Consider the following 55,622-nt stretch of genomic DNA (forward strand, 5'->3'; position numbering starts at 1 on the left):
GGCGTCGCGGGGGAGCAGCTCGATCGCCGAGTTGACGACGAAGCAGCCCATCTTCACCTCGTCACCGAGGATTTCCCCGACGTAGCCGTCGAAGAGCCGCCGCACCGCGGCCACCCCCGAGCCCGGTCCGGACAGCTCGGCCAGCACCCGCGCGTCGGTCCGGTCCGCGTAGCGCCTCAACGCCGTCACGTAGAAGTCGTGCTTCGAGCCGAAGGTGGCGTACAGGCTGGCCTTGGCGACACCGATGTGCGCGACGAGGTCGCTGACCGACGTCGCCTCGTACCCCTGCTGCCGGAAAAGCGTGAGCGCGGCGTCGCAGGCTTCGTCGACGTCGAACTCCTTGACCCGGGACATGATCGAGAGCCTAGCCGTATCTAGAACGAGCGGTCAAATAAGCGGGCGGCGGTGTGTCGCCTCCGGTGACGGCGCGTGCGGTGGCACCATGACTCCCCGGACCCGAGGGGGTGAGCGATGCAGGACCGGCTGACGCTGCCGCCGACCGTCGTCGCCACCCACCTGCGCTCGTGCGCCGAGGAGCTCGCCGCGGGCCTGCGCTGCGGCGGCCCGGGCGCGACGACCGCCGAGCTGACCGACGTCGTCGCCCAGCTCGTCGCCGGCCAGGAAGCGATTTCGCACGCGCTCGCTGGGCTCGCCGCCCGCGTCGAGGCCGGGTCGGCCGCGCTCGCCGCCGCCCCGCCGCTGGACGTCGAGGTGGTCACCGAAGTGCTCCGCGCGGCCGCCATCGCGTCCCGCTGTTCGGCCGAAGCGCTCGACGAAGTCACGCCGTCGTTCGAATGTGTGAGCGAATCCGTCGCGCCTGACACCCGTTTGTAGCTGTCGGGCCCCGCGACCGCCTGGCTAGCCTGGGACCTGCGGAGGTGGCGCGCATGCGGGCGGTCTGGACGGGCACGATCGGGTTCGGCAGTTACGCCGTTCCGGTGAAGGCGTACAGCGCGACGGAAGAGCGCGAGATCCCGCTCCACCAGGTCCACGAAACCGACGGCGGCCGCGTCCGGGTCAAGCGCGTGTGCGAGATCGACGGCGAAGAGGTGCCGCCGGCGGAGATGGTCCGCGGCTACCCCGTCCCGGGCGGCGACGTCGTCCTGCTGTCCGACCACGAGCTGGCGTCGCTCCCGATGCCCGCCCGCACGATCGCCATCCGCGGCTTCGCCCCGCTCGCCGACGTCGACCCGATCTGGTTCGCGCGCAGCTACTACCTCGAACCCGAGCCGGCGGGCACGAAGCCGTACGTGCTGTTCAGCGAGGCGCTGCAGCAGTCGGGGCGGATCGCGCTGGTGACGGTCGCGCTCCGCCGCCGTGAAACGCTCGGCGCCCTGCGCGTGCGCGACCAGGTGATCGTGCTCGAAACCATGCTGTGGCCCGGCGAAGTGCGTGAACCCGACTTCCCGTTCCGGCACGCCGACGTCGACGTCCGGCCGGGCGAGCTGCGCCGCGCGGTGAACCTCATCGAGGAGCTGACCGGTGACTTCGACCCCGGCCGCGTGCCCGACCGTTACCGCGAAGCGCTCCAGGCGTTGATCCAGGCGAAGCTCGACGGTGCCGAGGTCGTCCAGCCCACGGCCGCCGAGCAGGCGGACGGCGTCACCCGCCTGCTCGCGGCGCTGCAGGAGAGTGCCGCGGAGGCGCGTCCCGAGGCCGTCGTGAAGGCCAAAGCCGCAGCGTCCAGGGCGGCGAAGGCGCGTACGACGGCGAAGCGAGCTGCCGGCCGCGGCCGCGCGAAGACGTCTTGAGTATTACTACCCACGGGTAATTGAGGGTTCTCACACTCAACCCGCCACCCCGGGCGCGGCAGACTTCGTTCCTGTCAGCGGATACCGGATCGCTGGCAGGGGGGATCCGGACGGCCCCTGGGGAGGTGAGCCGTCCGGGGACCAGGGTTCCGGAGCGGGCCGGTGGAGGAGCGGCCCGTTTCCGGAACCCGTGTCCGCACCACGGGGAGGTGGCGCGGACGTCAGGGGAGCTTGAAGCCGCCGTGGAGGGATCGAGGGGTCTCCGCGGCGGCTTTCAGGCGTCGGCCACGCGCACCAGCAGATCGGCCGCCAGCTTCAACAGCTGCCGTTCGGTCGGCGACAACGTCGACTCCAGCGCCGCCGCCAGCCACCGTTCCCGCTGCACGCTGTACTCCCGCAGTACCGCCAGCCCGGCCGGCGTGATGCTGATCAGCGACCGCCGCCCGTCCTCCGGGTCGGTCGTCCGCGTCACCAGCTCGCGCTCGGACACCCACGCGAGGATCCGCGTCAGCGACTGCGGCTGCAGCCGTTCCGCCTCGGCCAGCTCGGTCGGCGTGTGCGTGCCCGCCCGGTACAGCCGGCTCAGCACCGCGAGCACCGCCGGGCCCGGACCGTTCGGGTCGCGCTCGGCGCGCATCCGCCAGTTGAGCCGCCCGACGCCCTCGCGCACCCGCCAGGCGAGGTCGGCGAGTTCGGCGTCGTCGCTCACGCGCGAAGCGGTGTCGGGATCCGGGTGCATGGCCCCAGGTTAAGTGGTTCCCCGCACCAGCCGGGCATACCGCCCGTCGAGCGCCAGCAGCTCCGCGTGCGTCCCGCGTTCGGCGATCCGGCCTTCGTGCAGCACCACGATCTGGTCCGCGTGCTCCACAGTGGACAGCCGGTGCGCGATGGTCAGCGTCGTGCGCCCCGCGGCGAGCCGGTCCAGCTCGGCCTGCACCGAGCGTTCCGTGCGGGTGTCGAGCGCGCTGGTCGCCTCGTCGAGGATGAGCACCGGCGGGTTGCGCAGCAGGATCCGCGCGATCGCCATCCGCTGCTTCTCGCCGCCGGAGAACCGGTAGCCGCGCTGGCCGACGACCGTGTCGTACCCCTCCGGCAGCCCGGCGAGCGTGTCGTGGATGTGCGCCGCCTTCGCCGCCAGCTCGATCTCCTCGTCGGTCGCGTCCGGCTTCGCGAAGCGGAGGTTCTCCCGCACGGTGTCGTGGAACAGGTAGGTCTCCTGCGACACCAGCCCGACGCCCGCCGCGAGCGAGGCCAGCGTGACGTCGCGGACGTCGGTGCCGTCGATCCGCACCGAACCGGACTCCACCTCGTACAGCCGCGCCACCAGGTAGGCGAGCGTCGTCTTGCCCGAGCCGGTCGAGCCGACCAGCGCGGTCGTCGTCCCGGCCGGGACGTCGAGGTCGATGTCGCGCAGCGTCGGTGGCCCGTCGGCCGAATAGCGGAACGAGACCCCGCGCATCGAGACGTCCCCGCGGCGCACCTCGAGCACGCGGGCCCCCGGCTTGTCGCCGATCTCCACCGGCAGGTCGAGCACCTCGAAGATGCGCCCGAACAGCGCCTTCGACGTCGCCACGTTCTGCCCGATCGTCTGCATCGCGGTCGCCGGCGCGACCAGCCGGTTGAGCATGCTGGTGAACGCCACCACGGTGCCGAGCGAGAACGGCGACGCGCCGCCGGCCAGGGCCAGCCCGGCGATCCAGTAGACCAGCGCCGGGATGACGGTCAGGCTCATCCCGCGCGACGCCGTCTGCCAGCGCCCGGCCAGCGCGGCGGCCCGCTCCAGCGCCGCGATCTCCCGCGACTCGGCGCCGAACCGCTCGCGCACCGCCCGCTCGTTGCCCATGGTCTTGGCGAGCAGCACGCCGGTGACGGACAGGGACTCCTCGACCATCGTCGTCAGCCGGGCCATCCGCCGGGTCCGGCCGCGCGCCAGCGTCCGCCGCCGCTTGCCCAGCCGCAGCGTGAACAGCAGGAACAGCGGCACGACGACCAGCGACAACCCCGCCAGCTGCCAGTCGAGGGCGATCAGCGCCGCGGTGATCGCGATCGTCGTCGTCGCGTTCTGCACCACCGAGCCGGCGGTCGTGGTGATGACGTTGTCGACGCCGCCGATGTCGTTGAAGACCCGCGAGAGCACTTCGCCGCTCTTCGTCCGCGTGAAGAAGCCGAGCGACATCCGCTGCAGGTGGCCGTAGACCGAGACGCGCAGCTCGTTCATCACGCGCTGCCCGATCGTGTTGGACAGCCCGGTGGTGGCCACGCCGAGGGAGCCGCTGCCGACCGCGCAGGCGATCATCCCCGCGGCCAGCAGGCTGATCAGCAGCGTGTCGCGGTGCGGCAGGGCGTCGTCGAGGATCTCGCGCAGCAGGAACGGCGAGACCACGCCGAGGCCGGCCTGCACGACGATCAGCGCGAACAGCGCGGCCAGCGGCCCGCGATGGGGGCGGAACAGCCCGGCGATCCGCCGCAGCGGGACCGGCTCGTCGGCGTCGGTGGCCGGTTCGCGGAGGACGGGCACGGAAGTCATACGCGTATGTTTACCGACTTGACGGCCGGTCTCCAGTCTTTTTCCGGAAAGCGCGATCGTGTTAGTACGCGCACGCGTAGTATGTGCGCGTACCCGCGAAGAGAAGGAGCCGGAGCGACTACCCTCGGAGGGGCCGGCCTCGTCCGGCGCGCCACTCTCGACCCAGCTGGAGCGTGCACACCCGTGTTCGACACCCTCTCCGATCGGCTCACCGCCGCCCTGCAGACGCTCACGCGCAAGGGCAGGCTGTCCGACGCCGACATCGACGCCACCGCGCGCGAGATCCGCATCGCGCTGCTGGAGGCCGACGTCGCCCTCGGCGTGGTCAAGACCTTCATCGCGAAGATCAAGGAGCGGGCGAAGGGCGCCGAGGTCTCCCAGGCGCTCAACCCCGCGCAGCAGGTCGTCAAGATCGTCAACGAGGAGCTCGTCGCGATCCTCGGCGGCGAGACGCGCCGGCTCAACCTGGCCAAGACGCCGCCGACCGTGATCATGCTCGCCGGTCTGCAAGGTGCCGGTAAGACGACGCTCGCCGGCAAGCTCGCGCTGTGGCTGAAGAAGCAGGGCCACGCGCCGATGCTGGTCGCCTGCGACCTCCAGCGCCCGAACGCCGTCACGCAGCTGCAGGTCGTCGGCGAGCGCGCCGGCGTCGTCACCTTCGCGCCCGAGCCGGGCAACGGCGTCGGCGACCCGGTCGACGTCGCCCGCCGCGCCATCGCCGAGGCCAAGCGCGCGCAGCACGACGTCGTCGTGGTGGACACCGCGGGCCGCTTGGGTGTCGACGAAGAGCTGATGAAGCAGGCCGCGGACATCCGCGACGCGGTCGAGCCGGACGAGGTCCTGTTCGTCGTCGACGCGATGATCGGCCAGGACGCCGTGACCACGGCGGAGGCGTTCCGCGACGGCGTCGGCTTCAGCGGCGTCGTGCTCACCAAGCTCGACGGCGACGCCCGCGGTGGTGCGGCGCTCTCCGTCCGCGAGGTCACCGGCCAGCCGATCCTCTTCGCGTCCAACGGCGAGAAGCTCGAGGACTTCGACACCTTCCACCCGGACCGGATGGCGTCGCGGATCCTCGGCATGGGTGACGTCCTCACCCTGATCGAGCAGGCCGAGCAGGCCTTCGACCAGGACCAGGCCGAGAAGGCCGCGGCGAAGCTGTCCAGCGGCCAGCTGACCCTCGAGGACTTCCTCGAGCAGATGCTCGCGGTCCGCAAGATGGGCCCGATCGGCAACCTGCTCGGCATGCTCCCGGGCGCCGGCCAGATGAAGGACCAGCTGGCCCAGGTCGACGACAAGCACCTGGACAAGCTGCAGGCCATCATCCGCGGCATGACCCCGGCCGAGCGCGACGACCCGAAGCTGATCAACGGCTCGCGCCGGCTCCGCATCGCCAACGGCTCCGGCGTCACCGTCCGCGAGGTCAACGACCTGGTCAACCGGTTCTTCGAGGCCCGCAAGATGATGGCCCAGATGGCCGGCCGGTTCGGCTTCGGCGGCGGGGGCGGCGGCTCCAAGCGCAAGGGCAAGAAGGGCAAGAAGGGCGGGCGCGGCCCCACGCCGCCCAAGGTCCGCGGCGGCTTCCCCGGCGGCATGCCGATGCTGCCTCCCGGCGGCGGCATGCCGGGCGGGATGCCCGACCTTTCGCAGCTGGGCGGCATGAACGACGTCCCGGGCTTCGACCCGTCGAAGTTCAAGCTGCCGAAGAACCCGAAGGACAATTGAGCACCGCGCTGCACGTCGCCGGGGTGGTCCTGCCCGGCGGCGAGTCCCGCGACCTGTGGATCACCGAGGGCCGGATCTCGTTCGAACCGGTCCGCGGCGCCGAGACGCTCGGCCGGGACGTCTTCGTGGTGCCCGGCCTGGTCGACGCGCACTGCCACCCCGGCATCGGCGTCGGCGGGCCGGTCTCGCTCGAAGAGGCGACCGAGCAGGCGATCACCGACCGGGCCGCGGGGACGTTGCTCATCCGCGACTGCGGCCTGCCGATCGACGTCCGGCCGCTCCAGCGGCGGCCGGACCTGCCCACGATCATCCGCGCCGGGCAGCACCTCGCGCTGACCAAGCGGTACATCCCCGGCCTCGGCATCGAGCTGGACGACCCTTCGCAGCTGCCGGAAGCGGTCGCGGAGCAGGCGCGCGACGGCGACGGCTGGGTCAAGCTCGTGGGGGACTGGATCGACCGCGGCGTCGGCGACCTGGCGCCGTTGTGGCCCGACGAGGTCCTGGCCGAAGCCGTCAAGGTGGCGCACGAGCACGGCGCCCGCGTCACCGCGCACGTGTTCGGCGAAGCGGCGCTGCCCGGCTTGATCGCGTCGGGCATCGACTGCCTGGAGCACGGCACCGGCCTGAGCGCGGACCAGCTCGCGGAGCTGGCGCGCAACGACGTCGCGCTGGTGCCGACGCTGATCAACATCGAGAACTTCCCGGGCATCGCCGACAAGGCGGGCAAGTACCCGGCGTACGCGAACCACATGCGGGCGCTGCACGCCGGCGTCGGCGAGATGGTCACCTCCGCGATCGAAGCGGGCGTACGCGTCTTCGCGGGCAGCGACGCCGGTGGCATGGTCGAGCACGGCAGGCTCGTCGACGAGATCGAGGCGCTGCACCGCGCGGGCATGACCCGCGAACAGGCCCTCGCGAGCGCGTCCTGGGCGGCCCGCGACTGGCTCGGCCACCCCGGCATCGCCGACGGCGCCCCGGCCGACCTGCTCGTCTACCCGGGCGACCCGCGCGCCGACCTGGGCGTCCTGCGGCACCCTTCGCACATCGTGCTCGGCGGCGTCGTGTACGCGTAGACCCCGCTGTTTTCCTTGCGGGACCGGCACTTTAGCGTGGGGCGCGTGACGGACGACGACGGCGCACGGCGCGTACTGGGGGCGCACTGGTGTTTCGTGGCGTTCTTCACCGGGATCGCCGGCTACTACCTGATCAACCTGATCATCGCCGCCGCGGTGAACCGCAACGTCGGCGAGTTCGACCCCCTCGAACTGCGGGACATCGGCCCGCTGCTGCTGCTCGCCTTCGTGCCCAACCTCCTGCTCGGCCTCGGCCCGGCGGCGGGCTCGTGGCTGTGGGGCCACGGGCTGCGCGCCGACTTCGGGCTCAAGCCGACCTGGCGCGACGTCCGGATCGGCCTCGCCTGCGGGGTGCTCGCGCTGGTCGTCGGCTACCTGCTCAACCTGGTGCTGATCGCGGTCTACGGCGCCGACGACGTCTCCGACAGCCCGCTCACCGACCTCGCCGACACCTTCGACGGCGACACCGTGTGGCTGGTGCTGGCCGCGGTGATCGTCATCGCCGGCGCCCCGATCACCGAGGAGCTCCTGGTCCGGGGCACGCTCTGGAACGCGCTGTCCTTCCACCGCGTCCCGCCGTGGGTGGTGCTGCTGCTGACGTCGGTCGTGTTCGCCCAGCTCCACGGCGAGCCGACGCGCACGATCGCGCTGATCGGCCAGGGCATCGCGATCGGGCTGGCGCGGCACCTGTCGGGCCGCGTCAGCGCCGGCGTGATCGCGCACGCCGCCAACAACCTCCCGCCCGCCGTCCTGCTGTTCGTCGCGCACTGAGCGTTGCGAAGATCGATGGACAGTAGTCGGACGGATACTGTGTGATCACCGCCCGGCGGCTAGGCTCGGAGCAGGAGCCGAGCGACGCGGAGGGCAAGGCGTGACCACTTCCCAGCCCCGGGACCCGGCTGCCGATGCCACGCCCTTGCCCGAGCCGGAAGAACCCGTCTTCCTCCCGCCCGCGCCGCGGCACCGGTGGGGCTTCGGCGCCTTCCTGCTGGTCGAAGCCGTCCTGCTGGCCACCGCCGCGTTCGTGTCCGTGCTGGTCGGGGACACCGGGCCCGGGCCGCTGCCGATGCGCGTCGTGCTGCTCGGCACCATGCTGCCGACGATGATCGCCGCGGGCGTCGCGGTGCTGATCACGTACGTGCGCGGGAACGGTCCCGTCCTCGACCTCAAGATCGAATGGCGCTGGGCCGACGTGAAGACCGGCTTCCGCTACGGCTGCGTCGGGCTCGTCTTCACCACCCTCGCCGCCTACCTGTGGACCCGGCTGGTCGGCGACGCCAACGCGACGTCGGCGATCAGCGCGCTGGTCGAGGACCGCCGGATGTCGGTCTCGGCGGCCGTGGTGATGTTCGTCTACCTCTGGCTGCTCGGCCCGATCTGCGAGGAGATCATCTACCGCGGCCTGCTCTGGGGCGCCGCCGAGCAGCTTCAGTGGCGTAGCGAGCGCTGGGGCCGCGTGGCCGCGTTCCTGCTGTCGACGGCGGTGTTCGCGGCCAGCCACCTCGAGCCGCTGCGCACGACGTTGCTGCTGGTCATCGCGGTGCCGATCGGCCTGGCGCGGCTGGTCACCGGGCGGCTGCCGGCGAGCATCGTCGCGCACCAGGTCAACAACTTCCTGCCGGCGCTGACCATCCTGCTCGGGGCGCTCGGGGTGGCCTCTTTCTAGGTGCGCGGGCGCCGTCTGGCAGAATGGGTCACTGCCTGCTTCCGCCGGACCCTCTCACCGTGCGAAAGCTCCTGACCTTCGGGTGCCCGCGTCCGTGTCCCCACTCGGCTCGCGTGCGCCCAGCCCAGCACCAGAGAGACTCGAGGAGAACCCACACCCGTGGCCGTCAAGATCAAGCTGCAGCGCCTCGGCAAGATCCGTGCGCCGTACTACCGCATCATCGTCGCCGACGCGCGCACCCGCCGGGACGGCAAGGCCATCGAGACGATCGGCAAGTACCACCCGAAGGAAGAGCCGAGCCTGATCGAGGTCGTCTCCGAGCGCGCCCAGTACTGGCTGGGTGTCGGCGCGCAGCCGACCGAGCCGGTCCAGCGCCTGCTGGAGATCACCGGTGACTGGCAGAAGTTCAAGGGCCTGCCGGGCGCCGAGGGCACCCTGAAGGTGGCCGAGCCGAAGCCGTCGAAGCAGGACCTGTTCAACGCGGCGCTGGCCGCGGCCGGTGAGGAGCCCTCCGCCGAGGCCACCACGCCGAAGAAGAAGTCGGCCCCCAAGAAGGCCGAGGCCGAGAAGGCCGAAGCCGCCGAGGGTGAGAAGGCCGAGTGAGCTTTCTGGCTGACTCCCTCGAGCACCTGGTGCGCGGGATCGTCGACAACCCGGACGAGGTCCGGGTCGAGCTGCTGACCACGCGCCGTGGCCGCACGCTCGAGGTGCACGTGCACCCCGACGACCTCGGCAAGGTGATCGGCCGGGGTGGTCGCACGGCGACCGCCCTGCGCACCGTCATGGGCGGCATCGGTGGCCGCGGCGTCCGCGTCGACGTCGTCGACACCGACCGCTGAGCCCTTCCGGAAAACGGTCAGGATGGACGTCGTAGTCGGTCGCATCGCCAAGGCGCACGGAATCCGCGGGGAACTCGCGGTGGACGTGCGCACGGACTCGCCGGACGAGCGGTTCCGCGTCGGTGCGGCCGTGACGACGAAGCTGCGTGACGGCAGCAAAAGGGAACTCACCATCGCAGCCGCCCGCGAACACAGCGGGCGGCTGCTGGTGCGTTTCGAGGAGGTCCTCACCCGCGACGTCGCCGAGACGCTGCGGGGCGCGCTCCTGCTCGCCGACACCGACACGCTGCCGCCCACCGGCGACCCGGACGAGTTCTACGACCACGAACTGGCCGGCCTGCGGGCCGAGCTGACCGACGGCGCGGTCGTCGGCAAGGTCGTCGAAGTCGTCCACTCGCCCGCGGGTGAGCTGCTGGAACTGGACGTCGACGGCCGCTCGGTACTGGTGCCGTTCGTCCGCGCGATCGTCCCCACCGTGGACGTCGCGGGCGGCCGGGTCGTGCTCGACCCGCCGGAAGGGCTCCTGGACGCCTGAGATGCGGATCGACGTCGTCACGATCTTCCCCGAATACCTCGACCCGCTGCGCGCCGCGCTGCTGGGCCGGGCGATCGACCGCGGCCTCATCGAGGTCGGCGTGCACGACCTGCGCGACTGGACCCACGACGTGCACCGCGCGGTCGACGACGCCCCGTACGGCGGCGGCCCCGGCATGGTCATGAAGCCGCAGATCTGGGGTCCGGCGCTGGACGACGTGTGCCGTCCGGAGACGCGGCTCGTCGTGCCGACGCCGGCCGGAAAGCCGTTCACCCAGGAGCTGGCGCACGAGTACGCGGCGGAGAAGCACCTGGTGTTCGCCTGCGGCCGGTACGAGGGTATCGACCAGCGGGTCGTCGACGACGCCGCGCGCCGGATGCCGGTCGACGAGGTGTCGATCGGCGACTACGTACTGGTCGGTGGCGAGGCGGCGGTGCTCGTCATCGTCGAAGCCGTCGTCCGGCTGCTGCCCGGTGTGCTGGGCAACGCGCGTTCGGCCGCCGAGGACTCCTTCTCCGACGGCCTCCTCGAAGGGCCCAGCTACACGCGTCCGGAGGTGTGGCGGGAGCTGGCCGTGCCCGACGTGCTGCGGTCCGGGAACCACGCGCTGATCGACCGCTGGCGGCGCGACCAGGCCCTCGAACGCACCGCCCGGCGCCGCCCCGATCTCCTGGCTGCGCTGCCGGAAGGTAGCCTCGACAAGCACGATCGCGGGGTCCTGGAGGGCTTGGACCCCGGGCCGGTTACTTGATCCGTAGCCGGGTCTGCCATACTTGACAGGTTGGCGTGAGTGGACCTCGTCGTCCGCGAGCCCGCCATCAGCCCCCTGGGTCGCCCGCAGCGGCACCGTTGCGCGCCCGGGGACGTGTACGCAAGCCATACGAAGACGAGGACGGACCACCGATGAACACCCTGGACGCGCTGGACAAGCAGTCGCTGCGTTCCGACATCCCGGACTTCCGCCCGGGCGACACGCTCAAGGTGCACGTCCGCGTCATCGAGGGCAACCGCGAGCGCAACCAGGTCTTCCAGGGCGTCGTGATCCGCCGTCAGGGCGGCGGCATCCGGGAGACCTTCACCGTCCGCAAGGTCTCCTTCGGCGTCGGCGTGGAGCGCACCTTCCCGGTGCACTCGCCGAACATCGCCGAGGTCGAGGTCCACAAGCGCGGTGACGTGCGGCGTGCGAAGCTCTACTACCTGCGCGACCTCCGCGGCAAGAAGGCCAAGATCAAGGAGCGCCGCGAGAACCGCGAGACGGCTTCGGCTAACTGAGTCACAACCCGGTTACCGGTAGCCTGACGACGTGGCCGAACCCGTGTCCCAGAACGCTCCCGAGGATGACCCCGATCGCTCCGAAGAGGACAAGCCAAGGCTGTCCCGTTCCGAGGAGCGCGGGGGATCCCGCCGGCGGCGAGCCAAGCCCGCCAAGAAACGGTCGTTCTGGAAGGAACTGCCGATCCTGCTCGTGATCGCCCTGGTGCTCACGATCCTGATCCAGACATTCCTCGCGAAAGTGTTCATGATCCCTTCGGGGTCCATGGAGGCGACGCTGCACGGGTGTCCCGGCTGCCACGGCGACCGGATCCTCGTCGACCGGGTCACCTACGACTTCACCGAGCCCTCCCCGGGCGACGTGATCGTGTTCAAGGGCCCGCCGGCGTGGATCAACAACGAGATCGCGCCGCAGGAGTCGGGCAACATCGTCGTCCGCGCGATCCAGGGGCTCGGCTCGCTGGTCGGGTTCGCCCCGCCGGACGAGCGCGACTTCGTCAAGCGGGTGATCGCCGTCGGCGGCCAGACCGTCCAGTGCTGCGACCCGCAGGGCCGCATGATCGTGGACGGCAAGTCGCTCGACGAGCCGTACATCCACTGGGAAGACCCGTCGGTCCAGGAGCAGAAGACCTTCGAGCCGGTCAAGGTGCCGGCCGGGATGGTCTGGGTCCAGGGCGACAACCGCAACAACTCCGACGACTCCCGGTTCCAGGGCGGCGGCGGCGTGAACGGCGCGGTCCCCGTGGACAACATCATCGGCAAGGCGCGGATCATCGTCCTCCCGCCGAGCCGCTGGGGCGGGATCAGCGACCACAACCCGCAGGAGTCGGCGCAGCCGGTGGCCCTCGGCGCGCCGGCGTGGCAGAGCGGGATCCCGCTCGGCGCCGGGATCGCGGCGGCCTGGCCGGCGCTGTTCCTCGGGCGCAAGCTGAAGTCCGGACTGCGCCGGAAACGCTAACCACCCCCGACGGGTGATCCAGCCTTGACTCTTCCCGTTCCCCTCACCGCGGCCGAGCCGATCCGGCCACCGCGGGCCGTGGTGCGCGGCGACCTCTTCTGGGGTCTGCAGGGCGCGCTCGACCGCCGTGGCCTCGGCCCGGTCGCCGGTGTGGACGAAGCCGGCGCCGGGGCGTGCGCGGGGCCGCTCGTGGTCGCGGCCTGCGTCCTCAAGCAGGGCGACGCGAAGCTCACCGAGCTGACCGACTCGAAGCTGATGACGGCCAAGGCGCGCGACCGCGTCTACGACCTGGTCCTCAAACGCGCCGTCGACTACTCGGTGATCGTCATCTCCACGGCCGAGGTCGACCTCTACGGCATCCGGGTGATGAACCTCGAGGGCATGCGAAGGGCCGCGGCGGCGCTGCGCGTGCACCCGGGCTACATCCTCACCGACGGCTTCCGCGTCCCGGGCCTGACGGCCCCGAACACGGCGGTGATCAAGGGCGACCGCTCGGTGGCCTGCATCGCGGCGGCGTCGGTGCTGGCGAAGGTGACGCGGGACCGCATCATGGCGGGCCACCACGACGACTTCCCGCACTACGGCTTCGACGTGCACAAGGGGTACAGCACCTCGGACCACCTGGCGGCCCTGCGCGAACACGGACCGAGTGAAGTCCACCGCTGGTCGTACACGAACGTGGCCACGGTGGCCGTGAAGCACGGGGTGCGCCCCACCAGGCCGGTCCTGCTGACGTACGCGGCCCTGGAGAAGGCCATGGAGGCGGGCACGACGGCGACGTTGTCCGCGGCCCTCGACGAAGCACTCGAGCCACAACTCAGCCTGCCGCTGCATGCCCCGGCCGCGGGTGTGGGTCACAATGAACGCTCCGCCGGCGGAGCAGCAGCACGATCCCGAGGAGGGGCGCGGATTTCATGAGCGCAGAGGATCTCGAGAAGTACGAGACCGAGATGGAGCTCTCGCTGTACCGCGAGTACCGCGACATAGTGGGTCAGTTCTCGTACGTGGTGGAGACCGAGCGGCGGTTCTACCTGGCCAACGCAGTGGACGTCCAGGTCCGCGACGGCGGCGGCGAGGTGTACTTCGAGGTCCGCATGTCGGACGCCTGGGTCTGGGACATGTACCGCCCGGCCCGCTTCGTCAAGCACGTCCGGGTCATCACGTTCAAGGACGTCAACGTGGAGGAGCTCGACAAACCCGACTTGCGCCTCCCCGAAGACGGCCCGTTCTCGGGCTGAGCCGAGCTTCGAAGAACCGCGCCCCTTCACCTGACCGGGTGAGGGGCGCGGTTTTTTCGTGCGCCCTCAGCGGTGCGCGGCCGCTGGGTTCGCGCACGTCACCCTGCTTGCCGACCCACGACGCGCGTTCTTCCCGCGGCGACCTGATGCCATCGCCGAGACCTGGTCGTTCGCGCCCGCAGCCCGCAGCCCGCAGCCCGCAGCCCGCAGCCCGCAGCCCGCCGTCCGCGTCCCCGAGCCCGCGTTCCAGCAGCCCCAGCCCGCAGTTCCGCGTTCTAGCAGCCCCGGCTCGTAGCCCGCAGTCCCAGGCCAGCAGCCGCAGTCCGCGTTCCAGCAGCCTCGGCCCGCAGTCTCCAGGCCGGCAGCCGCGGCCTGCATTCCAGCAGCCCGGCCCGCAGTCCGCAGCCCGGCAGCCCCGGCTCGTAGGCCGCAGTCCCCAGGTCACGAGCCTCGGCCCGCACCCGCAGCCCAGGCCCACGGGTTGCGGCCCGCGGCTCCCAGCCCGCCACTCCGCCGCTGTCGGTCGCCATCGCGTCCCGGCATCGGCGGCGTGCACCTCGCCGCAAGTGTGCGGCCCCCCTGAGGACTCCGCGGCTTCCACCCACCGCGTCGGTCGCCCTAGCACACCGCCCCGACAATCCGGGCGCGTTTCACCCCACCCCGGGACAAGTTGTCCACAACACCCCAGTTGTCCACAGCCCCGCGAATCAGCTCTGGCCCGCCTCCTCCCCGCCCTGACATCGTCGAATGCACACGCACCGTGATCGCCGGGACCGCCCCGGTGACCGGCGCGGCACCGACGAGGGGGCGACCACGATGACGGGCACCGACGAGCTCGCGAGACACCGCCGCGACCTGGGCGCCTGGGGCGAGGACCTCGCCCTCCGCTACCTGGAGGACCGCGGCCTCGTCCTGCTGGCCCGCAACTGGCGCTGCCGCGAAGGCGAGCTGGACCTCGTCTTCACCGACCGCACCCGCGTCATCGTCTGCGAGGTGAAAACCCGCACGAGCACCGAATTCGGCCTCCCGACGGAGACGGTGACGGAGGAGAAGGCCGGCCGAGTCCGCCGAGCCGCCGAGCGCTGGCTGCGCGACTTCCGCATCCCCTGGTGCCCGGTCCGCTACGACGTCATCACCATCCTCGCCGAGCCGGGCACCAGCCCCCGCCTCCAGCACCTCGAGGCGGCGTTCTGATGCCCATCGCCAAGACGTGGAGCGTCGCACTGCTGGGGATCGACGGCCGGGTCATCGAGATCGAAGCCGACCTCGGCGGCGGGCTCAGCCGCATCACCCTGGTCGGCCTGCCCGACGCCGGGCTGCGCGAAGCCAAGGACCGCGTCCGCTCCGCCGTCCGCAATTCCGGGCAGCCCTGGCCGGAGGGCAAAGTGACACTCGGCCTTTCCCCGGCGAACCTCCCGAAGGTCGGCTCGGCCTACGACCTCGGCATCGCCGCCGCGGTGCTCGCCGCGAACGGCGCGGTCCCGGCGACGCGGCTGCTCGGCACGGTCCTGCTCGGCGAGCTCGCCCTCGACGGCCGCGTCCGCCCGGTCCGCGGCATCCTCCCCGGCCTGCTGGCGGCCCGTGCGGCCGGCTACGAACGCGCCGTCGTCCCGGCGGACTCCCTCGTCGAGGCGGCGCTCGTCGACGGCATCGAGATCGCCGGCGCGCCGCACCTGCGGGACTTCGTCGCGTGGCTGAAGCGGGAAGGCGAGCTGGCGCACCCGGAAACACCCGGCCCGGCGGTCCCGCCGGCCGTGCCGGATCTCGCCGACGTGGTCGGGCAGCCCGAAGGCCGCTGGGCCTTGGAGGTGGCCGCCGCGGGCGGGCACCACGTCCTGTTCACCGGCCCGCCCGGTGTCGGCAAGACGATGCTGGCGAAACGCCTGCCCGGCCTGCTGCCCCGGCTGTCGTCCGAGGAATCCCTGGAGGTGACCGCGGTGCACTCCGTCGACGGCTCGCTGTCGAGGTCGTCACCGCTGGTCACCGTGCCGCCGTTCGTGGCCCCGCACCACTCGATCACGGTCGCGGCGCTCATCGGCGGCGGCAGCGGTCTCGCCTCCCCGGGCGCGATCAGCCGCGCCCACCGCGGCGTGCTGTTCCTCGACGAAGTCTGCGAGTTCGGCAGCGAGCGCCTCGAATCCCTGCGGACGGTGCTCGAGGAAGGCGAAGTGCGCATCGCGCGCGTCAAAGGCGCGATCACGTACCCGGCGCGCTTCCAGCTCGTGCTGGCGACCAACCCCTGCGCGTGCGCGCCGCCGAAGGACACCGACTGCGTCTGCACGCCGATGGCCCGCCGCCGCTACCTCAGCCGCCTGTCCGGGCCCCTGCTCGACCGCGTCGACCTGTCCGTCCGCTTGCGCCCGCTGAGCGCGCTCAGCGCCCACGACAGCGACGCGGCGGAGCCGACGGAAACAGTCCGCGAGCGCGTGCTCGAGGCGCGCCGCCGCGCCACCGAACGCTGGAAGGAGCAGGGCTGGCGCTCGAACTCCGAGGTACCCGGCCCGGCGTTGCGCCGCGAGTTCGCGTTGCCCCCGGACGCGACGGTCCTCCTGGACCGCGCCATGGACCGCGGTTTCCTGAGTGGCCGTGGGGCCGATCGCTGCCTGCGCATCGCTTGGACCCTGGCCGACCTCGACGGGCAGGCCCGCCCAGGCGTCGAACAGGTCGGTGCGGCGCTGGACTTCCGCGAGCGGGTGGCGGCATGACCCCCGACGACGTGCGCCGCGCCCGCGCCTACCTGCTGCGAGTGGCCGAACCACCCGCGCCCGCGTTGGTCGCCTTCGTGGCCGAACACGGGCCGGTCGCGGCCGCCGAGCGGGTCCGTGGTGGGGACTGCCCGGCCGAGGTGCTGAAGGCGACCGAAGCCCGGCGGGAATACGACCTGGTCGCCCAGGACTTCGCCCGGGCGGCCGAGGCCGGAGCCCGGCTGGTGGTTCCCGAGGACGACGAGTGGCCCGGCTGGCCGCTGCTCGCCGTGGACCAGGCCGCGCGGCGCGGGGTGGCCGAGGCTGTTCCGCCGCTGGCGTTGTGGGTGGCCGGCGAGGTCGCGCTGGGTACCGCCACCGATCGGGCCGTGGCCGTCGTCGGGGCCCGCGCGGCCACTGACTACGGCGAGCACCACGCGGCCGAGCTCGCGTACGGGCTGGCCGGCCGGGGCGTGCCGGTGTTCTCAGGAGCGGCGTACGGCATCGACGGTGCCGCACACCGCGGCGCGCTCGCCGCCGGCGGGGTCACCGCCGCGGTGCTCGGCTGCGCCGTCGACGCCGGTTATCCGGCCGGTCACGTCGGCCTGCTGAACCGGATCGTGCGGTCCGGCGGCGCGATCGTCAGCGAGTACCCGCCCGGCACCCCGCCGGCGCGGCACCGCTTCCTCGTCCGCAACCGGCTGATCGCCGCGCTGACCGAGGGCACCGTCGTGGTCGAGGCCGGGCAGCGCAGCGGCGCCCGCAACACCGCGAGCACCGCCGGCGCCTTCGGCAAGATCGTGATGGCGTTGCCGGGGCCGGTTTCGTCCGCCATGTCCGTCGGCTGCCACGAGCTGATCCGCGACTCCCGGGCGACGCTGGTCTCGACGATCGACCAGGTTCTCGAGACCGTGGGCCACTTCGGCATCGCCGAGGACACGGCGCCAGGTCGCGGGAAGCGGTCCACCGACCGGCTCGGGCCCGAAGCACTGCGTACCTACGAGGCGCTGGCCGTGCGCGCGGAGCGGTCCGACGCGGAGATCGCGGTCGAAGCGGGCATCCCGCTGCGGCGGGTGCGCGCCCTGCTGCCGGCGCTGGAGATCGACGGATTCGCCGTCCGCGGGGAAGCCGGGTGGCGACGACGGAGGGAAAGCGCGTGAACGCCACGAAATCCGGGAGAAATCGTCGACGGGGTTCGGCCGGTCCGGTGGGCCCGCGTGGCGATCCTTGACCGCGGGCGGTAGTTCGCGCAGCGTGACAGCCATGCCGTCACCACGCTCCGGCCGGGCCCGCCGTCCCGACCTGCGCGCGCTCCGGGCCGCGCTGCCCGAGCCCGTCCGGGCCGTCGTCACCGGGTACGAACGGCACCTCGGGCTCGAGCGCGGGCTGTCCGCGCACACCGTCCGCGCGTACGTCGGCGACGCGGTGTCGCTGCTGGGCTTCGTCGTGGACGGCGGGGGCGCCCTCGCCGACCTCGACCTCGCGCGGCTGCGGGCGTGGCTCGCCGCGCAGCAGACCGGCGGGGCGAGCCGTACGACGCTCGCGCGGCGGGCCGCCTCGGCCCGGACGTTCACCGCGTGGGCGCGCCGGACCGGTGTCCTGGCCACCGACCCGGGTGGCAGGCTCGCCGCCCCGCGGGCGCACCGCACCCTGCCCGGGGTGTTGCGCGCCGGGCAGGCGGGGGAGGTCATGCAGGCCTCGGCGGCGGGTGCGGAGCAACGCGATCCCGTCGCACTGCGTGATCGCGCGATCGTCGAGCTGCTCTACGCCACCGGCATCCGCGTGTCCGAGTTGTGCGGGCTGGACGTCGGCGGGGCCGACTTCTCCCGTCGTGTCGTCACGGTGCTCGGCAAGGGCGCGAAGGAACGCGTCGTCCCGTTCGGTGTCCCGGCGGCCGCGGCGCTCGCGGACTGGATCGACGAGGGGCGGCCGAAGATCGTCGCGGAAAGCGGTGGTGACGGCACCGAGCCCGCGCTTTTCCTCGGTGTCCGGGGCAAACGCGTCGACCCGCGGGCGGTGCGGCGAGTCGTGCACGAGGCCGTCACGGCGGTGCCCGGAGCGCTCGACATGGGGCCGCACGGCCTGCGGCATTCCGCCGCGACGCATCTGCTCGAAGGGGGCGCCGATCTCAGGAGCGTTCAGGAACTGCTCGGTCACGCTACGCTTGCCACGACGCAGCTCTACACTCATGTGACCGTCGACCGGTTGAAAGCGATCCATGACCGAGCGCACCCCAGGGCCTGAGGCGGCCCCGGGGGTCTCGCCGGGGTCGCCAGCAGCGGGCCCGGCGGCGCACGCGCATCCGCACGAGCACGGAGACGACACTGAGCCGCATGCCGAGAACGACTGTGCAATGACCGCAGGACCGCACGTGACCGAAGCCGCCGGAGTGACCACTCGCGGTGAGGCAGCCGCGCCCGCGGACACCCGGGCCGGCTACGACGTCGACGCCGGGATCGCGGCGCTGTGGCAGCAGTTCGCCGACAGCCCGGACCAGGCGTCGCGCGATCGGCTCGTGCTGCACTACGCCCCGCTGGTCAAGTACGTCGCGGGCCGGGTCGGCACCGGCCTGCCCACCCACGTCGACGTCGGCGACCTCGTGCAGTCGGGCATCTTCGGCCTCGTCGACGCGATCGAGAAGTTCGACCCCGAGCGCGGCCTCCGCTTCGAGACGTACGCGATGCAGCGCATCCGCGGCGCGATCCTCGACGACCTCCGTTCGCAGGACTGGGTGCCGCGCGCGGTCCGCAGCAAGGCCAAGGAGGCCGAGCGGGCGATGGAGCGCCTCGGCGCCCGCCTGCACCGCACCCCGACCGACGCCGAACTCGCCGCCGAACTCGGCATCGGCCTCGACGACCTGCGCGACTTCTACGGTCAGCTCCAGCTGACCAGTGTGGTCGCGCTGGAGGACCTGGTGGCCGCCGGCAAGGACAGCGGCTCCCTGGTCGACACGCTGCCCGACGACGACGCCGTCGACCCGGTCGCGGTGCTCGTCGACCAGGACAACCGCCGCCAGCTCGCGCAGGCCATCGCGCAGCTCACCGAGCGGGACAAGATCGTCGTCAGCCTCTACTACTTCGAGAGCCTGACCCTCGCCGAAATCGGCAAGGTCCTCGGCGTCACGGAGTCGCGGGTCAGCCAGCTGCACACCCGGGCCGTCATGCGCCTGCGCGCGAAGCTCGTCGAGCAGACCGGCAGCTGATCATCCACCACCTCCCCACGCCTTGAGCCGGTATTCGCCCACCTCGCCGGTCAGGGCCAGGGGATCGACGTACTCGTCGCCCCGCCGCACGCCCCAGTGCAGGCAGGCCGCCACCGGGCAGCCGGGGTGCCCGGCGAGGACGGTCCCCAGCACCTGACCCCGGTAGACCTGCTCGCCCACGGCCACCTTCGGCGCGATGGGCTCGTAGGTGGTGCGCAGCCCGCCGTCGTGGTCGACGGACATGACGGTCCGCCCGGCGACCGGCCCGACGAACACGACGACGCCCGCGTCGGCCGCGAGCACCTCCTGCCCGGGCACGGCGGCCAGGTCGACCCCGCGGTGCCCGGCGCCGTAGGGCGTTTCGGGGGCGTCGAAGTACTTCGTCACCACCGGAACGGGTGATAGTGGCCAGGACATCCGCGGCTGCCGTACGTCCCGCGGCTCCGCCGTGGGACTCGCCAGGAGCGCGCTCGCCCAGGACGAGGGTGGCTGCGCTTGGGTCGGCAGTGGTCGCGAATCCGCGCGCACCAGGGCCGCCCGCGAGGTGGGCGGCGGTGGCGGGAGAGACCCCGCGGGCTGCGAGGCGAGTGACGGTGGCGGCCACGGCCTCGCCGGTGACGCGGGCAGGGGTGGCGGCCACGTCCCCGCCGGGGGCGCGGGTAAGAACAACGGCGAAGTCGGCGGCGGCCCCGGATCGGTGACTTGCTCACCACCTGTCCCCAGCTCCACCGTCCCGGCGGCCGCCGACGCGACCACCCCTCCGGGTCTCTCGTAAACCGGATCCCGGGCCGGCGCCATCGCCGTCCCTATCCCACCTCCCAACCCCACACAAATTGCCACGACCAGCACAAACACCACTCCGAACCAGCCCGGCGGCATCCGCCGGGAACGCTTGATCGACTCCATGTCCCCAGGGTGCGGCACCGGACGGGCTCGTGGGGGAGCGGCGGCGAATCTGTGGATAACCGGACCCGATGTGGACAACTCCCTCGCCCAATCGCCGCCGGTGGGGGGTGGGGTGGTGGGAGGGGGTAGAATCTTTTGCGCGGTCCGCGTGAGCGGGCTGACTTCGCGTGCACGTGCGCGTCCCCTTCGATTTTCCACGCGGGGGAGACGCACGGGGTCCGGCGGTCCCAGGGGTTCCTCAGCACCTCCGGGTCCGGACGCCGCCACGGGCACCAGGGCGAACGGCCACCCGGCCGGGAGCGACAAAACCGAGCAGCGCGCCGACCGCAAACGGCGCGCACTACACAGAAGAGGTGTGATTCCGGCAATGGCCGTCGTCACCATGAAGCAGCTGCTCGACAGCGGCGTGCACTTCGGGCACCAGACCCGTCGGTGGAACCCGAAGATGAAGCGCTACATCTTCACCGAGCGCAACGGCATCTACATCATCGACCTGCAGCAGACGCTGACCTACATCGACCGCGCCTTCGAGTTCATCAAGGAAACCGTCGCGCACGGTGGCACGATCATGTTCGTCGGCACCAAGAAGCAGGCGCAGGAAGCCATCGCCAACGAGGCCGCGCGCGTGGGCATGCCCTACGTCAACCAGCGCTGGCTCGGCGGCATGCTGACCAACTTCCAGACCGTGCACAAGCGCCTCCTCCGCCTGAAGGAGCTCGAGTCGCGCGAGCAGACCGGCGGCTTCGAGGGCCTCACCAAGCGCGAGATCCTGACGCTGACCCGCGAGAAGGACAAGCTCGAGAAGACCCTCGGCGGTATCCGCGACATGGCCAAGGTGCCGAGCGCGGTGTGGATCGTCGACACGAAGAAGGAGCACATCGCCGTCGGCGAGGCTCGCAAGCTGAACATCCCGGTCGTCGCGATCCTGGACACCAACTGCGACCCGGACGAGGTCGACTACCCGATCCCGGGCAACGACGACGCGATCCGGTCGGCCGCGCTGCTGACCAAGGTCGTCGCCGAAGCCGCGGCCGCCGGTCTGATGGCGCGGTCCAGCCGCAACGGCGCGTCGGCCGACACGAAGCCGGAGCCGGGTGTCGCCGCGGACGAGCCGCTGGCCGAGTGGGAGAAGGAGCTGCTGACCGGCTCCGAGACCGCCGCCGCCGACGCGACCGAGGCCGCTGCCGCGACCGAGGCCGCCACCGAGCAGGCGACCGCCTCCTCCTGATGTCAACCCGCCCGTGCGGCCGGCTCCGGCCGGCCGCACGGGCGTAGCACCCTCCAAGGCTTACGTACCTGAAAAGGACGGATTTACCAGAATGGCGAACTACACCGCCGCCGACGTGAAGCGCCTGCGCGAGCTGACCGGCGCCGGCATGATGGACTGCAAGAAGGCCCTGGAAGAGAACGACGGCGACTTCGACAAGGCCGTCGAGTTCCTCCGCATCAAGGGTGCCAAGGACGTCGGCAAGCGCGCCGAGCGCGCCACCGCCGAGGGCCTGGTCACCGGTGACGGCGGCGTCCTGATCGAGCTCGACTCCGAGACCGACTTCGTCGCCAAGAACGCCGACTTCCAGGCGCTGGCCGCGAAGATCGTCGAGGTCGCGAAGACCCTCAAGACCTCCGACGTCGAGGCGCTCAAGGCCGCCGAGCTCGACGGCAAGACCGTCGCTGAGGTCGTGCAGGAGCTGTCCGCCCGCATCGGCGAGAAGCTCGAGCTGCGCCGCGTCGTGGCCTTCGAGGGCCAGACCGCGACCTACCTGCACCGCCGCGGCTCCGACCTGCCGCCGGCCGTCGGCGTGCTCGTCGAGTTCACCGGTGACGACGCCGAAGCCGCCCGCGGTGCCGCCATGCAGGTCGCCGCACTGCGCGCGAAGTACCTGACCCGCGACGAGGTGCCGGCCGAGATCGTCGAGAACGAGCGCTCGATCGCGGAGAAGACCGCCCGCGAAGAGGGCAAGCCGGAGCAGGCCATGCCGAAGATCATCGAGGGCAAGGTCAACGCCTACTACAAGGACAACGTCCTGCTCGAGCAGCCGTCGGTCAAGGACAACAAGAAGACCGTCAAGGCCCTGCTCGACGAGGCCGGCGTGACGCTGACCAAGTTCGCGCGGTTCGAGGTCGGCCAGGCCTGACCCCAGGCCAGGGCGTAGGTTTCACACCCACAGTGCCCCGTCTCCGTCCATCGGGGACGGGGCACTGTCGGGTCCAGAGAAGAAAAGCACGGTCGAGGGGCCTAGGAGGCGACATAGATGGGTGACCGGGTCGAAGGTGGCTACCGGCGGGTGCTGCTGAAACTGGGCGGCGAAATGTTCGGCGGTGGTTCGATCGGCGTCGATCCGGATGTCGTCCACTCGGTCGCGCAGCAGATCGCCGACGTCGCCCGCACCGGCGTCCAGGTCGCGGTCGTGATCGGTGGCGGCAACTACTTCCGCGGCGCCGAACTCTCGCAGCGCGGCATGGACCGCGACCGCGCCGACTACATGGCGATGCTGGGCACCGTGATGAACTGCCTGGCGCTGCAGGACTTCCTGGAGAAGGAGGGCCTGCCCACCCGCGTGCAGACCGCCATCACGATGGGCCAGGTCGCCGAGCCCTACATCCCGCGCCGCGCCGAGCGGCACCTGGAGAAGGGGCGCGTCGTGATCTTCGGCGCCGGGGTCGGCATGCCGTACTTCTCCACCGACACCGCGGCGGCGCAGCGGGCGCTCGAGCTGGGCTGCGAAGCCGTGCTGATGGCGAAGGCCGTCGACGGCGTCTACACCGCGGACCCGAAGGCCGACCCGACCGCCGAGATGTTCCGCGAGATCACCCACCGCGAGGTGCTGGAGCGGGACCTCAAGGTCGCCGACGCGACGGCGTTCAGCCTGTGCATGGACAACAACATGCCGATCATCGTGTTCAACCTGCTCACCGAGGGGAACATCGCCCGCGCGGTGAGTGGTGAAAGAATCGGCACGTTGGTCAGCACCCCCGCCGACGGGGTGCCGGCCTAGACCTGCTGGGATCAGCAAGCGCCACCCATCACAACAACGGGAGTAGCCGTGATCGACGAGACCCTCCTCGATGCCGAGGAGAAGATGGAAAAAGCGGTGTCCGTCGCCAAGGACGAGCTGACGTCGGTACGCACCGGCCGGGCTTCCTCGACGATGTTCGCGCGGATCGTCGTCGAGTACTACGGCTCGCCGACCCCGCTGAACCAGCTGGCCAGCGTGAACGTGCCGGAAGCCCGGATGGCGCTCATCAAGCCCTACGACCAGTCGCAGCTCGGCGCGATCGAGAAGGCGATCCGGGAGTCGGACCTCGGCGTCAACCCGAGCAACGACGGGCAGGTCATCCGCATCGTCATCCCGCAGCTCACCGAGGAGCGGCGCAAGGAGATGGTGAAGGTCGCCAAGGGCAAGGGCGAGGACGCCCGGGTGTCGATCCGCAGCATCCGCCGCAAGGCCAAGGACGAGCTGGACCGCATCGCCAAGGACGGCGAGGCCGGCGAGGACGACGTCGCGCGCGCGGAGAAGGAACTGCAGAACCTGACCGACACCTACGTGCACAAGGTCGACGAGCTGGTCAAGCACAAGGAAGCCGAGCTGCTCGAGGTCTGATGGCACAGGTGAGCGAGGAACGCGAGGACCGGGTGGACGCCACCGGAGAACACCCGGCGGCCGCGCCCGGGACGCCGGAGCCGGCGCACGCCGGCACCCCGGCCACGCCTGACTTCCCGGGGACGACCGGCGCGACGGCGGAGACACCGGTCGTGCCGGAGACCTCGGGAACGGGCGAGGCGAGCCGGTTGTCGGCTGCCGGGGCCGCCGAGGCTCCCGGTACCGATGCCGCGCCGGAGGCCAAGAAGGCGTCCAAGGCCGGCCGGAACCTGCCCGCCGCCATCGGGGTCGGGTTGCTGCTCGGGGCCGCGATCATCGTCTCCCTGCTCACCGTGCGGTTCCTCTTCATCGGGATCATCGCGATCGCGATCGCGGTCGGCACCTTCGAGTTCGCCGGGGTGCTGCGCCGGGTCGCCGACACCCGGGTCGCGATGATCCCGGTGCTCGTGGGCGGGCAGGCGATGATCTGGCTCGCCTGGCCGTTCGGCCGCGAAGGCGCGCTCACCGCGTTCGTCCTCACCGTGCTCGCCTGCCTGCTGTGGCGCCTTCCCGGCGGCGCGAAGGGCTACCTGCGCGACATCAGCGCGTCCGTGTTCGCCGCCGCGTACCTGCCGCTCTTCGGCGCGTTCGCGGCCATGCTCGTGCCGCCGCCGGACGGCGTCGGGCGCGTGCTCACCTTCCTGATCGGGGTCGTCGCCTCGGACACCGGCGGCTACATCGCCGGCGTGCTCGGCGGCAAGCACCCGATGGCCCCCACCATCAGCCCGAAGAAGACCTGGGAAGGCTTCGGGGGTTCGCTGGTCGGCGGGGTCGTCGCCGGCGCGCTGACCCTCAGCCTGCTGCTGGACGGCCACGTCTGGCAGGGCGTCATCTTCGGTGTCGCCATCGTGCTCACCGCGACACTGGGCGACCTCGTCGAGTCGCTGATCAAGCGCGACCTCGGCGTCAAGGACATGGGCACCCTGCTGCCCGGCCACGGTGGCATCATGGACCGCCTCGACTCGCTGCTGCCCTCGGCCGTCGTTTCCTGGCTGCTGCTTTCCGCTTTCGTCCCGCTGGGCTGACCTGCGGTGGGAGCCGGAAGCTCCCACGCCGGAGGCAACGGTTCGTGGACGGCCGAAGCTTCGGCGGGTTTGACTCGGGAGCATGAGCACCGAAACCCGCGCCCCGGCGAAGCTCGCGCTGACCGCCGTCTGCCTGGGCTTCCTGATGATCACGCTCGACGCGACCATCGTGAACCTGGCGCTGCCCGCGATCGGCGCCGACTTCGGGGAGCCGTCGACGGCCGCGGTGCAGTGGGTCGTCGACGCCTATACCGTCACGCTCGCCGCGTTCCTGCTCACCTGGGGCGCCGCCGGTGACCGGTGGGGTTCGCGACGCGTCTTCGAAGCGGGCGTCGCCGTCTTCGTCGTGGCCAGCGTCGGCTGCGCGCTCGCCGGGGACGCCGGCTGGCTGATCGCCGCGCGGGCCGTGCAGGGTGCCGGGGCCGCCGCGTTGCTGCCGTCGTCGCTCGCCTTGATCGTCCACCAGTTCCCGGACGCGCGGGAGCGCGCCCACGCGCTCGGCGTCTGGGGCGGGATGAGCGGGGCCGGCCTCGCCGCCGGGCCGGTGCTCGGCGGGCTTGCCGTCGGCCTCGCCGACTGGCGGCTGGTCTTCGCCGTCAACGTCCCGGTCGGGATCCTCGCCATCGTCCTGACGCGGCGGGCGGTCACCGAGCCGCCGCGGCGGGAGACGCACCTCGATTTCGCCGGGCAGGTCACCGGCACGGTCTCACTCGCCGCGTTCGTCGCCGGGTTCATCGAAGCCGGGCACGCGGGCTGGGCCGCGCCCGCGACGCTCGCGCTGCTCGCCGGGGGAGTGGTGGCCGGCGCGGTGTTCGTGGCCGTGGAGAAGCGCGTCGCGGAACCCGTGCTGCCGCTGGGCATCCTGAAGATCCGGAACTTCGCGGTGGCCACGGGGATCGGCGGCCTGTTCAACTTCTGCCTCTACGGCACGCTCTTCAGCCTCGCGCTGTACCTCCAGCGCGCGTGGTCGCTCGGGGCGCTGGCCGCCGGGCTCGCGCTGGTGCCGCTCACGGCGGTGGTCGGGCTCAACGCCTTCTTCAGCGGACGCCTGACCGGGCGGTCCGGTCCGCGCGGGCCGATGGTCGCCGGCGCGCTGGCCGGCCTGCTCGGCTCGATCGGCTTCGCGGTGCTGCCGGCCGGCCGCGCGCTCCTGGCGTTCGCCGTCGTCTCGGTCGTCTTCGGCTGCTGTTCGCTCGCCATGCCCGCGATGACGTCGCTGGCGATGAACGCCCTGCCGGGCCAGGCCGGGCTGGCCGCGGGCGTGCTCAACGCGTCGCGCCAGACCGGGGGCGCGATCGGGGTCGCGCTCGTCGGCGCGCTGGCCCCGGCCGCCGGGATGTGGCTGGTGGCGGCCGGGTACGCGCTGGTCGCGGGGCTGGCGTTCGCCGCGCGTCAGTCGTCGTAGGGGTCGTCGACCTCGGCGCGGCCCCAGTCCTCGGAGACGCGCGAGTGGTCGATCACGGCGAAGACGGCGCCCTCGGGGTCGGCGAGGATCGACATCCGCCCGAACGGCGTGTCGTACGGCTGGATCACGACGGTGCCACCGTGCATCAGCGCCTCGCCCGCCACCGCGTCGGCGCCGCGGGCCGGGTCGATGTCGAAGTAGACGAGCCAGTGCGGCGGGGTGTCGAGGCTGTACTCCGACCCCATCACGTACCGGTACAGCACCGGCTCGTGCTCGATGAGCCATTCGACGTAGTCCAGGGACTCGCCGTCGCCGATCTGGTGGCTGCCGTAGGTGAAGAGCTTGGTGTAGAAGTGATCCGCCGCGACGCCGTCGTGGGTGTTGAGGTCCGCGCCGCTGAAGGTGTTGGGGATCCCGGTGACGAACTCCCAGTCCGGCGGCACCTCCCAGAACACCACAGGCGCGCCGCACGCGTCGAACGCGTGCAGGATGGTGCCGCGCTGGGGGATCGGCATCGGACCGAGCGTCAGCCGCCCGCCGAGGTGCTCGACCCACTCCGCCGCGCTCGCGGTGTGCGGCACCGAAAGGTGGGGCATCCAGCCCAGCGGCGCGCCCTGCGCGGCGCGGTAGAGACCGCCGACGGGGAGGTTGTTCAGCGTCGCGATGGCGTAGCGGCCGTCGGACGTCGCCGGATCCCGTTGAGTGGTGTACTCCCAGCCGAAGAGGGCACCGTAGAATCTCTCCGCCACGGCCTGCTCGCGGCAGGCCAGCTCGATCCAGCACGGAATTCCGGCCGGAACCGGGGACGGGGTACTGGACGGGCCGAATGCCATGTGTGCTCCTCCCGATACCCACCGGATTCTAAGCGTGATCCGTGAGGTTTCCGCCAAGAATTCGCCACCGGGAGAGCACGGGCGGGCGACGAGGACCCGGAAGGAGCAGCGGGGTGCGGTGGTCGTCCCGGCGCGCGGAGGTCGTGCCGAGCCCCAACATCTGGTACTACCAGGCCGATTACGAGCGGGAGAACCGCGCGCAGGACAGCGGCGGCGAGATCTGGCGCGTGCTGCGCGAGGAGTGCGACTGGACCGGCCGGGACGTGCTGGACGTCGGCTGCGGGGACGGTTTCCACTTGCCCGTCTTCGCCCGTGACGCGCGGTCGGTGCTCGGCGTCGAACCGCACGAGCCGTTGGTGCGAAGCGCGCTGAAGCGCGTCGCGGGACTGTCGAACGTGGACGTCCGGATGGGCCGGGCCCAGCGGCTGCCGGTGCGCAGCGCGAGCGTCGACGTCGTGCACGCGCGCACGGCGTACTTCTTCGGACCGGGCTGCGAACCCGGGCTGGCGGAGGCCGAACGGGTCCTGCGGCCGGGCGGGACGATCCTGATCGTCGACCTCGACGTGACCAGCGAGCCCTACGGCGGCTGGATGCGCGCCGACCTACCGCACTACGACCCGGCCGCGGTGGAACGGTTCTTCGCCCGCGCCGGGTTCGGCTGCCGCCGCGTCGCCACCGAGTGGCGTTTCCCGGCCGCCGCGGACCTCGAAGCGGTGCTGAAGATCGAGTTCAGCAAGCCCGTCGCCGAACAGGCGATCGCGGAGTCCTTGCAGCGTAACGGGAATCGCGCCGAAGACCTGACGCTGCCGGTGGGCTACCGCGTCCACGCGCGGCGCAAGCCCACCGGCCTCGTCCTGCCTGGTCACTCCGCCGTCTCCGGCGAAGGGGATTCTTCCTCGTCCTCGCCGAGGATGCCGTAGAGCGAGCGCCGGGCGTCGTTGAGCACCTCGGCCGCGCGGGCCTGCTGGCTCTCGGTGCCCGCGCGCATGATCTGCACGACGGCGGCGGCGAGGTTCTTGCCCGCCTTGGCGAGCCCGACCTCGGTCGGGTCGACGTCCTGCGCGATCTGCTCCCACGGCGGGGTGCTGTCCTGCTGCTCCGCGGCGGCGCGGCCGGCGTCGGTCAGCTCGAACAGCTTCTTGCCGTTCTCGTCCTTGCTGATGACCAGGCCTTCGTCGGCCAGCAGCTGCAGCGTCGGGTAGACCGAGCCGGGGCTCGGTCGCCAGAAGCCGCCGGAGCGCTCGCCGATTTCGCGGATGATCTCGTAGCCGTGCCGGGGCTGTTCGGCGAGCAGCGCCAGGATCGCGGCGCGGACGTCACCGCGGCGGCTGCGCCGTCCGCCGTGACCCCGCCGGCCCGGTCCGTGACCCCGGCCGCGTCCGCCACCCGGACCGAAGCCCGGGGGGAACTCGCCGAAACCACCGAAGGGCCCGAAGGGGGTGCGCCCACGCTCGTGGGCGAAGGGGTGTCGTTGCCTACGCATGTCTGTGTTCCTTTCTCGAACTGTTGCGACTGCTTCACGATATATCGGAAACAGTCGGATGGCAACCCGCTGCCGGTGATGCCGCTCACGGTGCTTGAGAGCTCAAGTTCGGACGCATAGGGTAGGCAAGCCTAAAGACCTGTTAGCAAAGGTAACGACCCGTGCGGACCCGCTCGCTCCCGCTCACGGCCGGGCTGGTGGTCCTCACCGCGGCCGTGGCCGCCGCCGTGCTGATCAGCATCGCCGTCGGCACCCGCGGCCTGAGCCCGGGCACCGTGCTCGACGCGCTCTTCCACTTCGACGCGGGCAACCCCGACCACCTCGTCGTCCGCGAACTCCGGCTCCCGCGCACGCTCGCCGGGGTACTCGCCGGCGTCGCGCTGGGCCTGTCCGGCGCCGTCATCCAGGGCGCCACGCGCAACCCGCTGGCCGATCCGGGACTGCTCGGCGTCAACGCGGGTGCGGCGCTCTTCGTCGTCCTCGGCATCGGCACCTTCGGCCTCACGAGCGTCGGCGGGTACGTCTGGTTCGGCTTCGCGGGCGCGGCGGCCGCGGGCGCCGTCGTCTACGGCATCAGCTCCCTCGGCCGGGCGGGGGCGACGCCGGTGAAGCTCGCGCTGGCCGGCGCCGCGGTGACGGCGGCGCTCGGGTCGGTGACCAGCGCGCTCCTGCTCACCGACGCCACGACGTTCGACCAGTACCGCTTCTGGCAGGTCGGCTCCCTGACCGGCCGCGACGCCGCGACGGTCACCCAGGCCGTGCCGTTCGTGGTCGCGGGCGTGGTGCTCGCGCTGGTCGCCGCCCGGCTGCTCAACGCACTCGCGCTCGGCGAAGACGTCGCCCGCGCGCTCGGCCAGAACGTCCCGCTCGCGCGGGGAGTCTGCGCGCTCGCGGTCGTCGTGCTGTGCGGGACGGCGACGGCGATCGCCGGGCCGATCGCGTTCGTCGGGCTCACCGTGCCGCACGCCGCCCGCCTGCTCACCGGCCCCGACCACCGGTGGCTGCTGCCGTACTCGGCGTTGCTCGCGCCACTGCTCCTGCTGGTCTCCGACGTCGTCGGCCGCGTGGTCGCGCGCCCGGCCGAGGTGCAGGTCGGGATCATCACCGCGCTCGTCGGCGCGCCCGTGTTCGTGGTCCTGGTGCGGCGCCGGAAGGTCGTGGCGGTGTGAGCGCCGTCGAGCTGGTCGCCGCCGCGCGCCGGCGCGGAGCCGCCCGGGCCCGCGGGGTGTCGGCCGGACTCGTGGTCGCCCTCGTGGCCGTCTTCGCGCTTTCCCTGGCCGTGGGCGACTTCCCGGTGCCGCTCGGCGACCTGCCCGGCCTCCTCTTCGGCGACGGCGTCGGCCGCGCGGCTTACGTCGTCACGGAACTGCGGCTGCCGCGGGCGGTCACCGGCCTGCTCGCCGGCCTCGCGTTCGGCACGTCCGGGGCGCTCTTCCAGCGCCTCCTGCGCAACCCCCTCGCGAGCCCGGACGTCATCGGCGTGACGCAGGGCGCGAGCGCCGCGGCGGTCGTGGCGCTGGTGCTCTTCGAGGCCTCGGGCGTAGTGGTCTCGGCCGCGGCATTGGCCGGCGCGGTGCTCACCGGCGCCGCGATCCACCTGCTGTCCCGCCGCGGCGGGGTGCACGGCTACCGGCTCGTCCTCGTCGGGGTCGGCGTGGGCGCGGTGCTGACCAGCGTCGTCTCCTACCTGATGACCTGGGCCGACGTCACCCTCGCCCAGCAGGCGCTGGTCTGGCTCACCGGCAACCTCAACGGCCGCGGCTGGGACCAGGCGGCCCCGCTCGCCCTCGCGCTCGTCGTCCTGCTGCCCTTGGCACTGAGCCAGAACCGCGCGCTGACCGGGCTGCAGCTCGGCGACGACACCGCGGCCGGGCTCGGGCTGCGCGTCGAACGCAGCCGCCTGGTCCTGCTCCTGCTTGCCGTCGCGCTCGCGGCCTTCGCGACGGCAGCCGCCGGGCCCGTCTCGTTCGTCGCGTTCGTGGCCAACCCGATCGCGACCCGGCTCGTCGGCGGCACCCGCGCCGGGCTGGTCCCCGCCGCGCTGACCGGCGCGCTCGTGGTGCTGCTGGGCGACTTCGCGGCCCAGCACCTGCTCGGCGAACAGCTGCCGGTCGGCGTCGTCACCGGCGCGGTCGGCGCGCCGTACCTGCTGTGGCTGCTGGCCACCGCCAACCGCGCCGGGCGAGTGTGAGAGGAACGCCGTGACACTGCACACCGAGAACCTCGAGCTCGGCTACGGGCCGCTTCGCGTGGTCAAGGACCTCTCCGTCCGGATCCCCGAGGGCAAGGTCACGATGATCGTCGGGACCAACGCCTGCGGGAAGTCGACGCTCCTGCGCGGCCTCGCGCGCCTGCTCGCCCCGACCGCCGGTGCGGTCTACCTCGACGGCAAGGCCATCACCACGTGGCGCAGCAAGGACGTCGCCACCGTGCTCGGCCTGCTGCCGCAGTCGCCGACCGCGCCCGAGGGCATCACCGTCGCCGACCTCGTCGGCCGCGGCCGCTACCCGCACCAGGGGATGTTCCGCCGCTGGAGCGCCGAGGACGACGACGCCGTGGCGAAGGCGATGCTCGCGACTGACACCGTCGAGCTGGCCGATCGCCCGGTCGACGAGCTGTCCGGCGGGCAGCGCCAGCGCGTCTGGATCGCCATGGCGCTGGCGCAGCGGACGCCGTTGCTGCTGCTCGACGAGCCCACGACGTTCCTCGACATCGCCCACCAGGTGGAGGTGCTCGACCTGCTGGCCGAGCTGAACGCCGAGGACGGCCGGACGATCGTCATCGTCCTGCACGACCTGAACCTGGCCGCCCGCTACGGCGACCACCTGATCGCGATGAAGGACGGCCGGATCGCCGCCGAGGGCGCGCCCGCCGACATCCTCACCGCCGAACTCGTCGCCGACGTCTTCGGCATGCCCTGCCGGGTCATCCCCGACCCCGTTTCCGCCACGCCCCTGATCGTCCCGATCGGCAGGCGGCGCGCCACTCCCCGAGAAGAAGGAACCCCCGATGCGTCCTAAGTGGACTCGCCTGGCCGCGCTGCTCGCCGCCGGCACGCTCCTCGCCGCCTGCGGCCAGCCCGAGAAGCCGAGCACCTCCGGCGTCGGCGACCAAGACGTCGCGACCGGCGGCCGGTTGTTCTCCACCGCGGACACCGAAACCGCGAAGCTCGGCGCGGACGTCGGCCCCGGTGTCTTCCCGCGGACGGTCACCCACGCGCTGGGCAAGACGAAGCTGGAGAAGAAGCCGTCGCGGGTCGTCGTGCTCGACAGCGGCGAACTGGACGACGTCCTCGCGCTCGGCATCACCCCGGTCGGCATGGCCACCAACGCCGGGCAGAACGACGTGCCCGCCTACCTCGCCGACCGCGCGAAGGGCATCCCGGCCGTCGGCGGGGTCAGCAACCTCAACCTCGAAGCGATCGCGGCGCTGAACCCGGACCTGATCCTCGGCAGCAAGCTGCGCGCGAACGACCTCTACCCGCAGCTGTCGAAGATCGCGCCGACGGTGTTCAGCATCCGGCCCGGGTTCCCGTGGAAGGAGAACCTGCTCCTGATCGGCGCTTCGCTGGGCGCTGAGACGCAGGCGACCGGGCTGCTGAACGACTACCAGAAGCGCGCGAACGAGGTGAAGGCCGCGGTCAAGGGCGCGCCGAAGATCTCGTTGCTGCGGTTCCACTCCACCGGCATCCGGCTCTACGGCAACCTGTCCTTCATCGGCGTCATCCTCAAGGACACCGGCCTCGCGCGCCCGGCCAACCAGGACATCAACGAACTGGCGGCGCAGATCTCCAAGGAGCGCATCGACGAGGCGGACGGCGACTGGATCTTCTACTCCAGCCTCGGCGCCGGCCCGAGCGCGGACGAGAAGGCCGTCACGAGCAGCGGGTTGTGGGCCAACCTGGGCGCGGTGAAGGCCAAGCACGCGATTCCGGTCGACGACTCCGTGTGGTTCCTCGGCCTGGGCCCGATCGGGGCGATGAAGGTCCTCGACGACCTGAAGAAGTACTTGGGCTGAGAAGATCGGGGTCGTGTCCGACACCATCGACGAGATCGACGCGCGGCTGCTCCAGGCGCTGGGGGAGGACCCCCGGTCCACGGCGGTCGCGCTCGCCGAGCGGCTGGGCCTGTCCCGCAACACGGTGCAGGCCCGGCTCGCGCGGCTGGAGCAGCGCGGCGCGCTCCGGTCGTTCGAGCGCCGCATCGACCCCGCACGGCTGGGCTACCCGCTGCGGGCGTTCGTCAACGCCCAGGTCGACCAGCGGCGCCTCGCCGAGATCGCCGAGGCGCTCGCCGAAATCCCCGAGGTCACCGAGGTGTGCGGACTGACCGGCGCGAGCGACCTGATGGTGCAGGTCGTCGCCGTCGACGCGGACGACCTCTACCGGATCGCCGGGCGCGTCCTCGCCTCGCCGGGGGTGGAGCGGACGAACATCTCGCTCGTCATGCGCGAGCTCGTCCCCTACCGCCTGACGCCCCTGCTGGAGCGCGTGCATTCTGCGCACCCGGAGCCCTGAGCCGTCCGGTTCCGGTGTGCATTCTGCGCAGCTGGATCGACATCGGTTGTGCGAAGCGTCCGCCAGTGCTGTTCTGGGGGTGCTTCCTGCACGAAAGGTGTCGACGATGACTCAGGCCACCCCGGCGGCTCCGGCGACGGGCACGCTCGCCTCCATCGAGCAGCGGGTGCTGTGGCTCGCCACGGCGATCGTGCACCAGGCCAACCGCGTGCGGCCGAACCCGTCCGGCCTGAAGGTCGGCGGCCACCAGGCGTCGTGCGCGTCGCTCGTGTCGATCATGACGTCGCTGTGGTTCCGGCACCTGCGCCCCGAGGACCGCGTCTCGGTGAAGCCGCACGCGTCGCCGGTGCTCCACGCGATCAACTACCTGCTCGGCGAGCTCGACGAGGCCTACCTGCCGACGCTGCGCGAGTTCGGCGGCCTGCAGAGCTACCCGAGCCGCGCCAAGGACCCCGACCCGGTGGACTACTCGACCGGCTCGGTCGGCATCGGCGCGACCGCCCCGATCTGGGGTGCGCTGGCGCGCCGCTACCTGACCGCCCGCGGCTCGGCGGCGGGTACCGGCCGGCAGTACTCGCTGGTCGGCGACGCCGAGCTGGACGAGGGCGCGATCTGGGAGGCCATCCTCGACCCGGGCGTCGCGGAGCTGGGCGAGATCGTCTGGATCGTCGACCTCAACCGCCAGTCGCTCGACCGCGTCGTCCCGAACATCGCGGCGGGGCGGCTGCAGGGCATGTTCGACGCCGCCGGCTGGCAGGTGCTGACCCTGAAGTACGGGCGGCTGCTGGAAGAGCTGTTCACCCGGCCCGGCGGCGCGGAGCTGCGCGCGCGGATCGACGAGATGCCGAACCCGGAGTACCAGCGGCTGCTGCGCTGCGACGCCGCCCAGGTGCGCGACCGGCTGCCCGCGGGCAACGCCGCGCTGGCGTCGCTGGTCGCCTCGCTCGACGACGAGACGCTGCTGGCCGCGATCCGCAACCTCGGCGGCCACGACCTCGGCTCGCTCGACGACGCCTTCGCGTCCATTTCGGACAGCCGGCCGACGGTGATCTTCTGCTACACCGTCAAGGGCCGCGGGCTCCCGACGCAGGGGCACCCGCAGAACCACTCGTCGCTGCTGACGGTCGCGCAGATGGAAGAGCTGGCGTCGTCGCTGGGGACTGACCTCGCTTCGCCGTGGGAGAGCTTCGCGGCCGACTCGCCTGAAGCCGCGTTGTGCGCCGAAGTCGCTTCGCGGCTTAGCCGTCCCGACATTCCTTCGCTGCCTTCGCTGGAGCTGCCCACCGACATCGGGCGCACGCCGTCCGGGACGGCCACGACGCAGGCGGCGCTGGGCCGCGTCCTGCTCGACCTGACGCGCGAAGCGCCTGAAGCGGCGAAGCGCGTGGTGACGGTCAGCCCCGACGTCAGCTCGACGACCAACCTCGGCGGCTGGGTCAACAAGGTCGGCGTCTGGTCGGCCACCGAGCGCCGCGACTGGTTCGAAGACGACCCCGAAACGATCATGCACTGGCGGGAGAAGCCGACCGGCCAGCACGTCGAGCTGGGCATCGCGGAGACGAACCTGGTCGGCCTGCTGGGCGAGCTGGGCGCGACGTGGAGCCGCTGGGGCGAGCCGCTGCTGCCCATCGGCGTCATGTACGACCCGTTCGTCGAGCGCGCGCTGGAGCCGTGGTCGTTCGGCATCTACGCCGGCGGGCAGTCGATCCTGATCGGCACGCCGTCGGGCGTCACGCTCGCCCCGGAAGGCGGCGCGCACCAGTCGATCACCACGCCGTCGATCGGCATCGAGCAGCCGGGCTGCGTCAGCTACGAACCGGCGTTCGCGATCGACACCGAGTGGACGCTGCTGGCCGCGCTCGGCAGGCTCGGCAAGCCGGGCGGCACGTCGTCGTACTTCCGGCTTTCGACGCGCCCGGTCGACCAGACGCTCGCCGCCGTGCCCACCGACCCGGCGGCGCGCGAACGCCGTCGCCGCCAGGTGGTGGCCGGTGCGTACCTGCTGCGGCGGGCTTCGTCGCCTTCGGTCACGCTCGCGGCGATGGGCGCGCTCGTCCCGGACACCCTGGCGGCGGCCGAGCGGCTGGCCCAGGTCGGCATCGAGGCCGACGTCGTCTGCGTGACCAGCCCGGGCCTGCTGTTCGAGGCGCTGCAGGCCCGCTCCGGCCGGGGCAGCGGCGAGTCGTGGATCCTCGACCAGGTCTTCCCGGCCTCGCGGGCGAAGCCGCTGGTCACGGTCCTCGACGGCCACCCGCACACGCTGGCGTTCCTCGCCGGGGTCAACCGGGTCCCGGCGGTTTCGCTGGGTGTCACGGGCTTCGGGCAGTCGGGCTCGCTGGAGGACGTCTACCGGTACCACGGCATCGACACCGACGCGATCATCCGGGCCGCGCTGGACGTGACCGCCTGAGAGGTCGTGAGTGTTCAGGGCGGTTAGAACCGCCCTGAACACTCACGACGCTCAGAGATCCCACTCGGCGAGCGGCTTGTCCAGCGCGTCGGTCCAGATCATCTTCGAGCCCGGCTGCAGCGGGGCGTCGAGCAAGGACCTTGCCGGCGGCTTCCTCGCCCGGCTTGAGGTCCTTCAGCGGCAGGTCCGGGTCGGCGGTCGTGGCCGGGGCCATGCCGTCGGTGCCCTTGACGGTCTTGCCGTCCGGCGTCTTCATCCAGACGTAGAGGCCGTTCGTGCTGAACTCGCCCTTCTTGCCGACGATCTTCAGGTCGAACACGACGAAGCTGCCGCTCTTCGCCTTGATGCCCGGCGTCGTGCCCTCTTCGAGGGTGCCGACCGTGTTCAGCGTGATGTCGGCGCTGTTCTCGTCGTCTTCGACGGTGATCGTCTTGCCGATCGGCTTGTCGGCGGCCTTCTCCGACGGCTTGACGTCGGAGGTCCCGGCCGAAGCGGCCGGCGGGGCCGAGGTGGCGGAGCAGCCGGTGGAAACCAGGAGCAGTCCGGCCGCGAGGCCGGAGATCAGGATGTGACGCATCGATGAACCCTTCGCACAGCAAGAAAATCTCCCCCAGTCGGAGAGGGGAGTGATCTTGGTGCGTCCGGCCACACGGAACGCACACAATCGCTCAGGCGAAGGTCGCCCCGGCGAGCAGGGCGTCCATCTTCGCGTCCCAGCCCGGGAAGGACCCGTACTGGACGACGAGGATCTTGCTCGTCGGCAGCCACCACATCCGGACCTGGTTGTTCTGCGTCGCGTCCTCGCAGGTGACCTGCCAGCGGCCGTACTCGGCCTTCTTGGTGCCGATCGGGGCGAACCCGGAGTCGAGCAGGGTGCTGCCGGTGGCGACCGCGGCCTGGCCGGGCGGTGACGCGGCCGTGATGCACGTCGGCACGTCCGTGCCGGTGTACCAGCCGAAGGGCCGCTTCGCGCTCGGGAGGTTGATCGGCGCGTTCGGGTCCGACGTCGCTTCGCGCAGGTCCAGCAGCCGCGCTTCGCAGACCGTGGTGCCTTCGGCGACGCAGCCGTCGAGGAGGCCGTCCGGGCTGTGCTCGGTGAAGGTCGCGCCCACCGGCAACGTCACGCGCATGGTCCCGACGACCGCTTGCGGCCCCGCGGCCGCCGTCACCGTCGGGACGGGCTGGGCCTGTCCCGCGGTCGATGTCGTGCAGGCCGCGGTGCTCAAGAGCGCCACGAGGACCAGGACGCTGTGCCGGAAGGACACGGGCTCACCTCTTTCGTCGCCACCTCGGACGCCCGGGCGGCCCGTCCGGTTTCACCGTAAAGGCCGCCCGGGCGCGGGATCAGGCGGCCACCGTCGTCAGCGAGACGTAGCCGGCCTGCAGCTGCGCGAGTGCTTCGAGCACGAACTTGGCGAGCTGGTCGACCGTGGTCGGGCCCGCCAGCAGCTGCCGCGTCAGCTCCAGCGGGACGCCGGACAGGCCCGGCTTCTCCGAGTACACGATGCTGACGGTGTTGCCGCCCAGCGCCGTGACGTCGACCGCGATGCCCGCGTACACCCCGGTCAGCTTGGCGGCGATCTTGGACACGAGGCTGTGGACGGTCACCGCCGTGGCGAAGGCCGCGATGATGGTCACGATCGCTTTCGCGTCCACGGACAGCGAAGGCGGCGTCGACCACGCTCCGCCGCTGTAAAGCCGGGCCGCGGAGTCCTGGCCGGTCAGGTCGATCTCGACCGCGTTGGAGCGCGCGGAGCTGAACATCGTGCTGGTGGCGATGTCCTGCTCGAACCACACCTGCACGCACTCCACCGGGGTCAGCACGTCCGACCCCTGGAGGATGGCGTCCTGGGCGACGTAGATCGGGTTGGTCGACGGGTTGCCGTCGATGTCGGTGGCGGACGCGCACAGGCCGGGGTGGATCGAGCCGAACCGGTTGAGCAGCGTGATCCCGGTCGGCGAGTCGCCCGACGAAGCCGGGCCGAGCACGCCGGCGCTGTCGAGCACCGCTTCGTCGCCGAGGCCGATCGGGACCTTGTTCGTCGAGACGCGCACGCCCACGTCGCCCTTGAACTCGTTGCTGCCGAACAGCTCGTACAACGGCTGCCAGGAGAAGGTGTTGTCGGCCAGGTACTCGCTCGCCGACTGCCACACGACGTTGTAGGTGTCGTTGACCTTCTTCGCGAAGCACAGGTTGTAGCCGTCGTGCTTCAGCTCCTCCAGGTCCGCCGTGTCGATCTGGATGCCGACGCTCTTGCTCAGCGCGTTCGTCATGGTTCCCGCTCCTCGGTTCGTTCCGGTGGGCCGGTGCGGCCCTCGGGACCGACCTTCCGGGGCCGCCGTCGCGCCGGTGTTCCCGCCGCGTACCGCGCGCCGTCGGGCGTCACACGATGGGCTAAACCGGGGCGGAGGACCGCCGTTGGGCCATTGGCGATCCGCGGCGTCCGTTCCCCGGGAGTCCGGCGACGCGCCGTCGCGGCGGGGTCCCGTCCGGGTGACCGGTCAAGCCCGCGCACGGCTGAGCGGCGGCCGCACGGGCCCGGCGGTCCGGACGCGGCGTGAGAGAGCGGGAAGACGCCTCGGAGACACCGCCGGTGCCATGCTCGGAGATCGGCTGACGGCGTCGACGGAGACGAGGGACCGCGATGGGCGAGGGCGGCAGATCCGGCGTGGAATTGGTGCTGCTGGGCGGGTTCGAGCTGGTGGACGGCGGCGAGCGGGTCGCGCTGCCGCGGGCGGCGCAGCGCCTGCTGGCGTTCCTGGCCGTGCGCGACGGCGCGGCGGTGAACCGCAACGCGGCGGCCGAGCGGCTGTGGCCGGAGAGCCGCCGTCAGCGCGCGGCGGCCAACCTGCGCCAGGCGCTGTGGCACGTCCGGCGGTCCACGGCCGCCCCGGCCGTCGAGACCCCGGTCGACCACCTGCGGCTGGCCCCGGCCCTCCCGGTCGACTTCCGCGGTGCGCTCGAGGCAGCCCACCACGTCGTCGGCGCTTCGGGCCACCCGGCACCGGAGGGGCTCGTCGACGCGCTCTCCCGCGACCTGCTCCCCGACTGGACCGAGGACTGGCTGGCCCCGGAACGGCAGCGCTGGGAGCAGGTCCGGCTGCACGCGCTGGAAGCGATCGCCCAGCGCCTGATCACGGCGGGCGCGCACCTGGCCGCGCTGGAAGCGGCGTTCACGGCGATCGGCATCGACCCGGTCCGGGAAAGCGCTCACCGCACGGTGATCGCGGCCCACCTGGCCCAGGGCAACGCCGGCTCGGCGCTGCGGCACTACCAGCACTACCGCGCGTTGCTGCACCGCGAGCTGGGCGTGCGCCCGTCACCGCACATGACGCGGCTGGTCGCGGCGCAAGGGACGCCGTGAGGGGCTTCAGGGCAGCACGGCCGAGAACTCCGTCACCGGGCCGTGCTGGTCACCGGCGAACGCGGTCCGCAGCTCGGCCATCTCCGGCAGCGTCGTCCGCCCGGAGACGAACAGCGCGGCGAGGTGAGGCAGCGGCCGGCCGAGGTCGAGCAGCCGGCGGACCTGCCCGGCGTCGAGCCCCAGCACGCGCAGGCCGGGGAGGTCGGCGACCTGGCCGAGGTCCGCTACCGCCGAGCCGGCGAGGTGCAGCCGCGTCAGCCGGGGCAGCGTGCGCAGCACTCCCAGGTCGAGCGGTTCCTGGACGCCTTCGAGCCGCAGGTCCCACAGCGCCGGGTGCGCGGCGAGCCCGGCGAGGTCGACGCTCCCGGCCTCGATCTCCGCCGACTCCAGCGCGCCGAGCCCGCCGATCGACGCCGTGACGGCGGTGGCGCGGTTGACGCTCAGCCGCCGCAGCGCGGTCAGCGGGGCGAACACGGCCAGGTCGACGTCGGCGGCGTCGTTCAGGTAGACCTCCTGCACCAGCTCCCGGCCGGGCAGCTCCGCCACCACCGACGGCAGGTCCAGCTCGGCCGCCTTCGAGATCACCTCGTTGTACGACCGCTCGGCGGCTTCGCGGAGATCGGTCTCCGCGATCAGGTACTGCTCGCCCGGGTCCTCGAAGCGCCCGGCCCGCAGGGCGGTCACGACTTCGGTCAGCATCGCGGTGACCGACGTCGCCACGTAGCGCAGCGGGCCGTAGATGTCGCGGCCGTACTCGAGGACCTGGCCCGCGTGCCCCCGCGCGGCGGGGTCGACGTCCACCGCGAGGTAGTTCATCGCCCGGTCCCCGCCGAAGGTGATCCACCAGTCGTTGCGCGACAGGCGTTTCACGTGGCCGAAGGGCAGGGTCTCGAACACGACGCCGTCGTCGTCCAGCCCGTCTTCCCAGCCGTAGGAACCGGGTGCGCCTTCGAGGTAGTTGGCGACGACGTGGTCCAGCGGGTCGTGGGAGTAGGGCCCGAGCAGGCCGGTCTCCCGCGGATCGCCGTCGGCGACCAGGTACAGCGCCCGCAGGTCCTCGGGCAGCCGGACGCCCATGCGCGCCTCGGCGGCGGCCAGCTCCGCTTCGGTCTTCCCCGCGGGCCACGCGGGAGCCGCGCCCTTGACGCGGGTGTAGGCCTCCGCGTACTCGGCGGTGAGCCGGAAGACCTCGGCGCGCACCCGGGGATCCGTCGGCGCGCCGGTCGGTTCGGCGGCGGCGGGGCGCGGCAGCCCCGGCAACGGGTGCCCGGGGTAGCGGAAGTCCGGGTCGAAGACGAGCTGCCCGGGCGAGACGGCCGCGACGTCCGGCCGGGCGGTGAAGCGGTAGGCGCCCGCGACGTCGAGCCGCACTTCCAGCACGGCGGGCGGCAGCTCGAACAGCCGCCGGGCGATCGACGTGTAGTCGACGCGAAGGCAGTCCCGCACGTCGCTCCACGCCGTGCACGAGACGGCCCCGCCGGTGTGCCGCAGCTGGAGCGTGGCGGTCGTCCACCCGGCTCCCGCGCCCGCGCGCAGGCTTTCGGCCATCGCCGCGGCGATGCCGGCGTATTCGCTTTCCCCCGGATTCATGCCGCGAGGCTACCGAGCCCGGGTGTGACCCGGCGGACACCCGGCCGGGACGGGCGGGGCGGCGGTTTCGGGGGCGTGGGACACTGGACCGGTTATGACTGCCCTCCCCCTTGTCTTCGACGCCCCCAAGCGCGGCCTCCCGCCGCGCCACCTCGCCGACCTCACGCTGGCCGAGCGCGCCGAAGCGGTGGCCGAGCTGGGGGAGAAGCCGTTCCGGGCGAAGCAGCTGTCGAACCACTACTTCTCCCGCCTGACGGTCGACCCGGCGGAGATGACCGACATCCCGGCGGCGTCCCGTTCGCGGCTCGTCGAGTCGTTGATGCCGACGCTGCTGACCGAGGTCCGCGCGCTGGCGGCCGACGGCGGCGCGACGCGCAAGACGCTGTGGCGGGCGCACGACGGCACGCTCCTGGAGAGCGTCCTGATGCGCTACCCGGACCGCGCGACGCTGTGCATCTCGAGCCAGGCCGGCTGCGGCATGGCCTGCCCGTTCTGCGCGACCGGCCAGGGCGGTCTGGACCGCAACCTGTCGACGGCGGAGATCGTCGACCAGGTTCGCTCGGCGGCCGCGGTCATGCGCGACGGCACGATGCCGGGCGGCCCCGGGCGGCTGTCGAACATCGTCTTCATGGGCATGGGCGAGCCGCTGGCCAACTACAAGCGGGTCGTCGCCGCGGTCCGGCGGATCACCGACCCCGCTCCGGGTGGTTTGGGGATCGGGCAGCGGTCGGTCACGGTGTCGACCGTGGGCCTCGCGCCGGCGATCCGGAAGCTCGCCGACGAGAAGATGCAGGTGCGGCTGGCGGTTTCGCTGCACACGCCGGACGACGAGCTGCGGGACACGTTGGTGCCGGTGAACGAGCGCTGGTCGGTGGACGAGGTTCTCTCGGCGGCGCGGTACTACGCCGACACGTCCGGGCGGCGCGTGTCGATCGAGTACGCGCTGATCCGGGACATCAACGACCAGCCGTGGCGGGCGGAGCTGCTGGCTCGCCGGTTGCGGCAGCACCTGGGTCAGCTGGTGCACGTGAACGTGATCCCGTTGAACCCGACGCCGGGGTCGAAGTGGGACGCGTCGCCGAAGCCGGTGGAGCGGGAGTTCGTGCGGCTGGTCAACGCCGGCGGAGTAGCGTGCACGGTGCGGGACACGCGGGGTCAGGAGATCGCCGCCGCTTGTGGTCAGCTCGCCGCCGAAGGCTGAGTTTCGTTTCTATGATGGAGAAATCGTCGTGATGTATGCCCCCAGCCTGCTGGACCCGGCTGCGGAGGAGCTTCGGCTCGCGGACTTCACCGGCGCCACGGACGTCGCGCGCGGCGCGCGGACGCTGCTGGGCGACCGGTTCAGCTCGGTGACGTTCATGTACGTCCTGATGCGCGCGTTCGAGGTGGAGTACACGGCCGCGTGCGACGCGGCGCGGTGGCACGAGTTCCACGGCGGCCCGCGGGCGCTGTCGGACGCCGATCTGGAGAAGCTGCTCGCGCCCTGGCTCGCTCGCTGACCGTCGCTACTTCGCCTGCGCCCGCATCTGCTCGGCCATCCGCTCGAGTTCGGCGGTCGCCGCGGGCGAGGCGCTCGCGAGACCGCTGAAGACGGCCGTCGGGCTCCGCAAGAAGCGTCGTAGCAAGGCCACAAGAAGTCCTTCCGGCAGCGTCCGCACCGCGGCGAACCCGCGGGGGACCGGCGGGGCTGGCAAGGCGGCCAGGTGCTGCCGCATGAGGCGGACCATCGCGCGGACGGCGGCCGGGTCGGCGGCCAGCGCCACCGGGCCGCCCGCCGCGTGCACCGCCTGCTCGAGCGGCACCGCGAACGCGGCGTGCGTCTTGAGCCAGGCGTCCATCCGCGGCTCGGCCTTGGCGCTGATCCCGGCGGTGCGGAACGTGCGCACGACTCGTTCGAGCCGCGGGGTGACGCGGCCGTCGGGTTCGCCGATCGGGATCGGGGTCATGCGGGTCAGGAAGCTGGCCGGGCGGTAGCGGACCACGTCGCCGTCCCGCGTGCCGCCGTCGGTGGGGAAGCCGAGCAGCACCCGCTCGGGGCCGATCACCGCGCCCAGCGGTTCCGCGCCGGCCGCCCAGTTGAGCAGGAACAGCACGTCCCCGCCGACGCCGGCGAGCGACCGCAGCACCGCGTCCACCTGGTGGGTGCGGACGAGGACGGCGATCAGGTCGTACCCGCCGTCCGGGTGCTCGACCACCGGCACCGGTACCCGCCGGACCACCGGGCTGTTCCCTTCGGCGAGCTGCACGCCGTGCCGGCGCAGGGCCGCCAGGCGCTCGCCCCGGGCCAGCAGCGAGACGTCGTGCCCGGCGTCGTGGAGGCGTGCGGACAACAGGCTGCCGGTGACCCCGGCGCCGTACACGAGCAGCTTCATGGCAGCCCTTTCATACGTTCGTTTTAATCGAACGTCTGTATAGTACGCGCATGGCCGACACCCGCACCCAGATCCTGGACGCGGCCGAACACCTCTTCGGCGAGCGCGGTTTCCACGGCACCTCGGTCCGCGCGATCACCGACCTCGCCGGCGCGAACCTCGCCGCCGTCGGCTACCACTTCGGCTCGAAGGCGGACCTCCTGGCCGCGGTCGCCCGCCGCGCGATCGAGCCGATCAACGCCGCGCAGAACGCCGGGCTCGACCGGCTGCTCGCCGAGACCGCGGACCCGCCGGTCGCCGACCTGGTGGCGGCGTTCGTGGGCCCGCTGTTCGACGGGATGCCGGCCGGCGACGAGGGCGGCGCCCGCACGTCCCGGCTGATCATGACGATCCTCGGCGACCCGGCCGAGGAGGTCCGCACCTGGATGGGCGCCGCCGAGGACGCGGTCCGCGACCGCTATGTGGCCGCGTTCGGGCGCGCGCTGCCCGGCCTCGCCCCGGAGGAGCTGTGGTTCCGGATGCGGGGCATCCTCGCCGTGGTGGCCGTGGACCGCGCGGAGGTCCACCACCAGCCGGCCCCGGACTGCCCGGCTCCGGACACCGGCGAGGCACCCCGGCGCTGGGCGATCACCTTCCTGGCGGCGGCGATGAGCGCGCCGCCGACGGACTGACCTGCCGCGTCACGCTGGCCGTGTCGCGGCGCGGTACTACGCCGGCACTCCATGCGGTGACTGTCCATGGACCGAAGGCTTGAAATTGCCGACGTCCGGTGCTCGCCGACACGTCTGAGGTGCCGGGCCTGACGTTAAAGAACATCGCTTTCGGCCGTAAGACGCGACCGCAGCGCCAAGGCCTTCTCGTCGGTAAACTCGATTAGTATTGTCAGAGCTTCCTGTCGGCATTCGGCCGCTTCCGCTCGGTCGCCGACGCTACTCAGCGCGTGAGCGAGCTGGGCGAGGTTCTTGGCGAGCTTCCACTTGTCACCCTGCTGACGGTGGGTGGCGACCGCCTGGCGGTAGAAATCGATGGCGTCTTCGTACCGTTGAAGGTCACTGTAAGCTTGGCCGGTTCCCTCGATGGCCATCGCTTCTCTGCTGCGATCGCCCTTCTGACGGCAGATCACCGCAGCTGCATGGAACGACGAAATCGCCGCGTCCACGTCGCCGGCCGCGCGCTGTGCTTTACCGAAGTACAGCAACGCGGTTGCCTCCCACAGCTGGTTGGCCATCTCGCGACTGATACCGACTGCCTCTGCCGCGATGGCCAGCGCGGATTCGGCATTACCGCGCACACGTGCCAGATAGCTGAAGGCGGTCAAAACCATTGACTCGTAGAGACGATCGCCCAGAGCGCGAAACTGTTCCAGTGACTCTGTGAGGTGATCGTCGGCCTCATCGAGCCGCCTCATTTGTGCGCACGTATAACCGATGCTGTAGAGAATCGTGGCGAGCCAGGCTGTATCGCGCTGGCCTCGGGCCAGGGGAAGCGCCTCGGACAGCTCGCGGTGCGCGTCGGCAAGCTGATGTCGGAACAGGTGTACCCAGGCGAGACCGTTGAGGCCTTTCACGACACTCGAAGTGCTGCCCAGCTCACGATAGGTGGCGATGGCGTTCTCATGGTGAGTGACTGCTTCGTCGAGCCGCATCGTCATGCGGCAGAGCCGGCCGAGACTTTCGCTCATCGCGGCCTCCTCGGCCTGCAGCTCCAGTTCGTGAGCGCAGCTGAGACCGATCAATGACGTCGAGCGCCAATCGTTGAAATGGTTATGTGTGGCGTAGATCCGCTCCAGGACCGCAGCCAGACGCCAAGCCGTTTGGAGGAGCCGGGTACCGGCTGCTGCCCGCACGGTCGCCTCGAGATTGAAACGCTCCTCCATGTACCACTGGGCGGCCTGAGCGTGATCGGCGAACTCGGGAACCTTTAGCTCGGGCGCTGGATCGAGCGTGAAAAGGAGAGTCGTATCGTGCGCGCTCGCGAGTGCGCAGTTGTAAGCAGTGCGCAGGTACCAGTCGCAGACACGTTCGACGGCTGCGAGTTGCTCCTCTTGAGGAATCTCGTACTGCGCACGATCGACGGCGTAGGCGCGGAGGAGGTCATGGAACCGGTACCGGCTGAATCCGCTGGGCTCGATCAGGCACGCACCGGCGAGGATGTCGAGCGCGCTGCGCACCTCGCGGCCATTGCCCCCGGCCAAGGCCTCGGCAGCGCTTTCGCTGAATTCACCTCCCGGGTGGAGTCCGAGCAGGCAGAAGATTCGCGCCGCTTCCTCCGGTAGCGCCCGGTAAGACCAGGCGAACACCGTATGTACCGCTTCGGCCTCGTCCGGATCTCCGGTCGAGAGCGTGCTCCACAGCACCGATTCGTCGCGCAAATCTGCGATAAGCCTGCTCAGTGGCATGCCGGGGCGACTTGCGGCGCGCTCCGCGGCGAGACGCAGGGCAAGCGGCAGGTGCGCACACAGACGCGCCAGCTCGGCGACGTCCGCTGGGTCGTCGCCTGACCGGTAGTCCTTTGTGGTCTCGGTCAACAGGCGAATGGCCTCGGCTTCAGTGAGGGTTTCGACGGTTCTGCGCCTGGCTCCGTGCCGAATTGCCAGCCCTGTCAAATGACTGCGGCTGGTCACGATGGCGAGGCTGCGTCCGGATCCCGGGAGCAGAGGGCGGACTTGGGCGGTGGTTCCGGCGTTGTCGAGGATGACAAGCATGTGTCGGTCGGCCAAGATCGAGCGGTAGAGCGCCGACTTCGACTCGACATCGTTCGGCACCGCGGCGGCGGGTACTCCGATGGCTTGAAGGAACCGCTCCAGTGCCTGGTCAGCTGTTACGGGTGGCCCTGGGTCGTATCCCCGCAGATCGATGTACAGTTGCCCGTCCGGGAATTCAGCGCGGGCCCGGTGTGCCCAATGCAATGCGAGTGAGGTTTTACCGACGCCGGCAGTTCCGGCGATCACATACACCACAAAGTCTTCGTCATCGAGCAACAGTTCGTCGAGGGCTGTTAAGTCAGAGGAGCGATTGATGAAGACTCTGACACCTCTAGGCAATTGCAGTGGCAGGCCCGCGCGGCCTCCGCTTCCGTAATGAAAATGAATTCCGCCAGAAACGTCGCGTGCTTGGACGACCTCATTTGCGTCGCCGGAAACCTGCGAGCGAGTGTTGTCGTACCCGTGGTTATCCGGTTCCGGCATGTCCGTGTCCATCTTCGGTTACAGGCATGACTACGGAATCGTGGCGGAGCAATGAATAGATAAGCTGGTCGTGCCAGCGACCTTCTCTCCATTGCGCCGCTCGGAGCTTGCCTTCCCCGGTGAAACCGATACGTCCGAGCATCTGCTGTGCGGCAACGTTCTCGACATCAGTGATGGCTTGAATTCGCTGCGTCAACGTGTGATCGAACAGGTAACGAGTCAGGAGCCTGATGCACTCGGTGCCGAATCCGCGGCCGCGTTCGACCGCGTGAATGTGCAATGCGATCTCCCAGCACCACGATGTTTCCGGTGGTCCCCAGATTCGGCGAAACCAGAAGGCGCTGCCGATGACGCGATCATCGTCGGTGGCCACGGCTGTGAGGCGTCCGCCTTCGCTGCCCAGTGCGCCCATTTCCACCAGGCCGCGTCCAGGTGGGCTGTGGCCGAACCACTGGTACTCGCCGGTGTCGCTACGTGATGCGTAGGCTTGCTCGAAGACGGCGAGGTCGGCCTCTACCAAAGGGCGAAACCTGCACCGGACTTTGTGATTCGACACCATCGTCACCAGTTGAACTCGCCTAGTAATTCCTTCAGTTCCCAGCTCGCGTTCCGTGCGAGTTCTGCTGTCAGTGGTTTGTCGGCTGCGACGCCGTGCTGCCCGATGTCACCCCGGATCCAGGATGGAACGTACCCAAGTAGCAGCAACCGTCGGTGGCCTGCCGCTGTGGTCGACGGCTTCGTCTTGTGCCAAAGGTTTCCGTGGATGAGCACCGCGTCGCCCGCTTCGAAGAACAACTCTACTTGGTCGTTGTAATCACTCTGGTCACCCAGTGGGATCCGCAGGCCGGTCCGGGTGTGTGATCCGGGCAGTAGGCACAGTGCCCCTTCTGGCTCGGATACGCGATCCAGATAGATCAGGCAATGTATCTGGTGTGGATAGCTGAAGAAGGCCGGCAGAGGTTCTGGAATAACCGGAAGATGATTGTGCCAAGGTACTGCAACATCCGGACTTCCTGGGTAATGCATTCGTGCCTCCAGGTCAATCCAGACTTGGGGGCCGAGCAATATTCTAGATATCGAGAGGGCTGGTTCAAGGCGCAGTAGCTGGTGAAAAGCCGCATCTTTATCGAAAAGCCGACGAAGATATATGCTTTCATTCTCCACCCATTCTGCGCCACGTTTTCCTTCCTCCGACTTTGCCAGGAGGTGCACGCTGTCTGCCAGTTCGGTCACGACATGCGCGGGCAGTACACCTCTGCGTACCAGGTATCCGCGCTGCACCAGCTGACTGAGTTCTTCACCGGTCGCCTCGGTCGTCACCGAACGCGCGGGATAGCCGTTTACCTGGTCGTTGATCACAAAGGTCGTATGGGTTCGTGCGCTCTCTTCGGTGGCCATGCCTCGCCTCCGGTGAGGTCCCTGTGGCGATGGTCAACCGTGTGGAACCGTGAGGTTGTTGCTCCGGATGTTGGATAGAAGTTGGGCCAGCGGGAATGATTTCGCGTAGAAGGCCTTCCATGCAGCCCGGGCCTGTTCCAAGCGTACGGGGTCGTCGTTCTGGTTGACGTAAAGCAGTCGACCTTCGTTGTCGTAGCTCAGGTCTATCACGGTCTCGTCGTCGAACAGCCAGGTGTCCGTGTGAACGAGGTTGGGCACGTCGTCCCGAAAGATGAACCGGATATCTTCTCCGGCTGCGCCGTTGACGGCGTAGTACCAGTCAATTTCAAACTGCAAGTACGGCGTCAATGTGCGATCGATGATGTGCACGCGCCCCATGTACTTACCGTCTTCAGTGCATTTCTTGATGTTTTCTGCCCACTCGCTGTTGCGATCGGGTGGCAAGGGGTTGCCTGACAAGTAGTGCGCGAAGTTCTCGCTCTCTTCCTCAACGGTGTACACGGGAAGTGTCTCAATTCGGGTTGCAGACTTCGTAAATTCCGTGAAGAACTTTCCGAATTGATCCATGTTCAGAATAATGGGTATCTCTCCTTTTGGTAGGCCGCCTGAGGTCAGGCGGCCATTGCGCCGTCAGCGTCCGAGTGCGTGTTCTAGAATGTATCGCGGTATTTCGACGGCGTCTTCACCTGGGGGTAAGTCCAGTTCGGCGCGACCTGGGTCGACGTGGAACCCCTGAATCACGAGTGTGTCGTTCTCGGTTTCGTAAACGGCGGGACAAGGGCCGTTGCCGCACCCGGATCCGCCGATCAGTCGAAGTTTCATCGTGCTCCCTGGTGGTCGAATCGGTTGGCCTCTCAGGTTATCGGGGGGTCGTGGCGCGCGACAACAGTGGCCACTCGCTTGCCGTAGCGCTTCCTTGATCCGTTGTTCGGGACGGTTTGTGCTGATCATCGGTCGTTGGTCGGATCTGTGATATCTTATTGGGGTGACAGGGTCGTACGCCTGTTCGGGTGAGTCTTTTAGCCTTTTGGGATGAACGCGTGAAGTCTGGGTCTCATCGTTGGCTGGGTTGCGTTGGGGGTGGAATCTCCGGGCGTGAACCGCCTGTCATGGGCGTGAGTGGTTTTTATCTTGCGCGAATGCTCGTGCAGGAAGTCTGGAAGTCGGCAATTGCTTGCTTGTGCAAGCAATTTTCTGCTGGACTTGAGGAAGATTTTCCGTTGATTTCGTCGAGCTGTGTTTTCGGCGCGGCTGAATTCGAATCGGAAGTCGTCGAAGACCGGTTTTGTCGTGACCCTCGCCCGGTGGCGGCGTGCTCTGACTGTCGCAGGCGCACTCTGCGTCGCGAGTGCCACGGCGACGGCATCGAGGATCGATTCCGGCATGGGTGCGAACTTAGCGGTACGTCGGTTCGGGTGGTCAGGATGGTCGTGTGCCACCGCGAATGGCAGATGAGTGCGTAGCCCGCCTCCGATCTGGAGTAGCTGCTCGCTCCCCGGCGCGAACGAATGACCTACCGCGTCACACGGCGACGGTCCGCAGCGACTCCGAAAGCGCGACCAGCTCCCGGACGTCGTCGTCCAGGCCGCCGCCTTCCGGGACCGCGACCGGCATCCCCGAATCCGGGACCTCCTCGCGGCGGGCGTGGGCGCGCAGCGCTTCGGTGAGCCGCGCGGCCAGTGGGCCGTCGTGCGGGAGGTGGGCGAGGTACGGGCTGATCCGCACCAGCCCGTCCCGGCATTCGATGACCCGCCGGTAGTAGCGGCGGTGCACGCCGAGCACGCTCAGGGTGTCGCGCCACGGGCTCAGCGGGGTGCGGCTCAGCGCGTCCTCCGGGAAGGCCTCGTGCAGGCGGGTCCACAGTGGACCGAGGCGGTGGTAGGTGCGCAGGTGCCGGCACCACACGCGCGTCGCCGCCAGCCGGGTGGCGACGCCCGGGTAGGACAGGCCGATCACCAGCAGGATCGCGCTCGGGAACACCAGGAAGACCGTGGCCTGCACCAGCAGCGCGGGGATCGCCGCGCCCGCCCAGTGCACCAGCACGACCGCGACCAGCGTCGCGCCGCCCACCGCGCCGAAGGCGAAGCCCACCGACGCGATCAGCAGGCCGCGGGACAGCCGGGGCGCCGCACCCCGGGCGTAGCGGCGCGCCAGGAAGCACGCGCTCGCGATGCCGTACGTCAGGTACAGGTCGGCCGCGAGGTAGAACACCGAGACGCCGGCGCGCGGGTACGTCGAGGGCGGGCCGCCGGGCATGAGCACCGCCACGGCCGCCATCACCAGGATCGTGGTGCCCAGCGGCACGGCTTCCTGCCACGCCCGCCGCCGGGCTCGGTCCGACGGCAGGGCCGAGAACAGGAAGAAGCACATCAGGGAGTAGACGAGCCCGCAGAGGAAGACGTGCTGGAACAGCAGCGGCACGATGACCCCGGGGTCCGGCTGGTTCACGTCCCCCGCCAGCAGCCCGAACGGGAACGACGCCGCGAAGCAGGCCAGGCACGCGGTGACCATCCAGCGCGCCACGTCCTCGGGTGCCCGGCTGAGCTGGTAGAGCTTCCACAGCAGGGCGGGGTAGAGGATGACGCCCTGGACGACGAGCAGTGCGATCTTGCTGTTCACAGCCACCCCAGCCGTTCGCCCAGCGCGTTCTCGATCCGCTTCGCGGTGTCCTCGTCCGACGACGCCGGCGCGACCAGGTCCAGCACGGACGCCCACTCCAGGATGATCGTCGCGACCGTCTCGGCTTCCCGCTCGTGGTCGGTGTCGTAGGAGGTCCGCAGCAGGGCCCGCCGGACCGGCTCTGGCGTCAGGTCCGGGGGCGGCCCCGGCGGCGTCAGGCCGGTGACCAGGCTGTCGTCCTCCGCGGTGGCGTGGTGCCCGGCCAGCATGTGGCCTAGTTCGTGCAGGATGATGTGGCTCTGGTGGGCTTTGCTGGTGTCGCGCTGGTAGATGATGTAGTCGGCCCGCTCGGTGGCGATCCACGCGCCGAACGGACCCGGCACCGGGATCCGGTGCGCGATCAGCCGGATCGGCCGCCCGCGCTGCTCACCCACGCTGCGGCACAGCTCGGCGACGTCCAGGGGCGGCCGGATGCCCAGTTCGTTCAGCAACCGCCGGCAGCGGCGCCGCAGCTCGCGTTCCTTCACCCGTCATCCTGCCGTCGCCGTGCTCGTCGTCCGGCCCTTTACCGTAGACGACGCCGATCTCACACGTAGAGGCTGCGCGCCGCCGCGTCGGTCAGGCAGAGCGCGGGGATCGCGTGGTGCACGAACGCGAAATTGTTCACACGCAGGCGGCCGTCCGGCAGGTTTTCGTCGTACGTCTGCTGCCACACGTCGTCGCCGTCGCGGTCGAAGGGCAAGTACGCCACCGAGACGCGCTTGTCGGGGGACTCCGCCAGCCCGTTCTTCCCGCGCTTGAACGGGTTCGCCTTGCCGCCGGTCAGCGCGGTCGTGGTCGCCGGGAAGGAATGCGTGTAGAAGCGCACGCTCTTGCCCTTGAACGTGCCGCGCCCGCTCGTCAGCTTCGACCACCCGCCCGCGGCGGCGATCATGGGGTCGGCGAAACCCTCCGGCGGATCGAAGACGAAGAGCTCGTTGAACTCGTCCTTCATGAAGGTCCCGACCCTCGGATCCCGTTTCGCGGCGGCCACGTTGTCGGTGAGGAACTTCGCGACGACGTTGCACCCGCTGCTGTTGGCGGAGATCGCGACGTGGGACAGGGTGTCGTCGTGGACCTGCGTGACGTCGCCCTGGATCGCGAGCAGGATCGTGCGCAGGGTCGCCGCCGAGTACAGCTGGTAGTCGCGCAGCTGCTGGGTGGCCTGGTCGAACACCCGGCTGATCTGGGGCAGCACGATCACGTACGGCTTGTTCGCGTGCCGCAGCTGGTAGGGGAACCCGAAGGTGCCCTGCTGCGGCGACAGGAACGGCATGTCGACCTTGACCGTGCCGTCGGCCTGCGACCGCGCGTTGTAGACCCACCAGCTCCAGATGTCGTAGTACAGCCAGTCGAACCCGAGCGGCCGGAAGTGCGTGAACAGGTGCGCCGTCTCGTCCTGGCCGGGGATGTGCTTGTAGTGCACCAGGAACGGCGGCGGTTTCGCGGTGTCCAGGCCCTCCGGGACGGCGACCGCGACGAACCGCGGCGGCAGCTCGTTGCCGTCGTAGGTGACGCTGTAGACCTTCACCGTGTAGCGGGCGGCCGGCTGCCGGACGAAGTCGAGGTCGAGGACGTCCCACTTCGCGAACGCCGCCTTCCGGAACAGCGACGGCTTCAGGAACGGCCAGGAGATCGGCTTGGTGATGTCCGGCAGCGGGAGCGGATCCCAGTTCCGGTTCCGGGCCAGGAAGGGAAGCTCGTCCTTCCGGTTGGCGGTCTGGAGCTTGCACGTGGGCACGTCGCGCAGGCACTCGGCGCTGGGCTCGACCGGCACCGCCAGGCCGGTGGGCGGGTTGGTCAGCGTCGTCCACGTCGTGGCCGTCACGTCCCTCAGGGTGAGCACTAGACCTGCTGCCCGGTCTTCGGGTCGTACTCGACCTCGACGACCGCGACCTGGTCGGTGGGCAGGACCTCGACCCACTGGTCGAAGACCTCGTAGCCCTGCTCGCTCTCGGCCTTGAACCCCTTCTCCAGCGGGTCGAAGCCCTTCTCGTAGACCATGTCCGGGCGCAGGTAGTTCAGCGTGACGCCGGGTTCGAGCTGCTCGGTGACCACCTCGGTGCCCGCTTCGTGCTTGGCCAGCACGGTGACGGCCACGTAGCGGAGGACGTCGCGGATGGTCAGCCCGGCGGGGGTCAGGTCGCGGTAGCGGGTCACCAGCGCCGGATCGGACCACGGGTGGGCCCGCAGCGCGGCGAGGATCCGGGTGCTCTCGCCGTCGGTGGCGGGCTGGTAGAGGTCGTCCAGGCCGGTCGCGCCCTCGATGCTCGGGTCGGACAGCCAGTTCAGCGCCGCGAGCTCCTTGCCCGGCCGGATCGGCACGACCGCCTTGACCCAGGGCGCGTTGAGGAACGCGTTGCGCTGGTGGTCGCCATCGAGCTGCAGCAGCCAGCCCAGGGAGCTGCCCAGCCGGGCCGGCGCCGAGTCCGCGGTGATGAAGTAGTTGTCGCGCCGGCTCATGTCGCCTTCGTTGGCCCAGCCGACGGTGTGGTCGTCGAGGCCGGTGGGGCTGTCGCGGACGATGTGGTCGACGGCCGTCGCGAGCGACGGGTCCAGCGCCGGGCCGCCGCCGGGCGTCTCGAGCCTCGGGTCGCCCAGCCGGTCGAGCTCCGGGGCGAAGGTCGGGTGCGCTTCGTGCAGGCGGGGCCGCCACCACTCGGGCGCCACGAAGTACAGCATGGCCTCGACGTCGAACATCGAGTTGATCAGCTCGGCGAGCTTGTGCAGCAGCTCCGGCTGGGTCGGCCGCCTGCCGTCGATCCGCATCAGCTGTTCGAGCAGCCGCCGGTAGACCACCACGCGTTCTTCCTCGCGGAGCACGTCGTAGTCGCGGACCTGGATCTTGCTGGCGGCGGCCACCCGGTCCTGCGCCGCCTTGAGGTACGCCTCGCGCTGCTTCTGGTCCAGTTCGAGGTCCCGCTTCGCGGCGAGCAGCTTGTTCTGGTCGGTGACCTGCTTGCGCTTTTCGTCCGTGGCCCGGTAGGTCACGGGCACGGTGAACGCGAAGAGCTCGTTCCGCTCGCCGTGCGCGTTGTAGAGGAACACCGACAGCGCCGGCTGCTTCGGGACCGGCGTGCCTTCGGGCGCGTCCTCGGGCTTGCGGCCCAGCTTGAGCTTCACCGCGGCGGTGCTCGCCGTCCAGCGCACCTCGCCGACCTTCGCCGGTTCGTAGCCGTCTCTCGGGGTGAGCTCGACGTCGGCGATCCAGAAGCCCGTCCCGCCCCCGCCGACCGGCCGGATGTAGCCGTTGAACGGGTAGCCGAACTGGACGGTGACGTCCTCGGTGTAGTCCTCCGGCATCGGCAGCTCGTTGGCCGGCGCGACGGCGGCCGCGTCCGGGGGCGCGGCGAGGTGGACCAGCTTCGCCAGCCCCAGCGCCGCACCCGGGTCGTCCACGAAGGACTGCCAGCACAGCTGGGTGCCGAGGTCCTGCACCTGCACGCCGACGCGGCGCATCTTGCGGCGCAGCTCGTAGTTGATCAGCTTGCCGGTGCTGTTCGCGAGGACGTAGCGGCGGCTCGAGGTGTCGGTGGTCTCGGTGACCGTGCGGAACGTGGTCTTGAAGCTGCGCTTGATCTCCGTGCTGAGCCGTTCGCTCTGCTGGCGCATCTGCTTGTGCGTTTGTTCCCGCGCCTGCTTCTGGGTGTCGCTCATGTCCATCGTCGCGGTTTCGTTGGCGTCGCCCCACACCCACCGCTGGTTGGCCGACACCGAGAAGCCGAGCTTGGTGTTGCGCTCGTTCTCGTCCTTGACCGCGGTCGAGACCTCGTCGTCCACCTTGCTCTCGCCGGTCCGGCTCTGCGTGAGCTCCTGGCCTTCCTCCACGACGCGCTCGACCAGCGTGCGCCGGGTCTGGGACTCGATCAGCTCCAGCGAGCTGCCCGGGCTGAGCCAGACGTGCTGCACCGGCGGGCCGAGGAACGTGTCGAACTCGAAGAAGTACTGGCGGAACAGGTGCACGATGCCGACCGGGGAGAGGCTGACCCGGTTGAGCGCCTCGGCGCGGCTCGCGCTCTCCAGCGGGTCGAGCATCCGCTGCAGCCCGCGGTACTGCGAGGTGTCGAACTCGCCCTGCCTGGGTGGCGTGAACAGATCGGCCAGCGTCGGCACGAGGTTCTGCGCGGCGAGGTAGCCGAGCAGCCCGGCGACCACGGACTCCTTGGCCGCCATGGTCTCGACCAGTGCCCGGCGCTTGGCCTCGTCGGTGGGCTCGACGGTGGCGGCGCGGCTGAACAGCACCGGGGAGACCTCGGTGGCCAGGATCGTGTCCAGGCTCGCGCGGGACAGCAGCGGCAGCCAGGTCGCCGGGTCGCGCGGGTCCTTGTCCTTGATCCGCGCCTGGATCAGGTCGGCCAGCACCGAGGCGATCATCGGGTGGTAGGCGGCGGTCGCCGGCGCGTCGCCGGTCTTCAGCTCCAGGGTCTCGCCCGCCGACGCGGCCTCGAGGTGGATGACGGGCGGCACGTACCTCGCCCGCGGCGTGACGACCTGGGACAGGCCGGCGAGCACGGCGTCGTCGGCGCGCCGCAGCGCCTCGGCGAAGCGCGCCACCGTGCGCTGCGACCGCCACCCCAGCAACGGCTGGATCAGGCCGAACGACTCGCTCGCGTACGGCAGCGCGCCGGTGAACTCGGCCAGCGGCCGTCCGGTGCCGACCCGGACGGCGGCGGACGGCGCCGGCAGGGCCTGCGAGTTCGCGACCGGGCCGCCCGCGGCGAACGGCAGCACGGTCCACGGCCGGCCGGCCCCGCTCGCCCCGACGAGGAACAGCTCCCGGTCCGCCTGCGCCGCCGGCGCGACGAAGGAGATCGTCTGGGTGGTCCCGGGCAGCCCGACCACCTTCCCGGCGTACTGGCGGCTGCCCGCGGCGTCCTTCTCCAGGAACGCGCCGCCGAGCGCGCCGACGTCGGGGTACCGGCGCGGGTCCTGGACATCGACGGCGGCGGGCAGGGCGAGCGCGATCCGCTGGTTGCCCGCGAGCTCGCCGAGCGACGACGCCTGAACGGTGTAGGTCCAGACCTGGTAGTACGACGTGGCCCCGGTGCTCACCGGCGTCTTGCCTGAGAAGGTCACGGTCAGCGCCATGGTGGTTCCCCCGATCGTTCGGCCGCCATCGTCCTGCGGTTCCGGGAGGAGGGGAGGAGGCACGGGGTCCGCCCAAAGGGAGCAACCGGGTGCCCTTCGGGGCAGTATTGCCAGACCCCTGCCAGGGCGGTGTGCGTCGCCTGCCAGCGGTCCCCGGCACTCTCTGGAACGTAATTCCAGAGAGCGAAGGAGCCGCCATGCGCACCCCAGTCACGATCATCGGCGCCGGGCTCGGGGGACTCACCCTCGCCCGCGTGCTGCACGTCCACGGCATCGAA

General features: G+C 70.8%; 57 protein-coding genes (2 of these 57 running past the window's edge). 37 read left to right on the plus strand and 20 right to left on the minus strand.

Annotated features, from left to right (window positions below; all coding sequences use genetic code 11):
• Window positions 1-354, minus strand: partial view of a TetR/AcrR family transcriptional regulator gene (locus tag EIY87_RS05725; RefSeq protein ID WP_125306565.1) — the 5' portion only. 231 nt of this gene lie to the left of the window's left edge; the window shows 354 of its 585 coding nt (coding positions 1-354); the start codon lies at window positions 352-354; its stop codon lies beyond the left edge, outside the window.
• Window positions 355-471: 117 nt separating this feature from the next.
• Here EIY87_RS05725 and EIY87_RS05730 point away from each other — a divergent pair, with 117 nt between their 5' ends.
• Together EIY87_RS05730 and ku are read left to right on the plus strand one after the other, a co-directional pair.
• Window positions 472-834: a hypothetical protein gene (locus EIY87_RS05730; RefSeq protein ID WP_086855869.1), complete on the plus strand. Its 363-nt coding sequence runs from the start codon at window positions 472-474 to the stop codon at window positions 832-834.
• A gap of 53 nt (window positions 835-887) precedes the next feature.
• On the plus strand, window positions 888-1,751 hold the full coding sequence (gene ku, locus EIY87_RS05735; RefSeq protein ID WP_125306566.1) for a non-homologous end joining protein Ku: 864 nt from the start codon (window positions 888-890) through the stop codon (window positions 1,749-1,751).
• 274 nt (window positions 1,752-2,025) lie between these two features.
• Here ku and EIY87_RS05740 read toward each other — a convergent pair whose 3' ends face one another.
• Both EIY87_RS05740 and EIY87_RS05745 read right to left on the minus strand, forming a co-directional pair.
• A complete protein-coding gene (locus EIY87_RS05740) occupies window positions 2,026-2,490 on the minus strand; it encodes a MarR family winged helix-turn-helix transcriptional regulator (protein ID WP_125306567.1) in 465 nt (154 codons plus the stop codon).
• A 9-nt stretch (window positions 2,491-2,499) separates the two neighbouring features.
• Entirely contained in the window at window positions 2,500-4,278 is a 1,779-nt protein-coding gene (locus EIY87_RS05745; RefSeq protein WP_125306568.1) for an ABC transporter ATP-binding protein, read from the minus strand.
• A 183-nt stretch (window positions 4,279-4,461) separates the two neighbouring features.
• Between EIY87_RS05745 and ffh the strand changes: the two genes are divergently transcribed.
• The 17 genes from ffh (at window position 4,462) to EIY87_RS05835 (ending at window position 19,467) form a co-directional block, all read left to right on the plus strand.
• Entirely contained in the window at window positions 4,462-6,000 is a 1,539-nt protein-coding gene (gene ffh, locus EIY87_RS05750; protein WP_125306569.1) for a signal recognition particle protein, read from the plus strand.
• The gene (locus EIY87_RS05755) at window positions 5,997-7,073 is read left to right on the plus strand and encodes an amidohydrolase family protein (RefSeq protein WP_125306570.1); all 1,077 of its coding nucleotides are present in this window, start codon (window positions 5,997-5,999) and stop codon (window positions 7,071-7,073) included. Before ffh ends, EIY87_RS05755 begins: the two co-directional genes overlap by 4 nt.
• A 45-nt stretch (window positions 7,074-7,118) precedes the next feature.
• Window positions 7,119-7,844 carry a CPBP family intramembrane glutamic endopeptidase gene (locus EIY87_RS05760; protein WP_125306571.1) on the plus strand — a complete coding sequence of 242 codons (726 nt, stop codon included), beginning with the start codon at window positions 7,119-7,121 and terminating at the stop codon, window positions 7,842-7,844.
• A gap of 100 nt (window positions 7,845-7,944) precedes the next feature.
• The gene (locus EIY87_RS05765) at window positions 7,945-8,739 is read left to right on the plus strand and encodes a CPBP family intramembrane glutamic endopeptidase (RefSeq protein ID WP_125306572.1); all 795 of its coding nucleotides are present in this window, start codon (window positions 7,945-7,947) and stop codon (window positions 8,737-8,739) included.
• Between the two features lie 159 nt (window positions 8,740-8,898).
• On the plus strand, window positions 8,899-9,342 hold the full coding sequence (gene rpsP / locus EIY87_RS05770) for a 30S ribosomal protein S16 (protein ID WP_086855878.1): 444 nt from the start codon (window positions 8,899-8,901) through the stop codon (window positions 9,340-9,342).
• The gene (locus EIY87_RS05775) at window positions 9,339-9,578 is read left to right on the plus strand and encodes an RNA-binding protein (protein ID WP_003103110.1); all 240 of its coding nucleotides are present in this window, start codon (window positions 9,339-9,341) and stop codon (window positions 9,576-9,578) included. Before rpsP ends, EIY87_RS05775 begins: the two co-directional genes overlap by 4 nt.
• 22 nt (window positions 9,579-9,600) lie before the next feature.
• Window positions 9,601-10,113, plus strand: a complete 513-nt coding sequence (rimM, locus tag EIY87_RS05780) for a ribosome maturation factor RimM (protein ID WP_125306573.1) — start codon at window positions 9,601-9,603, stop codon at window positions 10,111-10,113.
• Between the two features lies 1 nt (window position 10,114).
• Window positions 10,115-10,864 (plus strand): tRNA (guanosine(37)-N1)-methyltransferase TrmD, encoded by a 750-nt coding sequence (trmD, locus tag EIY87_RS05785; RefSeq protein WP_125306574.1) that lies wholly within the window; start codon window positions 10,115-10,117, stop codon window positions 10,862-10,864.
• A gap of 152 nt (window positions 10,865-11,016) precedes the next feature.
• Window positions 11,017-11,385 (plus strand): 50S ribosomal protein L19, encoded by a 369-nt coding sequence (gene rplS, locus EIY87_RS05790; RefSeq protein WP_086855881.1) that lies wholly within the window; start codon window positions 11,017-11,019, stop codon window positions 11,383-11,385.
• A 31-nt stretch (window positions 11,386-11,416) separates the two neighbouring features.
• Window positions 11,417-12,343, plus strand: coding sequence for a signal peptidase I (gene lepB / locus EIY87_RS05795; RefSeq protein ID WP_125306575.1), 927 nt, complete (start codon window positions 11,417-11,419; stop codon window positions 12,341-12,343).
• 78 nt (window positions 12,344-12,421) lie between these two features.
• Window positions 12,422-13,261 (plus strand): ribonuclease HII, encoded by an 840-nt coding sequence (locus EIY87_RS05800; RefSeq protein WP_125306695.1) that lies wholly within the window; start codon window positions 12,422-12,424, stop codon window positions 13,259-13,261.
• Window positions 13,258-13,581 (plus strand): DUF2469 domain-containing protein, encoded by a 324-nt coding sequence (locus tag EIY87_RS05805; protein ID WP_003096226.1) that lies wholly within the window; start codon window positions 13,258-13,260, stop codon window positions 13,579-13,581. The genes EIY87_RS05800 and EIY87_RS05805 overlap by 4 nt, the downstream gene beginning before the upstream one ends.
• Before the next feature lie 816 nt (window positions 13,582-14,397).
• Window positions 14,398-14,775 carry a YraN family protein gene (locus tag EIY87_RS05815; RefSeq protein ID WP_125306696.1) on the plus strand — a complete coding sequence of 126 codons (378 nt, stop codon included), beginning with the start codon at window positions 14,398-14,400 and terminating at the stop codon, window positions 14,773-14,775.
• Window positions 14,775-16,286 carry a YifB family Mg chelatase-like AAA ATPase gene (locus EIY87_RS05820; protein WP_125306577.1) on the plus strand — a complete coding sequence of 504 codons (1,512 nt, stop codon included), beginning with the start codon at window positions 14,775-14,777 and terminating at the stop codon, window positions 16,284-16,286. Before EIY87_RS05815 ends, EIY87_RS05820 begins: the two co-directional genes overlap by 1 nt.
• Window positions 16,283-17,425: a DNA-processing protein DprA gene (dprA, locus tag EIY87_RS05825; protein WP_191983966.1), complete on the plus strand. Its 1,143-nt coding sequence runs from the start codon at window positions 16,283-16,285 to the stop codon at window positions 17,423-17,425. The genes EIY87_RS05820 and dprA overlap by 4 nt, the downstream gene beginning before the upstream one ends.
• Before the next feature lie 103 nt (window positions 17,426-17,528).
• Window positions 17,529-18,509 carry a tyrosine recombinase XerC gene (locus EIY87_RS05830; protein ID WP_125306578.1) on the plus strand — a complete coding sequence of 327 codons (981 nt, stop codon included), beginning with the start codon at window positions 17,529-17,531 and terminating at the stop codon, window positions 18,507-18,509.
• A 109-nt stretch (window positions 18,510-18,618) separates the two neighbouring features.
• Window positions 18,619-19,467 (plus strand): FliA/WhiG family RNA polymerase sigma factor, encoded by an 849-nt coding sequence (locus EIY87_RS05835; RefSeq protein ID WP_125306579.1) that lies wholly within the window; start codon window positions 18,619-18,621, stop codon window positions 19,465-19,467.
• Here EIY87_RS05835 and EIY87_RS05840 read toward each other — a convergent pair whose 3' ends face one another.
• Complete coding sequence (locus EIY87_RS05840; RefSeq protein ID WP_404800015.1) at window positions 19,468-19,857, minus strand: murein hydrolase activator EnvC family protein; 390 nt, start codon at window positions 19,855-19,857, stop codon at window positions 19,468-19,470.
• Between the two features lie 883 nt (window positions 19,858-20,740).
• Here EIY87_RS05840 and rpsB point away from each other — a divergent pair.
• The 6 genes from rpsB (at window position 20,741) to EIY87_RS05870 (ending at window position 26,444) form a co-directional block, all read left to right on the plus strand.
• On the plus strand, window positions 20,741-21,601 hold the full coding sequence (gene rpsB, locus EIY87_RS05845; protein ID WP_125306581.1) for a 30S ribosomal protein S2: 861 nt from the start codon (window positions 20,741-20,743) through the stop codon (window positions 21,599-21,601).
• A gap of 91 nt (window positions 21,602-21,692) precedes the next feature.
• Window positions 21,693-22,508 carry a translation elongation factor Ts gene (tsf, locus tag EIY87_RS05850; protein ID WP_125306582.1) on the plus strand — a complete coding sequence of 272 codons (816 nt, stop codon included), beginning with the start codon at window positions 21,693-21,695 and terminating at the stop codon, window positions 22,506-22,508.
• A gap of 117 nt (window positions 22,509-22,625) precedes the next feature.
• Window positions 22,626-23,369, plus strand: coding sequence for a UMP kinase (gene pyrH / locus EIY87_RS05855; protein WP_003065595.1), 744 nt, complete (start codon window positions 22,626-22,628; stop codon window positions 23,367-23,369).
• 48 nt (window positions 23,370-23,417) lie between these two features.
• Window positions 23,418-23,975: a ribosome recycling factor gene (frr, locus tag EIY87_RS05860; RefSeq protein ID WP_125306583.1), complete on the plus strand. Its 558-nt coding sequence runs from the start codon at window positions 23,418-23,420 to the stop codon at window positions 23,973-23,975.
• Window positions 23,975-25,039, plus strand: a complete 1,065-nt coding sequence (locus tag EIY87_RS05865) for a phosphatidate cytidylyltransferase (protein WP_125306584.1) — start codon at window positions 23,975-23,977, stop codon at window positions 25,037-25,039. Before frr ends, EIY87_RS05865 begins: the two co-directional genes overlap by 1 nt.
• 82 nt (window positions 25,040-25,121) lie before the next feature.
• Window positions 25,122-26,444: an MFS transporter gene (locus EIY87_RS05870; RefSeq protein ID WP_125306585.1), complete on the plus strand. Its 1,323-nt coding sequence runs from the start codon at window positions 25,122-25,124 to the stop codon at window positions 26,442-26,444.
• On the opposite strand, the gene EIY87_RS05875 is transcribed toward EIY87_RS05870, so the two are convergent.
• Window positions 26,432-27,277, minus strand: coding sequence for a VOC family protein (locus EIY87_RS05875; protein WP_125306586.1), 846 nt, complete (start codon window positions 27,275-27,277; stop codon window positions 26,432-26,434). The two genes, EIY87_RS05870 and EIY87_RS05875, sit on opposite strands and share 13 nt — an antisense overlap.
• Window positions 27,278-27,390: 113 nt before the next feature.
• Between EIY87_RS05875 and EIY87_RS05880 the strand changes: the two genes are divergently transcribed.
• Window positions 27,391-28,197 (plus strand): class I SAM-dependent methyltransferase, encoded by an 807-nt coding sequence (locus EIY87_RS05880; protein ID WP_125306587.1) that lies wholly within the window; start codon window positions 27,391-27,393, stop codon window positions 28,195-28,197.
• Here the strand turns inward: EIY87_RS05880 and EIY87_RS05885 are convergent.
• Window positions 28,140-28,760, minus strand: coding sequence for a PadR family transcriptional regulator (locus tag EIY87_RS05885; protein WP_125306588.1), 621 nt, complete (start codon window positions 28,758-28,760; stop codon window positions 28,140-28,142). The genes EIY87_RS05880 and EIY87_RS05885 overlap by 58 nt on opposite strands.
• Window positions 28,761-28,921: 161 nt before the next feature.
• Here EIY87_RS05885 and EIY87_RS05890 point away from each other — a divergent pair, with 161 nt between their 5' ends.
• From EIY87_RS05890 to EIY87_RS05915, 6 genes are all read left to right on the plus strand, one after another.
• The gene (locus EIY87_RS05890; RefSeq protein WP_158641281.1) at window positions 28,922-29,929 is read left to right on the plus strand and encodes a FecCD family ABC transporter permease; all 1,008 of its coding nucleotides are present in this window, start codon (window positions 28,922-28,924) and stop codon (window positions 29,927-29,929) included.
• On the plus strand, window positions 29,926-30,951 hold the full coding sequence (locus EIY87_RS05895) for a FecCD family ABC transporter permease (RefSeq protein ID WP_158641282.1): 1,026 nt from the start codon (window positions 29,926-29,928) through the stop codon (window positions 30,949-30,951). The genes EIY87_RS05890 and EIY87_RS05895 overlap by 4 nt, the downstream gene beginning before the upstream one ends.
• Window positions 30,952-30,961: 10 nt before the next feature.
• The gene (locus tag EIY87_RS05900) at window positions 30,962-31,780 is read left to right on the plus strand and encodes an ABC transporter ATP-binding protein (RefSeq protein WP_125306589.1); all 819 of its coding nucleotides are present in this window, start codon (window positions 30,962-30,964) and stop codon (window positions 31,778-31,780) included.
• Window positions 31,770-32,777: an ABC transporter substrate-binding protein gene (locus EIY87_RS05905; protein ID WP_125306590.1), complete on the plus strand. Its 1,008-nt coding sequence runs from the start codon at window positions 31,770-31,772 to the stop codon at window positions 32,775-32,777. The genes EIY87_RS05900 and EIY87_RS05905 overlap by 11 nt, the downstream gene beginning before the upstream one ends.
• 13 nt (window positions 32,778-32,790) lie before the next feature.
• Window positions 32,791-33,276: an Lrp/AsnC family transcriptional regulator gene (locus EIY87_RS05910; protein WP_125306591.1), complete on the plus strand. Its 486-nt coding sequence runs from the start codon at window positions 32,791-32,793 to the stop codon at window positions 33,274-33,276.
• Window positions 33,277-33,382: 106 nt separating this feature from the next.
• The gene (locus tag EIY87_RS05915; protein ID WP_125306592.1) at window positions 33,383-35,686 is read left to right on the plus strand and encodes a transketolase-like TK C-terminal-containing protein; all 2,304 of its coding nucleotides are present in this window, start codon (window positions 33,383-33,385) and stop codon (window positions 35,684-35,686) included.
• On the opposite strand, the gene EIY87_RS05920 is transcribed toward EIY87_RS05915, so the two are convergent.
• The 3 genes from EIY87_RS05920 to EIY87_RS47995 all read right to left on the minus strand — a co-directional run bounded on the left by EIY87_RS05920 (window position 35,655) and on the right by EIY87_RS47995 (window position 37,960).
• The gene (locus tag EIY87_RS05920) at window positions 35,655-36,335 is read right to left on the minus strand and encodes a hypothetical protein (protein WP_125306593.1); all 681 of its coding nucleotides are present in this window, start codon (window positions 36,333-36,335) and stop codon (window positions 35,655-35,657) included. The genes EIY87_RS05915 and EIY87_RS05920 overlap by 32 nt on opposite strands.
• Before the next feature lie 19 nt (window positions 36,336-36,354).
• Window positions 36,355-36,951 (minus strand): hypothetical protein, encoded by a 597-nt coding sequence (locus EIY87_RS05925; RefSeq protein WP_125306594.1) that lies wholly within the window; start codon window positions 36,949-36,951, stop codon window positions 36,355-36,357.
• A gap of 79 nt (window positions 36,952-37,030) precedes the next feature.
• The gene (locus tag EIY87_RS47995; RefSeq protein WP_191983967.1) at window positions 37,031-37,960 is read right to left on the minus strand and encodes a hypothetical protein; all 930 of its coding nucleotides are present in this window, start codon (window positions 37,958-37,960) and stop codon (window positions 37,031-37,033) included.
• Between the two features lie 395 nt (window positions 37,961-38,355).
• Between EIY87_RS47995 and EIY87_RS05935 the strand changes: the two genes are divergently transcribed.
• Complete coding sequence (locus EIY87_RS05935) at window positions 38,356-39,051, plus strand: AfsR/SARP family transcriptional regulator (RefSeq protein ID WP_158641283.1); 696 nt, start codon at window positions 38,356-38,358, stop codon at window positions 39,049-39,051.
• A gap of 6 nt (window positions 39,052-39,057) precedes the next feature.
• Here the strand turns inward: EIY87_RS05935 and EIY87_RS05940 are convergent, their stop codons facing one another.
• Window positions 39,058-40,641: an SMI1/KNR4 family protein gene (locus EIY87_RS05940; protein ID WP_125306596.1), complete on the minus strand. Its 1,584-nt coding sequence runs from the start codon at window positions 40,639-40,641 to the stop codon at window positions 39,058-39,060.
• A 94-nt stretch (window positions 40,642-40,735) separates the two neighbouring features.
• On the opposite strand from EIY87_RS05940, the gene rlmN reads away from it, so the two are divergent.
• Window positions 40,736-41,842, plus strand: a complete 1,107-nt coding sequence (gene rlmN, locus EIY87_RS05945) for a 23S rRNA (adenine(2503)-C(2))-methyltransferase RlmN (RefSeq protein WP_125306597.1) — start codon at window positions 40,736-40,738, stop codon at window positions 41,840-41,842.
• Window positions 41,843-41,873: 31 nt separating this feature from the next.
• The gene (locus EIY87_RS05950) at window positions 41,874-42,140 is read left to right on the plus strand and encodes a hypothetical protein (protein ID WP_191983968.1); all 267 of its coding nucleotides are present in this window, start codon (window positions 41,874-41,876) and stop codon (window positions 42,138-42,140) included.
• Window positions 42,141-42,146: 6 nt separating this feature from the next.
• On the opposite strand, the gene EIY87_RS05955 is transcribed toward EIY87_RS05950, so the two are convergent.
• On the minus strand, window positions 42,147-43,013 hold the full coding sequence (locus EIY87_RS05955; RefSeq protein WP_125306599.1) for a ketopantoate reductase family protein: 867 nt from the start codon (window positions 43,011-43,013) through the stop codon (window positions 42,147-42,149).
• A gap of 50 nt (window positions 43,014-43,063) precedes the next feature.
• Here EIY87_RS05955 and EIY87_RS05960 point away from each other — a divergent pair, with 50 nt between their 5' ends.
• Window positions 43,064-43,684, plus strand: coding sequence for a TetR/AcrR family transcriptional regulator (locus tag EIY87_RS05960; RefSeq protein ID WP_125306600.1), 621 nt, complete (start codon window positions 43,064-43,066; stop codon window positions 43,682-43,684).
• Window positions 43,685-43,818: 134 nt separating this feature from the next.
• On the opposite strand, the gene EIY87_RS05965 is transcribed toward EIY87_RS05960, so the two are convergent.
• From EIY87_RS05965 to EIY87_RS06010, 9 genes are all read right to left on the minus strand, one after another.
• Window positions 43,819-46,200, minus strand: a complete 2,382-nt coding sequence (locus EIY87_RS05965) for an ATP-binding protein (protein ID WP_158641284.1) — start codon at window positions 46,198-46,200, stop codon at window positions 43,819-43,821.
• Window positions 46,184-46,759: a GNAT family N-acetyltransferase gene (locus EIY87_RS05970; RefSeq protein WP_125306700.1), complete on the minus strand. Its 576-nt coding sequence runs from the start codon at window positions 46,757-46,759 to the stop codon at window positions 46,184-46,186. Before EIY87_RS05970 ends, EIY87_RS05965 begins: the two co-directional genes overlap by 17 nt.
• A gap of 2 nt (window positions 46,760-46,761) precedes the next feature.
• A complete protein-coding gene (locus EIY87_RS05975; protein WP_125306602.1) occupies window positions 46,762-47,598 on the minus strand; it encodes a phytanoyl-CoA dioxygenase family protein in 837 nt (278 codons plus the stop codon).
• Between the two features lie 33 nt (window positions 47,599-47,631).
• Window positions 47,632-48,165 carry a DUF6879 family protein gene (locus EIY87_RS05980; protein ID WP_125306603.1) on the minus strand — a complete coding sequence of 178 codons (534 nt, stop codon included), beginning with the start codon at window positions 48,163-48,165 and terminating at the stop codon, window positions 47,632-47,634.
• A gap of 452 nt (window positions 48,166-48,617) precedes the next feature.
• Window positions 48,618-48,983 carry a hypothetical protein gene (locus tag EIY87_RS05990; protein WP_125306605.1) on the minus strand — a complete coding sequence of 122 codons (366 nt, stop codon included), beginning with the start codon at window positions 48,981-48,983 and terminating at the stop codon, window positions 48,618-48,620.
• A gap of 136 nt (window positions 48,984-49,119) precedes the next feature.
• Window positions 49,120-50,217: an MAB_1171c family putative transporter gene (locus EIY87_RS05995; protein ID WP_125306606.1), complete on the minus strand. Its 1,098-nt coding sequence runs from the start codon at window positions 50,215-50,217 to the stop codon at window positions 49,120-49,122.
• On the minus strand, window positions 50,214-50,744 hold the full coding sequence (locus EIY87_RS06000) for a hypothetical protein (protein WP_125306607.1): 531 nt from the start codon (window positions 50,742-50,744) through the stop codon (window positions 50,214-50,216). The genes EIY87_RS05995 and EIY87_RS06000 overlap by 4 nt, the downstream gene beginning before the upstream one ends.
• A gap of 59 nt (window positions 50,745-50,803) precedes the next feature.
• Window positions 50,804-52,084 carry a hypothetical protein gene (locus EIY87_RS06005; RefSeq protein ID WP_125306608.1) on the minus strand — a complete coding sequence of 427 codons (1,281 nt, stop codon included), beginning with the start codon at window positions 52,082-52,084 and terminating at the stop codon, window positions 50,804-50,806.
• 17 nt (window positions 52,085-52,101) lie between these two features.
• The gene (locus tag EIY87_RS06010) at window positions 52,102-55,344 is read right to left on the minus strand and encodes a hypothetical protein (protein ID WP_125306609.1); all 3,243 of its coding nucleotides are present in this window, start codon (window positions 55,342-55,344) and stop codon (window positions 52,102-52,104) included.
• Window positions 55,345-55,541: 197 nt separating this feature from the next.
• Between EIY87_RS06010 and EIY87_RS06015 the strand changes: the two genes are divergently transcribed.
• On the plus strand, window positions 55,542-55,622 hold the beginning of the coding sequence (locus tag EIY87_RS06015) for an FAD-dependent oxidoreductase (protein ID WP_125306610.1). It continues 1,038 nt past the right edge of the window; the window shows 81 of its 1,119 coding nt (coding positions 1-81); it begins with the start codon at window positions 55,542-55,544; the stop codon falls past the right edge of the window.

The organism is Amycolatopsis eburnea (assembly GCF_003937945.1).
In the GTDB taxonomy this organism is placed as follows: domain Bacteria; phylum Actinomycetota; class Actinomycetes; order Mycobacteriales; family Pseudonocardiaceae; genus Amycolatopsis; species Amycolatopsis eburnea.

Bases quoted from the DNA above. Each gene is read 5' to 3' on its own strand.
- EIY87_RS05730 (WP_086855869.1), top strand. From the start codon at position 472: ATGCAGGACCGGCTGACGCTGCCGCCGACCGTCGTCGCCACCCACCTG.
- ku (WP_125306566.1), top strand. From the start codon at position 888: ATGCGGGCGGTCTGGACGGGCACGATCGGGTTCGGCAGTTACGCCGTT.
- EIY87_RS05740 (WP_125306567.1), bottom strand. From the start codon at position 2,490: ATGCACCCGGATCCCGACACCGCTTCGCGCGTGAGCGACGACGCCGAA.
- EIY87_RS05745 (WP_125306568.1), bottom strand. From the start codon at position 4,278: ATGACTTCCGTGCCCGTCCTCCGCGAACCGGCCACCGACGCCGACGAG.
- rimM (WP_125306573.1), top strand. From the start codon at position 9,601: ATGGACGTCGTAGTCGGTCGCATCGCCAAGGCGCACGGAATCCGCGGG.
- trmD (WP_125306574.1), top strand. From the start codon at position 10,115: ATGCGGATCGACGTCGTCACGATCTTCCCCGAATACCTCGACCCGCTG.
- rplS (WP_086855881.1), top strand. From the start codon at position 11,017: ATGAACACCCTGGACGCGCTGGACAAGCAGTCGCTGCGTTCCGACATC.
- EIY87_RS05805 (WP_003096226.1), top strand. From the start codon at position 13,258: ATGAGCGCAGAGGATCTCGAGAAGTACGAGACCGAGATGGAGCTCTCG.
- EIY87_RS05815 (WP_125306696.1), top strand. From the start codon at position 14,398: ATGACGGGCACCGACGAGCTCGCGAGACACCGCCGCGACCTGGGCGCC.
- EIY87_RS05820 (WP_125306577.1), top strand. From the start codon at position 14,775: ATGCCCATCGCCAAGACGTGGAGCGTCGCACTGCTGGGGATCGACGGC.
- dprA (WP_191983966.1), top strand. From the start codon at position 16,283: ATGACCCCCGACGACGTGCGCCGCGCCCGCGCCTACCTGCTGCGAGTG.
- EIY87_RS05830 (WP_125306578.1), top strand. From the start codon at position 17,529: ATGCCGTCACCACGCTCCGGCCGGGCCCGCCGTCCCGACCTGCGCGCG.
- EIY87_RS05835 (WP_125306579.1), top strand. From the start codon at position 18,619: ATGACCGCAGGACCGCACGTGACCGAAGCCGCCGGAGTGACCACTCGC.
- rpsB (WP_125306581.1), top strand. From the start codon at position 20,741: ATGGCCGTCGTCACCATGAAGCAGCTGCTCGACAGCGGCGTGCACTTC.
- tsf (WP_125306582.1), top strand. From the start codon at position 21,693: ATGGCGAACTACACCGCCGCCGACGTGAAGCGCCTGCGCGAGCTGACC.
- pyrH (WP_003065595.1), top strand. From the start codon at position 22,626: ATGGGTGACCGGGTCGAAGGTGGCTACCGGCGGGTGCTGCTGAAACTG.
- EIY87_RS05865 (WP_125306584.1), top strand. From the start codon at position 23,975: ATGGCACAGGTGAGCGAGGAACGCGAGGACCGGGTGGACGCCACCGGA.
- EIY87_RS05870 (WP_125306585.1), top strand. From the start codon at position 25,122: ATGAGCACCGAAACCCGCGCCCCGGCGAAGCTCGCGCTGACCGCCGTC.
- EIY87_RS05875 (WP_125306586.1), bottom strand. From the start codon at position 27,277: ATGGCATTCGGCCCGTCCAGTACCCCGTCCCCGGTTCCGGCCGGAATT.
- EIY87_RS05885 (WP_125306588.1), bottom strand. From the start codon at position 28,760: ATGCGTAGGCAACGACACCCCTTCGCCCACGAGCGTGGGCGCACCCCC.
- EIY87_RS05905 (WP_125306590.1), top strand. From the start codon at position 31,770: ATGCGTCCTAAGTGGACTCGCCTGGCCGCGCTGCTCGCCGCCGGCACG.
- EIY87_RS05915 (WP_125306592.1), top strand. From the start codon at position 33,383: ATGACTCAGGCCACCCCGGCGGCTCCGGCGACGGGCACGCTCGCCTCC.
- EIY87_RS47995 (WP_191983967.1), bottom strand. From the start codon at position 37,960: ATGACGAACGCGCTGAGCAAGAGCGTCGGCATCCAGATCGACACGGCG.
- EIY87_RS05940 (WP_125306596.1), bottom strand. From the start codon at position 40,641: ATGAATCCGGGGGAAAGCGAATACGCCGGCATCGCCGCGGCGATGGCC.
- rlmN (WP_125306597.1), top strand. From the start codon at position 40,736: ATGACTGCCCTCCCCCTTGTCTTCGACGCCCCCAAGCGCGGCCTCCCG.
- EIY87_RS05950 (WP_191983968.1), top strand. From the start codon at position 41,874: ATGTATGCCCCCAGCCTGCTGGACCCGGCTGCGGAGGAGCTTCGGCTC.
- EIY87_RS05955 (WP_125306599.1), bottom strand. From the start codon at position 43,013: ATGAAGCTGCTCGTGTACGGCGCCGGGGTCACCGGCAGCCTGTTGTCC.
- EIY87_RS05960 (WP_125306600.1), top strand. From the start codon at position 43,064: ATGGCCGACACCCGCACCCAGATCCTGGACGCGGCCGAACACCTCTTC.
- EIY87_RS05965 (WP_158641284.1), bottom strand. From the start codon at position 46,200: ATGCCGGAACCGGATAACCACGGGTACGACAACACTCGCTCGCAGGTT.
- EIY87_RS05970 (WP_125306700.1), bottom strand. From the start codon at position 46,759: ATGGTGTCGAATCACAAAGTCCGGTGCAGGTTTCGCCCTTTGGTAGAG.
- EIY87_RS05975 (WP_125306602.1), bottom strand. From the start codon at position 47,598: ATGGCCACCGAAGAGAGCGCACGAACCCATACGACCTTTGTGATCAAC.
- EIY87_RS05980 (WP_125306603.1), bottom strand. From the start codon at position 48,165: ATGGATCAATTCGGAAAGTTCTTCACGGAATTTACGAAGTCTGCAACC.
- EIY87_RS05990 (WP_125306605.1), bottom strand. From the start codon at position 48,983: ATGCCGGAATCGATCCTCGATGCCGTCGCCGTGGCACTCGCGACGCAG.
- EIY87_RS06010 (WP_125306609.1), bottom strand. From the start codon at position 55,344: ATGGCGCTGACCGTGACCTTCTCAGGCAAGACGCCGGTGAGCACCGGG.